This is a genomic window from Reichenbachiella sp. MALMAid0571 (assembly GCF_040151475.1).
Classification (GTDB): domain Bacteria; phylum Bacteroidota; class Bacteroidia; order Cytophagales; family Cyclobacteriaceae; genus CAXBNB01.
The window spans coordinates 1-57,671 of record NZ_JBDKWG010000107.1 but is presented as its reverse complement, the minus strand read 5'-3'; the positions used below and the strand labels follow the sequence as shown (position 1 = coordinate 57,671).

Here is a 57,671-nt window from a genome sequence, read left to right as displayed (position 1 = left end):
GAAAACGCTGAAGCGATTCTTGAAGAAGTGGCCAATATTAGTGACTCTATAAGCATAGAAGTACCACACCAAACAGAACGTTTATCAACTTCTGATTCTACCCGATTTTATTCTCCGCTCGTGTTGAACATAGCACGGGAAGAAAATATACCCAAAGCCGAACTTGAAATCATATCAGGAACCGGGAGTGAAGGGCGTGTAACCAAAAAGGATATACTTGCTTATGTCGCTTCACGAAAGTCTGCCAATTCAGATATTTCTACCCCTACAAATGGTGCTACCACACAGCCAGCTATTTTCTCAGGCGAAGATGAAATCATAGAAATGGACAGAATGCGTAAAGTGATTGCAGACCGAATGATGGAATCAAAGCGTATTGCTGCCCACGTAACTTCTTTTGTAGAGGCTGACATGTCGAAAGTGGTGGCATGGAGAAATAAAAACAAAAGGATTTTTCAGGAAAGAGAAGGACAACCTTTGACCTTCACTCCTATATTTATCGAAGCTGTAGTCAGAGCCATCAAGGATTATCCGATGATGAATATTTCTATCGACGGGTACAAAATCATCAAGAAAAAGGCCATCAATATTGGTATGGCAGTAGCTCTTCCATCGGGAAATCTTATTGTCCCTGTGATTCACAATGCAGACCAACTGAGTATTGGAGCCATTTCACTGAAAGTAAATGAACTGGCAAAAAGAGCCAGAAACAACCAACTAACACCTAAAGACTTAGAAGGTGGCACCTACACCATTTCCAATGTAGGCTCTTTTGGCAATGTAATGGGCACTCCTATCCTTGTGCAACCACAAGTAGGCATTCTTGCCTTGGGCACCATTCAAAAGAAGCCATCTGTCATCGAAACTCCACAGGGAGATTTTATAGGTGTAAGACACAAAATGTTTCTTTCTCACTCTTATGATCACAGAGTGGTGGACGGTGCACTGGGAGGTATGTTTGTCCGTAGAGTAGCCGATTATTTAGAAAAATTTGATGAGACAAGAGTTATCTAATCCTCTCTTAAAAATAAAAAAATACGACATTGCTATCTCAATTGCCCTGCAATAAGTGGCGCAAGCAGGTCGTAACCTTTTTCATTGGGGTGCAAACCATCTGTGAATAATGATTCATCGATTTTTCCATCATCTTTCAAAAGAGACTTCCCCGGATCAGTATAATCTACATTGTTCAAATCAGCTATTTGTTCTATCATCAGGTTTATTTTGACAACCCTGGCTTCTTGTCCTCTTCGGGGATATATCCCAATCATTCGAATATTAGCGTGAGGTTGGCGTGCCTTAATGGCATCCATGACCGATTCCAATCCGATGATTATTTCTTCATTGGAATTCATACCAAGGTTATTCGTCCCCAACATAACAAGAACCTGTTCCGCTTCAAAACCATCCAGTTCGTCATGATATATCCTCCAGAGCACGTTTTCTATCCGATCCCAGCCATATCCGAAATTCCCTACCTTAAGTGGAGCAAGGTGTTTTTTCCAGGATTTTTCACCTCTTGCTATCGGTGCTTTAGGCATACCAGCCCAATAGTGAGTAATCGAATTGCCAAAGAAACAAACTTTGGGAGGATTGGTTTTATTGAGTTGGAGAATGTCCTGATGCCTTGTTTCCCACTCGTATAGCCCCGGCTCTCTACGCTGTGTCACAGGAATGGTGGTGGACATTGTACCAATCGGCTCGTAAAGAATCTCCCGGATTTTTCGTTCGCAAGCCTGAGCATGTGACAGCATTCCCAAATCTGACGGGTGTGTGCCATCTACATAACTGTCAATTCCTAAATTCAATTCACTTTTCTGAAGAATAAACAACTCAGTGATTCCTTCAGCTTTCAGATCAGCATAAGATCGACGTAACACTTCATTCAATTTGGTGTAAACTGCATGGCGTTCGCCAATTAAACCTCCATCCGAATATCCACTGTGCTCTACCAATAGAATCGGAATATTTGGACGTTTTTCTTTTAAAGTCCGTACTGATTTTTTGATACGTTGCTCTACTTCTTCGATAGTTCTGTCTTTGGTAGGCGTCAGGTTTGGCAGACAATCAAGCACAAATATTTTTGCTTCAATTTCACTCAGAAGGTCAATTACTTCATCCTCCATCCTTCCATTGCCAGAGAAACCCAGATTGATCAATGGCCTGTCCATATTTCTCTGCAAAATAGAGGTCCAAGCCATGCCCGGTCGGGAAGCACAAGCTCCTTGTGCTATAGAGGTACCATACACTACTATAGGTTTCTCCTTTCTCAACGGAATCGGATCAAATGATGCCCCCTCGGGCACTCCTATTTCCAACCATGTTATTGAATTGTACAACGGTAAGTAGAGTTGGTATTCCCTTCCCTTGTCATGATATTTTTCTTTTCCATCTATTTGATTGAAATCGTATCTGGTGGTATCACCAAACGAACGGTTCCCTCTGAGCCAATACACTTCACCTTCACCATTTTTTGCATACAGGTCAACACCACTCACACCAGTTGCGGGCATGTGAGGCATATCCAAATTTCCACCCAAACCGTATCGTACTTTTATCTGACTCGCATCAGTGCTAAACCTGATGACCAATCCGGCAGAGTGCTTCGATAAGTTCCAAACTGCATCTCTTACAACTCCCCTGGCACGCTGCGGCAACCTGTCATAAAAAGATTCCACTTCACCAATCCATACCTGCCCCTCCACAGTAGGGAAATCGTTTTGGGCAGGATTCCACCATTTAATTTCTGTTTTTTCCTGAGCAAATGAAAAATATCCCAAACCATATAATAGTAGAACAAAAGCGTATTTTTTATAGGTCATAATTGAAAGGTATGATGTTCGAAAAATTGTATCCGATTGAAAAAGTTGAGAACCTGAATTCTAAAGTAATAATTAAAATGCAAACACCCCCAATTCTTTCATAATCAAACCCTCCCAAACAAGTTACATAAAAAAGAAAGGCATCCATATTGAATGCCTTTTCTGATCAAAAAAATGTCACGCTATCCCTTATCTGTTGATAAGAATAGTTGTTGTTGTGGAGCGATTTTCTGATTGTAATCTTAATAGATATATACCTGTTTGTAGTTTACTTACATCCACCTCCCTATTCACACCATTCAAAAGCTTGCTAACTACTGGCACACCTCTTAAATCAAACATTTCTATCTGGATATCCTTAGAAGTAAACCCTTCAATTTTCAGGTATTGGCTTGAAGGATTTGGATAAACATTGATTCCTACTAACCCATCTTCAAGACCCGCTGGAACAGCTACCTCAAAGGAAACTGATGCTGTCTCTGCATTATAATTTTCATTACCAACCTGTGATACCGTAATAACCACCGTACCTACCACTCCTGTCAAACTCACCAGATTGCCTGAAATGGTAGCTGGACCAGTTATATCATAAGTAAGTTCTAAATTGGAATCAACCATTGCTTCAACGCTAAATGGTATTTCTTCACTTAATTTATCCTCTATGGGTACAATAGTAATGGTTTGATTTGCTTTTTCTATGCTCAATTCTCCATTGACCAATGTCAATAAATAATTTGTTGCAACTCCACCAGACAATTCAATTGGATATACACCTGCATTACTACCAGCGGTCGCAGTAGTAGAAATAGAAGGTTCTTCCGACAAATGCGACTCATCCTCTTGATTTACAAATCCAGCATAAACAAAGGTGAAGCCAGGTATAGCATCTCCATAAGTTATGGTAAGATCTTTTGCAGTAACGGTAAGCGGTGCTTTTTCTACAATAAAACTTTCCTGTACCGTTGGTGCTGGCAAATAATCATCGTCTCCTTCTTGTGTCAGTTCTATTGTCACTTCTCCTGCCCCCGTTATAGACACCATGTTATTGGAAAAAACAGCAGGGCCACTTACGATCGAAATATCAACAGGCAACATAGAACTTGCAGTTGCTGCCAACCCAAAATCATCATCTCCGTAGGTCTTTCCTGTTGGTGCAGTAAAAGTTATGGTCTGAGATTTTTTATACTCCAATACAGTAACAATAGCATTGGCAGTACTACTGTTTCCACTACCATCTTCAACTGTTAATATGACTGTGTTTGCGCCCAGATTGCTTTCGTTAAAAGTGCTCGTGCTAATACTAAAAGAAAGAGGTTCTGAACAATTATCTGTAGAAAAATCATCAATATCATTAATAGTTAGTGTTGCTGAATTGTTAGCATCCAATCTTATGGAAATGTCTTTTACTCTAGTTTCAGGCACAATATTATCTTCTACGGTTACTATAGCAGAGGCTGTGCTACTATTTCCGAATCCGTCAACTACGGTAAGTATCACAGCATTTGCACCAATATCATTACAAGAAAAGCCATTAACATCCAAAGAAGAACTAACAATAGAGCAATTGTCTGATGAATTGTTATCAATGTCTTCCGGAGAAATGGTTACTTCTCCAGTAGCATCCAGTTGTACTATGATATCCTGAGCAATAGCAATTGGAGTAATGTTGTCTTCTACTGTTACCGTTGCAGTGGCAGTACTTGAATTTCCTGAAGCATCAGTTACGGTCAGTGTTACCGTATTTGCGCCCAAATCATTACAAGTAAATTCAGTAACATCCAATGCCGCCTGATCCACTCCGCAGTTGTCTGAGCTTCCATTGTCAATGTCTGATGCCTGGATAGAAGCCAATCCATTTACATCAAGAAATACGGTTATGTCCTGAGCCACAGCCATCGGAGCGATGGTCTCTGTTACGGTTACAGAAGAAGTGGCAGTGGATGTGTTACCAGAAGCATCTTCTACCGAAAGGGTAACCACATTTTCCCCAACGTCATTACAATCAAATGTATTTTTATCAATGCTCAATATCAAGTCGGAAGTGACAGTACTGTTGTCATTTGATCCATCGTTTATTTGCGCTGAGGTAATGGTTGCATTACCATTCGCATCTAATTGTATCGATAAGTCTTGAGCTATCGCTTCAGGAGCCAAATTGTCTGCTACAATTACTGTAGCATCTGCCGTTGACTCATTGCCACTCTCATCGGTCACAGTAAGCGTTACGGTATTTGCGCCAAGGTTCACATTAAAAAAAAATTCTTTATCTATGCTCAATTCAAGATCGGTATCTACAGTACAGTTATCTGACGAACCATCATTAACATCCTCAATAGTCAAAGTAGCTGTACCATATTCATCCAGATAGATGGTGACATCTTTAGCTACAGCAGTTGGTGCTACATCATCGCCTACATTCAGAGTTACTTCCTGAGTCATTTGGAAACCACAACCTGCTCCACAAAGCAACTCCGGACCTTCTGCCCAAACGGTTGTTTCTTCGAAATTCACCAATGTGCCATTTTTACCAGCTACTTGCTCGATCAGTTGTGTACCTTCTCCATCTTCAAAATTGTAGTAAGCGGTCAGTCCATTTTCTGTTCCTTTCAAGCATTTATTCATCCCCGCAGAAATTTCTGCATTCGTTTTGGCCACAGTCCAGATTCTGAATTCATCCATTTTTCCATCGAAGTATCTGGCAGGGCTAGCTTTTTGCGCACCTAAATTAACAGGCCTTGAGGTTCCGAGAATGCGAGAGACAGCCGGATTATTAACAGATGCCACTTCTACACCGTTCACTAATATCTTAGTCAATCCATTGTTAAATGTCACCGCAACGTGATTCCATTCGTTCAGTGTTAAGACTTGGTTAGCATACAATTGGATATCGGCAGCCTCACCATCTAGAGTAAATCTTACGTTTTTGCCATTGTCAGGAGAGCCAAAGGTGTCCAAAATGAAATCGCCCACATTTGATCCAACACTACCGCTAGCCATATTAGAAATCAATCTGCGCCATGAAGTGGCACTTGGAAAAATCCATGCTTCGATTGTGAAAATATTGGTGGTTCCAAAGGTATAAGTCGTATTGACATTATCATTGGTACCGTCGAAATCTAAACCTCCGGATACTCCGTTCACTGGAGGCACTTCCCCATAAACATTGAAAGTGGTGTTCTCAGTTATTGTTCCTGTATTGAAACCCAAGGCATCTCCAGTTCCATGAATCGGTCCGTCTATCACACTGTTGTCCGCACTATTTCTCAAGAAATAATTGATGCCACTGACAGAACTGCCTGTTGAAACTGTTGTACTTGCTTCTGTGCAAAATGAATCATCGGCTATGCTCACGGTTTCGTCATTGATATTGGAAGTCACAGTCACTATGGCTTCTGTAGTGGCTATGTTTCGGCTTGCATCTTTTACTGTCAATATCACCGTATTTGCTCCCAAGTCCTCACAGGTAAATGTGGCTTTGTCCAGACTAAAGATTAGTTCATTATCGGGTGTATCGTCATCTGTTGAGCCATTGTTTACTTGTGATGCCAATATGGTAATCTCTCCATTGCTTTCTAGCTGAGCGGTGATATTTTGCGCAGTTGCTGTAGGAGCCACATTGTTTCTCGGAGTAGACCCGCTCTCATACACTCCCATGTCAATCATGCCACCATGGATTCTTTTGTTGCCCGAAATATCTCCAAACAAATCATCTGGTAATTGATCATTGCTACCTGTATCAATCGCTGGGGAACCTGTAGTGAGCGTGAAATCCTGAGAAACGGCATCCGAAAACATCGGGTCTTGATTGATATTGTCCGAGACGGTAGCGAGTGTTGCTTTGGTCGATAAATCCGTTTGATTGGAAATGTTATAGGAAAATGTTAAGCTGGTTAGTTTAGTGGTAGGTCGGTTCATAAAACCAATGACTTGTTCATTTACCACCACTGGGGAGCTCAAGTTGTTGTAGAAAATATTGTTGTGAAAAGTCGCATTGGCTATCGATGTGCCATTGTCGTTCAGTCTTCTGATCACTATCGTCCCCTTGTCGTTGGATGCATTGGTGCCTAAGTCTTCATTTTCCGTAAAAGTGCTATTGATCACTGCAATATCTATGCGACCGGCATTGGCTGCAAAGTACAAGCTGCTTCCAGCAAAACCATCCCCAGCCGAGATATCTCCGGCGACATTGGCATGAAACAGGGAATTATATACTTTCGCATCCAAAGTGGCACCATTTTCCACAGAAGCAGCAAAACCACCACCATAACGGGCAAAATTGTTATTGACGATACAGTTTTCAACCCTCAAAGTATTGTCAGCACCTGCGGTAAAAGGCACATGAACATTGCCTTCTCTGTTGCATACATTTTTGTGGATAATGGTGTTTTTTACCGTAAGGTTTTTAACATCTGCTCTTTTGAATATGGCAGCTCCTCTGTTGTAGTCATTGTTGACGGTATTATTGGCTTGACCGCCTGTGATCATGACTCCATCAATCAAGATATTGTCACCCGCTACATAGACTATTCGATATGTGTTTTCGCTACGTAGTGTATTCGTATAAGAAATATCGTTATCATCATCTCCATTCAAATCACCAGATAATACAGTAGGATTTGCCCGCCAATCTCTTTCTGAGAGTTCCGTCTCAGTGCCTGAAAAACCGCCAAAAAGCTTCACACCTTTATTAAGAATAAAACTAGCTGTCCGATCCGAAGCGTCTGCTTTATAGACACCTTGCGCCACCCATATCGCATCGCCCGGAGCAGTGGCGTATTCTGTTGCTGCTTTCAAGCTTGTAAAAGCATCCGTCCAGGAAGAACCGTCGTTATTGCCCACGGCATCACTTTTTACATAGATTTTGGCAAGCGAAGTGCGTTGCTCATAGATCGTAGCGATCTCCGCCTCTTCTAGCTTCTTGGTGTACATCCGAATGTCATCTATTTGATCTTCATAGCTGAATTCTGCGCTTTGATCTTGAATATTACCTATAGACAAAGGAACGGTATCCACTGTGCGGCCTGTGCCCCCAGTTGTAGGAATCTCTACAGTGGCAAGCTGCTGCAATACATTGTCTACGAACAACCGATGACTGACATTGGGGAAGCTGCCATTAAGCGTAGAACGTGACCATGAGGACATGGTGAGTACGACATGGTGCCACTCACCATCGGCGATGGTGCCTCCCGCTGTATTGATGTTATTGGAGATAAAATGTATGTTTTGATTGTACACATAAAATTTCCCGAATGCTCTTAATTCACCGTTTTCTAAAATTACACGGTAGCCGATTGGGCCTTTTCCTCCGGGATTTCCGCCCCACTGATCCAATATGTATCTCGGATTGGCGTCATTGGTACTGGTCTTGATCCAGAAACTCACAGAAAAATTGGTTCGATTTTCACCGGCTTGTTCCTGTAGTATATCCCCATTGAGTGAAATGGCATTATCAGCAAAACCATCTCTGTCATTGACTCCAGTTAATGTACTTCCGGTATGTGCCAAGCTATTTACAACACTTCCGGTATTCTGGAGGGATGCTGAGGTAAAAAGATATTCCGAAAATGGAACTTGTGAATGAGCCGTTATTGATAACAACAATATTAGCACTAGGGTAAGATTCGTTTTCATATTCATTCTGGTTTATTAAAGAACTAAACCAAAACTAATATTGAACTGAACCTGCAAGAGGTGCTAACTTCTGAACTTCCGCTTTCAACTGCTAAAGTAATCAGGTATTAGATTCCCTGCATCAATTGCATAAACTCTTCTACTTTGTCTTTTGATAACGAAACCGACTTGTCATTGTCCATCATAATGTATCCTCCATCAGATTTCACATATTTCTTGATGTATTTCAGGTTGATAAGGAAAGAACGATGGGGCCGAAAAAACAGGTCTATGTTTTGGAGCATTTCCACAAAATACTTGAGAGGCTTGCTGATAAGCAATTTCTCATCTATCGTATGAATGTGAGTGTACATGCCTTCTGCTTCCATCAGAATGATGTCATCAAATGACACGAAACTAATGCCATCATTGACCGGAAGACCTATCTTTCTGAAAGTATTGGATTTGAAGGTTTGTTTGAGTTCTTCCAGTCTCTGGTTGATTTTTGATTTGCCTAAAAACTCAACAACCTTATCAACTGCCGCTTTCACTTTGCCTGCACTTACCGGCTTCAGAATGTAGTCCAATGCTGAAAGCTGAATGGCCTGAATGGCGTATTCATTGTAGGCTGTAGTAAAAACGATTTCAAAATTATAGTCTTCTTTATTAATGAACTCCAGTATCTCCAACCCCGAATGATTTGGCATTTCTATATCTAAAAAGACAATTTCAGGTTCTTCTTTTTTGATCAACTCAACACCATTCATTAAGTTTTCAGCTTCAAATACCTGAGTTATACGCTTACAGTTTTCTTCTACCAGTATGCGCAATAAATTCCGGGCTTTTAACTCATCGTCTATAATCAGTGCTTTCATTGTTTCTTAATCAATGGAATGGTTAATATCACTTTTGTACCGACTGCTTTTTTTTCATCATTCAACAGGTCAATAGTTTCTACGCCTATTTTATTGACGGTCATCTGATTGAACAATTCCAACCTGCTGGCAGTCGCTTCAGTAGCAAACGATTTGAATGCTTTATTCTTTTTACCCTCAATTACCTTTGCCTGGGTTCTGCCTATACCATCATCTTCAATAATACATTGTACAACATTCTCTTCGGGTAAGTAAAAAGACAGCCTGACAGACTTTGATTCTTTCTTGTGAAATAATCCATGTTTGATTGCATTTTCCACATACGGTTGTATGATCATGGTTGGGATATACTTGCTTTCACTATTTATTCCTTTTTCTATATCAAAAAAGTATTGCAGACCGTCACCAAATCTGAGTGCTTCCAATTCCAGATACTTTCGAAGTGTTTCTATTTCATCTGCCAGTGAAATATACCCCTGATTGCTAAAGTGCAGATAGCTCCTTATCAATTCGGCAAAAGTGGCTAAGTAATCGCTTGCCAAATCTTTTTTATTCAAAATGATAAATTCCTGAATAGAATTAAGGACATTAAAAATGAAATGTGGATTCATTTGGGCTTTTAATGCCTTGAGTTCACTATCACGGTATTGTTTTTCGAGTGCCAGTCGTTTTTGAGATTCTTTTAATTGCAGTGCCATCATTTCTGCTTTTTTTGCCTGTTTGATTCTCAACAGGTAAAAGCTTGCACTCACAATAATTAGTATTGTGATGATTACAGCAGCAATAAACAGAATGAGATTTTGCTTGCTCTCTGCTTCAGCCAGCTCAGCCCGGTTTTCAGCCAGTTCCTTTTCTGCAGCAATTTGCTCGGTCTCATATTTGGTCTTCATATCCGCTATGAGTTTGTCCGTTTTCTGATTATCAATAGAGTCATTCATTAAGTTATAAACCTCATTGGCTTCCTTCGCTTTATCCGGATCACCTACAATATTGTAAGCAATGAAAAGCCTTTGATTGATCTCTTTAACAAAATATAATTTCCCTATTTGCTTATAGATGTCAAGTGATTTGTTGTAGAGTGGTATAGATTCTTTATGCTTCCCTTCCATAGAACTGATAGTTGCTAACTCATAATAAACCAGTGCTACATTGCTCATTTGTTTCTGTTCAACATAATATGGCAATACCTTGTTGAGGTGAATTTTGGCCTTGTCAAACGCTTCCATACTTTTATAGTGTTGACCCAAAGTAAGCCCCAGCATCATTTGACCAGGCACAAAGTTTACATTCTTTGTAATTTCCAGAGCTATCTTATAATTTGATTCTGCCTTGCCATAAAGCTTCATTTCTTTGTAGGAATTGCCCAAATCGAAATAATACCTGGCTTTCACAGCACTTTCAGGATCATCTTCTACCAGTAATGCATTCTTTATATTTATTTCAAGAGCTTTATCTAAAAAACCCTTGTCTCTATACAACCTGGCTAGCAGACTATTGGAAAGCAATGTTTCACTTTTGTTATGTTCTTTTTCTAAAACCCTTAAAGACTCTATTGCCTGATCAATAGCCCTATCGTACAAGCCCTTTCTCAAATAATAGGCAGCCAAACTTCTTAGAGCAATACCCTGACGAACATACAACTCCTTTTCCTGTGCTATTTCCAACGCCTCATTGATATAAGGCAAGCCTTTTTCAAATTCTTTGAACTGGTAATAGTTGGCAGCCTCTATCAAAGCATCCACTCTAATACTGTCTTTCTGTGGCCGGATTTCCAATGCCTGAATCAGACTATCTTGCTTGTTCTCCTGCGCAGTAACGCAAAATGAAAACCACAGAAAAGGCATCAATAATATTTTTCTCATTTTTAGGAATGGAGTAAATCTTACAAATAGTAAATATGCTCTATTTGTTGCGAACATGTAGCCTGCATCAACTACAATTTCACAGCGTAATACTATCCAAACTATAGAAACATTAACGCTACATATTTCTGAAACTCTGGTCTGAACTTCTGAAACGAACAAATTCCTTTGGAATAATCAATTTCATTCTGGATAGAAAAACATCAGAGCACAATAGTCCGCCCTTCCTTTATGGATTGATCGGCTGCCAGCACAATTTGCAAACTACTCAAAGCATCCTGCATGTGATCCGTCAAATCCACATCCTGCTGTATGGATTTGAGAAAATACTGCTGTTCTCTTTTGCAAAGTTCGTTATGACCTGGTTCGTCTTGAAGATTGATAAATTGGTCAGGATAAACAAACTTGTTTTCTTTATCCAGGTCACTTTTATGCACTTTTAATTGCTGAGTCTGTGTATGCATGTCAATATTATCTGAAGCTACTCCTGTATGTTCGGCAACTATACTCACGCATCCTTTTGGGCCAACCACATCTTTGACAAAAAATGCCGTTTCGCTCATCATTGGCCCCCACCCTGCTTCATACCAACCAACGCTTCCGTCTGCAAATTTCACCTGCAACTGACCATAATTGTACATTTCCTTATCTATTTCTGAACTCAAGTTTACCCCAATAGCACTAACACTTACCGGAGTTGATTTTGTCATTTGGCACATAACGTCCACATAGTGCACACCACAGTCCACAATGGGTGACATGGATTGCATCAAACTCTTGTGCGTTTCCCACATTGCTCCCTTACTCTGCTGATTCAGGTTCATTCGCATCACCAGAGGCTTGCCCAAATCATGTGATAACTCCACAAACTTCACCCATGAAGGATGATGTCTCAATATATACCCTACCACAAGCTTTTTATTGGCTGACTTTGCTGCCTGCACAACATTAAAAGCACTCTCGTATGTCGGAGCTACAGGTTTTTCCAAGAAAACATGGCAACCTTTTTCAAATGCTTTCACTGCATATTCCTCATGCGTGTCAGGATAAGTAGAAATGCAAACAGCATTAGCATTCGAGTCTTGAAGTGCCTGATCGAAGGAATTATACAGCGGATATTTACCGCCTAATTTATCATTCAATGTCGCATTGCTATTTCCCCGGCTAACAATGCCGCAGATTTCAAAGTCGTCCAATTGATGATAGGCCAAGGCATGACTTGCCCCCATATTTCCACACCCAACAACTAATATTCTTATTTTACTCATCGTATTTTATGTATTGTACAAACTATTTTCTGATTGGAATAAAAAGCCAATCACTCTAAATTATTTGTTCTTTACGAGAAATAATAGACAATTCAGAAAGAAACCAGTAAGGTTTAAAAATTAATTGTCCAAAAGCTGAATAAAATCAGAAAGCCCATGCAAATGATCTACATGATCCGGTGCAGTGTTGCCAGCAAATGCTATGATGTGTAATCTTTCCTGATTGGTGTTGCCAACTTGCTGCATACCCAACGGACCTTCTTCCAATACTGAAGTTCTTTTTAATCCCAACTCATTGATCAGGTAGTCGGCACATTCGGTAGTGCTGGCATAAGTACCAGGAAATATGGATGAGTGCGTAAAAACAAACCTTTTGTTACCTGTAACAGCCTTTCTGGCAAATTGTAAAAAGGGCTGAAGCTTGTCTTCATTAAGTTTCCCTCCGTTGGAAAGTAGTTGTTTGTCAGGAATATAATCAGTGTGAAGCCCGTCAAGTAACAGCACTCCATCTATTTTTTCGAAAGACACTGGATTGCTCAACAAAGCACGAACGGCTCCATATCCGGCACTAAACGAAGTAATAAATCTTTTTTTTACTGAAAAACCATATTCTTTAAATAATACATGCTGAGCCTGGTTGAACATATCATCTACGACTTTTGGATCAAGAAGTGGTTTTTCGTATTTGGCCGAACCACTACCTAAATTAACAGTTGCTACCACATATTTCTTTTTCCCATCACAAGCGGCCCATTCAGTGACTTTCGAACTTCCATGAAAATGGAATACCAAAGCCACAGTGTCATTTTTAGTCAAGTGACCGGGAATATAAACTTCAATAGGCACTGAAAAAACATCCTCCAGTTTAAAACGAGTTCCTTCACATCCGAAACCATCAACTCTTTTATGAGCTCTGATATGTTCCTCCATCGGTGAAGGATTCTGACTCAGTTGTTTGTTCTTTTCCGAACATGCTACAAAACAAAAAATGAGTAACAACAATACGAGTTCTTTAGACATGTCTGATCTTTCTTAGAATTTATGATTTTAGTAAAGTTAGTTCAAGATTTCAAAGTACCGGAAATTGATACTTACAAAGAAAAAGTAATGGCGGTGATGCTGGGTTGAGTATTTGATTGAAAAAAATCACAAAACAAAAAGAGCCTCCTTTTCAGGAAGCTCTTGCTGTTCTACCATTTCGATTTAACCTTTCTTCCTCTTATTAATGGCCTCTAGGTATCTGTTCAGATGCATCTGATCATTTTCGTCGCTATCTCCATATTTTTTCCTCATTTCCACAAGCCTTTCATGCATACTTTCTCTTACCGCCTGATAGGCAGGATCATCATACACGTTTTTCATTTCAGACGGGTCCTTTTCCAGGTCATACATTTCCCACTCGTCTATGTCGTAATAAAAATGCATTAGTTTGTAGCGATCGGTTCTTACTCCATAGTGGCGCTTTACCATATGTACCGATGGATATTCGTAATAGGTGTAATAGATGGCATCTCTCCATTCTGAAGATTCTCCACTCACTATTTTCCTGAAAGATTCTCCCTGAATATCTTCCGGGATATTTGCTCCGGCATAATCTAAAAAAGTAGGTGCAAAATCTATATTCTGTATCAATTGATTGATTTGACCTCCGGGCTTAATCTCTTTAGGGTAACGCATTAATAATGGCGTACGAAGTGACTCTTCATACATAAAGCGTTTGTCAAACCATCCGTGCTCTCCAAGATAGAAGCCCTGATCAGATGTATAAACCACAATCGTGTTTTCGGTCAGTCCATTCTCATCCAAATAATCCAACACCTGCCCTACGCCATCATCCACGGACTGAATTGTTCTCAGATAATCTTTGATGTATCGATTGTATTTCCATTTTCCTAATTCTTTTCCTTCCAGTTTTGCTGCTTTCATAGCATCATTTTTAGGAGTATAGGCAGCCATCCATGCCGCAAGTTGTTTTTCATCAAACCTCTTAAGTTCTTTATCAAATCCGGTAGAATCCCCATTGGGATCGACAAGCATTTTAAAATCATGACCCCATTTGGCATGCCCATCCACTTGCATTTCCTGCTGGTGGGCTGCAGTACCTCTGCCTTCATAGTCATCAAAATAATTAGCCGGAGGATCAAAAGTTTTATCATCAAAAAGTGTCAGGTATTTCTCCTCTGGTTTCCAGTTACGGTGAGGAGCTTTTTGATGGTAGAGTAGAAGAAAGGGTTTCTCCTTGTCACGTTTTTTATCCAACCAATCCAAAGCCAGATCGGTCGTAATGGAGGTAACATATCCGGGAAATCTTTTTTTCACACCATTTTCAATAAAATCCGGGTTGTAATAATTTCCTTGACCAGGCAATACACTCGAATAATCAAAACCTAAGGGAAGTCCGTTCAAATGTATCTTTCCTATAAGAGCCGTTTGATATCCGGCTTGTTGCAACAGCTTCGCAAAATTGGGTTGCTCCCAATCAAATGGTTGCATGTTATCGACTTTCCCATTGACAAAGCTATGTTTACCCGTCAACATAGCCGCCCGGCTGGGGGCACAGATAGAGTTGGTCACAAATCCTTTATTGAAAATAGCTCCTTCTTTTGCAATCCTGTCAATATTGGGCGTATTGTTCAATCCATGTCCGTATGCACTCACTGCCTGAAAAGCATGATCATCGGACATGATGAATAGGATATTTGGAGGTTTTTCTTCGGTTGTGGTTTTAGTATTTGAATTACAGGAATACAAAATCAAAGCCAATGTTATAAAGCTGGTTAGTCTGAACGTATCGGAAAGTTGTTTCATTTTGCTAGTTTAATTTTTCTTTAAAAATAGCACTTAGTTTGCACAACTGCCAAATCCATTCAAATTGAAAGGAATAAGGATTGATTTCAATTACAATTGGCATAAAACACCCCTACTTTCCTGTTACAGAAAATAAGGGTGTCAGTAAATTGCAGTCAAAAAAGATTACTACAATCCCAATATTTTTTTATTCAACTCTTCGTCTGGTTTTCCACCAGCAAAATCATCAAATGCTTTTTCTGTTACATTAATGATGTGCTTCTTTATGAAAGGAGCCCCTTCTTCTGCTCCTTGCTGAGCACTTTTGATACAACACTCCCACTCCAGCACGGCCCAACCGTCGTATCCATATTGAGACAGTTTGGAGAAAATCCCTGCAAAATCCACTTGCCCATCTCCAAGTGATCTAAATCTTCCCGGTCGGTCCACCCAGTCAGAGAAGCTACCATACACTCCTGCTCTTCCTGTCGGATTAAATTCCGCATCCTTCACATGGAACATCTTGATAAACTCATGGTAAATGTCAATGTTCTGTAAGTAATCCAATTGTTGCAATACATAGTGACTTGGATCATATAGTATATTGGCTCTTTTGTGATTTCCGGTGGCTTCCAAAAAGCGCTCGAAAGTGATGCCGTCATGCAAGTCTTCACCGGGATGAAGTTCGTAACACACATCCACTCCATGTGTATCAAATTCATTCAATATTGGCAACCAACGTGCAGCCAGTTCTTTAAAGCCCATTTCTACCAGTCCGGCAGGACGCTGAGGCCATGGATAAACAGTATGCCACAGCAAAGCCCCGGAAAATGTAGCATGTACATCTATTCCAAAATTCCTACTAGCCTTAGCCGCCATTTTCAATTGATTCACCGCCCAGGCAGTTCTCGCTTTATCGTCACCTTTTACACTATCAGGAGCGAATCCATCGAACATCGCACTATAAGCAGGGTTAACAGCTACTAATTGCCCTTGTAAGTGTGTGGACAACTCCGTAATCTGCATTCCGGTATCTTCCACTATACCCTTAATCTCATCTACATAGGTTTGGCTTTCAGCAGCTTTTTGAAGATCAATTGCACGGGCATCCCATGTAGGGATTTGCACGCCTTTATATCCTAAATCTGCAGCCCATTTACAGATGCTTTTCAAATTGTTGAACGGTTCAGTGTCGTCCATGAATTGCGCCAAAAAAATGGCAGGTCCTTTTATAGTGTTCATACTGTTATTTAAATATTATACTTAAGATTCAATGTCATTAAAATCAGGAGATCATAAATTATTCCTTTCCTGAGTGGTCTAAACATCTCCAGAATTCGAATTTAAACGAATGAACAATTTAAAACAATTTTGACCTTTGCCAAAACCGGAAAAACAACAATTATAAAGTTGCCCAAAGAAGCTAGAAAGAAACAGGTATATGAATTTCAAACTTTACTGAAAGAATGTTGTCATTTCCCTTTTTACTTCCCCATGCTGAAATATTGTCCAGATAATCAGTCAGCGTATTTACAAAACCAGCCTGCATTCCCACAGAATATTGATTTGGTAAAGTATATAATACTCCGATTTGTGTTGGTAGCATCAAGGTGATGGTACCATAAGTTTCGCTGGATGACCGGGTAAACAATTGATCTACCAGACTGTTATTGAACTCATCCTGAGGGTTAAACCTTAACACTCCAATCCCTTGAGAAGCATATACTTTTATTTTTTCACAATTTATAAAATTGTAATGCAGCTCATAGTTTAACCCAACTACTTTTGTCGTGAAAAACCTATTAGGGCTAGGGGTAGGTAAACTACCGTCTCCATAACTATAATTAATGTTTTGTCCGGTAACAGAACCAATGGTTAGGACAAAATTTCCATTCATCTTTTTGAATCGATTAAATTTAATACCAACATGAAACACCATAGACCATTTCTCAAAACTGTCACTCAAATCTCCTTTATATGCAGATGGTTCTATCCCAAAAAACACCTCCTTTTTCTTACCCTGCTCATCCTGAGCCGATAGCCCATTTGGAAGCATTGAAGTAAAAAGAAAAATAAATACCAGAAAAAAAGATTGTTTCACCTTACAGCTATTATATAAAAATATCAGGAAAATTAATTGATTAATCCTATATAGCTGCCCAAGAAGCAGATAAATAATTGACTTTTAACTGAAACAACAAAATCAATAAAACATAAATTCCTCCTTAACAGGAAATAGCATACCTTATTTGTGTAAAATATTGTAATCCCTGGCATATATCATATAAGAAATAGTTCCAATAAGTTTATATATTACCAGTTCAACTAAAACTATACAACATGGATAAAGGCTCAACTATTTTCCTGGCCGTTTCACTTATAATCATCATGCTGGGAATGGGTTTATCATTGGTAGCAGATGATTTCAAAAGAATATTGATATACCCCAAAGCCGTACTTGTAGGCTTGACAAATCAAATCATCATTTTACCAATCATAGGGTTTGCTGTGGCTTCCATATTTCCACTCAAGCCTGAAATTGCTGTTGGCATAATGATACTGGCAGCCTGTCCCGGAGGCCCTACGTCTAATTTGATTACCCATTTAGCCAAAGGAGACATAGCATTGTCCGTCACGCTTACGGCCTTAAGTAGTCTTATCACGATCGTCACCATTCCGTTTATTGTCAATTTCGGTCTGACACATTTCCTTGAAAAAGGACAAGTTATTCAATTGGATGTTGTTCAAACGATTATCCAAATCATGGTGATAATACTGATTCCGGTATCAATAGGTATGATTATAAGGAGATACAAGGAAAGTTTTGCTTTAAGAATGGAAAAACCTGTGAGGATAGCATCCAGTATTGTAATTACACTGGTAATCATTGGGATACTTATCAAAGACAAAGACAATCTGGCTTTTTACTTCAGAGAAGCCGGAATAGCTACTTTTTTTCTCAATGTTGCTACCATGCTGGTCGGTTTCTATTCATCAAGATTGTTTCAAATTAAAAATGATAAAGCCATATCGATTTCCATAGAATCCGGCATTCAAAATGGAACTCTGGCGATTTCAATCGCTATAGTCTTGCTTGGAAATTCTGCTTTTGCAATAGCCCCTGCCATCTATAGTATCCTGATGTTTTTTACAGGAGGCGTAGCAATTTACTTTGGATCAAAAATAATAGATAAATCATGATTCCTGACGAATCAGAATGATACGCTTTCAATGTAAAACGAAAATGTAGTTTTAATAGGCCCTTACAGACACGCCTTTCATGTAATTGATAAATGCTTTGTTGACCACTCCATTCCCTCCGGGAGTAGGATAGTCACCTGTAAAGTACCAATCTCCCAGGTGATTAGGACAGGCTAAATGCAGGTTATTCACAGTCTGGAAAAGAACCTCCAGATCTGCCTTCATGTTTTTAGGTTTTACAATTTTTGTAATCATGGCAGAAACCTGATCGTAGGTGAACGGAGCATACAATTCCGTTACAAAATTCTCCTGATTGCGCTTGCCTTTATTGGCTACACATTTTTCCATCACCTCATCCAATAGATATTCCTGATCTGTTTCTTCCAGCAATTTCAATATCGCCCTAAAAGAAACAAAATCCTTCATCTTACTCATATCGATACCATAACAATCAGGGTATCTTATTTGAGGAGCAGATGAAACGATTACGATTTTCTTTGGCTCAAGCTTATCTAAAAGAGTCAAAATACTTTTCTCCAGCGTAGTACCCCGTACGATTGAGTCATCTATTATTACAAGATTATCTTTGCCTTTGTTGACCACTTCATAAGTAGTGTCATAGACGTTGGCTACCAGATCGTCTCTACCCGCATCCTGAGTAATAAACGTTCTCAACTTAGCATCCTTTATTACCAACTTTTCAATTCTTGGCCTGAAAGAAAGGATTTCCTCCAAATCATCCGGACTAGGCTTTTTGTCGATTACTATCTCTTTTCTTTTCTTTACCAGATAATCATCCATACCATCCATTAGCCCCAAAAAGGCAGTCTCTGCAGAGTTTGGAATATAAGAGAAAATGGTATTTCTCAAATCAAAATTAATGGCCTTCAGCACTTTCGGCACCAACAACCTTCCAAGTTTCTTTCTTTCCTTATAAATGTCCGGATCAGAACTTCTGGAAAAATATATACGCTCAAAACTGCACGACTTTTTAGGTAACGGCTTTAAAAATTTTTCAATTGTATAATCTCCTTTTTTATCAATGATCAACGCATGCCCGGGTTCAATCTCATTGATGTCGTTGTAATTGCAATTAAAAGCAGTCTTTATGGCTGGTTTTTCAGAAGCAACTACAATGATTTCTTCATCCGCATAATAGTAGGCAGGCCTGATACCAGCAGGATCTCTTGCTACAAACGAAGCACCAAATCCCAGCATTCCAGCCATAGTATAGCCGCCATCAAAATCTTTACAAGATCTGACTAGAATTTTTTTCAAAGAAATTTCATCTTCAATGATTTGAGTAATTTCCTTGTTTGTGTATTTGTCTTTATACTTTTGAAACAACGACTGATTTTCTTCATCGAGGAAATGGCCAATTTTTTCCATGACAGTTACCGTATCATTGATTTCTTTTGGATGCTGTCCTATATCTATCAAAAGATTGAATAGCTGATCCACATTAGTCATATTGAAGTTACCAGCCATTACCAGATTTCTACTCCGCCAATTGTTCTGGCGAAGGAAAGGATGGCAACTTTCGATACTGTTTACTCCATGTGTACCATAGCGCAAATGCCCCAACCAAACTTCTCCGGTAAATCCGTAATTCTTTTTAAGCCAGTCTTCATCATAGTACTTTTCCACTCCTTCTTTCTTGGCTTTGGCAAACTTTTTTCCCACTTTATCAAAAACCTTTTTGAGAGGATCAGGATCGATAGAACGATAGCGGCTGATGTAACGGTAACCAGGTTCCAAGCCCAGTTTTATATTTGCCACACCAACACCATCTTGCCCACGATTTTGCATCTTCTTCATCAAAAGAAGCAGCTTATTTGCCCCATACATGGGCGTGTCATACTTGTCAATATAATATTGGAGTGGTTTGCGAAGGCGGAGGTGGGCTATACCACACTCGTGTTTTATGGAGTCACTCATGGTAGAATCGAAAATACAAAGCTATACTTATTTGTCAAATCAAACAATAAGTCCGCTTTAAAGAATAGCACCAAAATCAAAAAAGAAATCAGAGCCAATACAATTTTATTCTTCAAAGTTATATTTGGAACACTTTGTTTAATTTGTGTTTTGAAAATACTCATATAAGGAATTTTCAAATAGTAAAACAATGCAATTACTGTATTGATCAGTCCAAATATGAACAACCATAACAAAAAACTTAGCTGACTAGTTTCATAAGTACTCCATAACGCAGAAAATAATAAGAACTTCGCTGAAAAACCTCCTGTAGGAGGAAGTCCCGTAAGTGAAATCATAAACACAACCATAGAAATGCCCACAACAGGAATAATTTTACCAACACCTCTATAATCGGTGATTTGATAAAGATCGTTTTTTTCCATACAGGCTATGAGGTAAAAAACACCCAGATTCATCAAGGAGTAAACCACCGAATAAAAAATCACACTTTGCAAACCAAATTCACTTTGCACAATTACGCCAATTACCAAAAATCCGGCATGTGCAATGGATGAATATGCCATCATACGCTTGGCATTATTTTGCCAGATGGCACCCAGATTACCGATAAACATAGAGATCACAGCCAACCAGCTTATAATCTGTACCACCATGATTTGAACAGAATCGTCGGAAATGAATGACACTGTCCTGAATAAAAACACCAATGCCGCCAGTTTTGGAATAACAGAAAACACAGCAACAACGGACACAGGTGCTGCTTCATACACATCTGGAGTCCAGATATGCATTGGTACAAGCGAAAGCTTAAATAACACCCCAACTACCAATAAAAATACAGCTATCAAATGAAGTTGACCGTCCATTTGCCCTGAAAGGATCACAAGCAAGTCCAACGAGCCAGATAATCCATAGAGCAATGACATACCATAAAGCATGACACCACTTGCCAGTGCTCCAAAGAGTAAATATTTTATTCCTGCTTCAAAACCTTTTTTATTAAACCCGATGCTTGTAAGAATGTATGATGATATCGAGATCAGCTCCAATGCCAGATAGAAAATCAAAAGGTTTTTTGACTTTACCATCAAAAAAGCTCCCAGCACCAAACAAAAAATCAGGAAATGATATTCTCCCATCTTTCGCAATTCCCATTTTTGAGAAGGAAAAATCATTGAAATGAGAAAGGTAAATAGAAATATTACCTGAAAAGTAAACGACAACTCATCAGCAATTAAAACACTTCCAAAAAGCAATCCAGAGCTTTCAACTATAAAAAGTGAACCAAAAGCAAGAGCAATAAAAACAACACTCAAACCGGTTTTCAGCTTCCAGGTATCCTTTTTTAAAACAAGTTCTAATATGAGAATGACCAGTGCTCCTGACACCAAACACAATTCAGGCAGTAGGTGAGCCACACCACCAAAGACTTCATTTAGTTTTTCTGTTAACACCTGATTAGTCACACCCATTTACTTCGTATTTTCTAAAATCAGTGTCATATTTTGTTTTCCTTGTTCTTGTACAAATTCCACAAAACTCATAATTGTCTCATTTGACAGATCGAGGATCAAGCCCGGAAAAATTCCAAAAGCAAATATCATTACCACAAGTGGCACAAACATGATGTACTCCCGGGTAGTAAGGTCGGGAAGTGTCCACTCTTCATTTTTGATCCAGTACTTTCCAAAAAACATTCTCTGAAGTGTCCAGAGAAAATAGGCTGCACCCAGAACCAATCCCAGCACTCCCACAATGGGCATAAAAATAGCGATTACTTCTGACGACATAGCACCATCAAATGCTCCTGCAAGCACCAAAAATTCAGCTATAAATCCACTGAATCCGGGTAATCCCAAAGACGCAAAAAATGTAATCAATACAATGACAGTAAAATATGGCATGGCTGCTGCCAGTCCACTGTAATTTGAAATTTCTCTATCTTTTGTTCTGTCATAGATCACCCCTGTGATCAAAAACAATGCTACTGAAATCAGACCATGACTAAACATTTGGAAAATAGAACCGGAAATACTTTGTGTTGTAATAGCTGCCAAACCCAGCATCACAAAGCCCATGTGTGAGACGGAAGAATAAGCAATCAACCGCTTCAAATCTGACTGTGCCATGGCAACCAATGCGCCGTAGATTATAGCAATAATTCCAAATAAACCAATCCACCAACCAAAGTAATACGCTCCTTCCGGAAAAATGCTGTAGGCAATTCTGTAAAAACCATATCCACCTATTTTCAATAATATACCTGCCAACACTACTGATATCGGCGTAGGAGCCTCCACATGAGCATCCGGCAACCAGGTGTGAATAGGAACTGCAGGCAGCTTGATCGCAAAGCCAATCAAAACGAATAGGAAAGCCCATAACCTGTAGGAAAGTCCTAAAAGAGTGTCAGAACTTGATATAGAGAGCACAGAATCAGGTATAAAATTGGCATTGTCCATCATCAGCATCAGGTCAAATGAATGGATGTCAATTTCGGGATCGGGGGTAATGACAGAAATACTCAGTGCTATCATTACGATCAATATAAATATCGACCCAACCAATGTATATAGGTAAAACTTGATCGAAGCATATTCTCTTCTTACACCTCCCCACAAGCCAATTAAGAAGTACATTGGTAACAACATGAATTCGAAAAACAAGAAGAATAAAAAGAAATCCAATGCCAGAAAACAACCAAATACACTGGCTGTTAAGATAAGGTACAAGGAAAAGTACCCTTTGAGATTTTCTTTAATATTCCAGGATGATATTACTCCGATGAGTAACACAATAGCGGAAAGCAATACCATAGATATACTCAGCCCATCCACGCCCAAATAGTATTGGATGGAAATGGCAGATGTGGAACCAATACTCAAATTGATCCAATCCATTTTCTCCACAAATTGAAGGCTTTCATTGCCAATTCCTGCTTGAGATGCGTCAAACCCTGAAAGTAAAATCAAAGTAAGGATCAATTCGACCACCAATGTCCCTAGGGTAATCCACTTGTATAATCCCGAACTGGTTTCAGGGATAAATAATAGTACAACCCCAGCTATAAGGGGTATGAAAATAAGCAACGACAATAAATGATTTTCTATCATTTTCTTAACTTATGATTTTAAAACAATACTATTAGTACCAGTACAATTCCAAGAACGGCCCACACAAAATACATCTGGATTCTTCCATTCTGAAAACTCCTGGCTACATTCCCTAAATTACCTGAAATGACCGTAATCAACTTGATCACACCATCCACCATATATTTATCAAACCAACCTAAAATTTGAGAAACTACTACATTCAACACTCCAATTCCATTGACCAGACCGTCCACATATTTTCTATCAAAATGACTCACATACATGCGTAACTTCATAACAGGTTGCACTATCAAAATACTATGCACGCCATCCAAATACCAGTTACTTGCAGAAAGCCCTCCAAGTAGCTCATGTATTTTATTTAGAAAATGCTGAGCCTTCTTTTTATAAAAAAGCAAATAAGATACAAACAGACCTAAAATCGCCAAACTGGAAGACACCATCCCAAGAATCACAGGGTTGATAAGATGCTCACTTCCAACACTGCCTTTGTACCTCAAAATTTCTAAAAGAAATGTATCAGCATGAAATGGGCTGAGGGAATACACAAACCAAAAAGAAAGAGAAGCAAGCAATAATATCGGAATAGCCACATACCAAGATTCCTTTTGCTTGCGAGCAGTCCATTTAGGCTTTCCAAAAAACACAAGAAAATATTGCCTCCCCATGTAAGCGGCTGTCATAAACACACTAATAAAAGCGAAAAGAGGGACAAGAACTTTCCAACCGATTCCACCCATTGAACTGTAAGTAATCCACTCCAACACACCACTTAATATGGCTTCTTTGGAAAAGTACCCTGAAAAGAAGGGCAGTCCACACAATGCCAACATAGAAATAGTGTAGGCAATGAATGTAAATGGAATATATTTTCTCAATCCTCCCATTTTATACATGTTCTGAGGATCATTTTCATGATGCAAGTAATGGATCACACTGCCCGCACAAAGGAATAAACTGGCCTTAAAAAATGCATGAGTGACCAGATGAAAAAATGCCGCATCAGGTGATCCCACTCCGATACTCATAACCATATAGCCCAACTGAGATACAGTGGAAAAAGCCAATACTTTTTTAATGTCATTTTGAGAAAAAGCTGCAAATGCTCCCATAAAAGCCGTAAGGGCACCTATTATGGCTATAACATCCAATACAGGTATGCTCAGTAGTGGGAAAACACGAACAAGCATAAATACGCCTGCTGCCACCATGGTAGCAGCATGGATAAGTGCTGAGACAGGCGTAGGCCCTGCCATAGCATCGGGCAGCCATGTCTGTAGTGGAAATTGCGCTGATTTACCCATTGCTCCCAAAAACAAACCCAATCCCATCACCATCAACCATCCTTTGGATATGCCTATAGAAGCATCCGGCTTTCCGAATTCGGAAAATTCATTCCACAAATAAGGCAGTTCGAATGAATGGAAAAATACAAAAACAACAAAAAGTCCTATGAGGAAACCTGCATCTCCCACCCTGTTGACAATAAATGCCTTGAATGAGGCCTTGGGTGGTTCTTCATTTTGAAACCAAAAACCAATCAAAAGATAGGAAGAGAAACCCACCAATTCCCAAAACACAAAAGTAAGGAACAGATTGGAGGATAAAACAATCCCATACATAGAGAATGCAAAAAGCCCTAAAAAGGAAAAATACCTGCCTTTAGCTTCATCATGTTTCATGTATTCCAACGAAAATACATTCACCAACAAAGCAATAAGTGACACCACTCCAATCATCACAAGCGATAGCTTATCGAGCAGGATACCTACATTGTAAGTGAATTTTCCAACCGTAAACCAAGGCATGGAATAATAAAGTGCACTTCCATAATGAGATATGATCACCTCCACTGCCACGAAGAATACAGCCGCTGAAACCACAGTAGAAAACAATGCAGCAAAGTCTTTATTTTTCAAAAAAACAGCTACCAAAAATGCCAATAGTGGAAGCATCGGTATCAGGAACACCAGCCACATCTGATCTATATGAACGGTTTCAATAACTATCATCCATTCAGTTGGTTTACTTCATCCAGATCAGAGGTACTGTAATGCTGGTACACTTTATAAATAATGGCAAGTGCTACTGCCGATTCTGCTACTGCCACTACTATGACAAACAGAGAAAACATTTGCCCAGACAGGTTTGGGTCATTTTGAGAAAATGCCACAAAGTTTATATTGGCAGCATTCAAAATCAGTTCTATCCCAACCAGCACCATCATGGCATTTTGCTTGACAATGGCAATCAACAATCCTAAAATGAAGAGTGCGGCACTAAAGAGCAGATAATGTTCGATTGGTATCATATCACTCTTCAGGTTTTAGTTTATTTCCAACAATAAAAGCTGCCCCTACCAAAGCAACCAACAACAACACTGCTGTCACTTCCAAAGCAAGTATCTGATTGGTCATAAGATTGATTCCAATAACCTGGGTATTGGAAAACCCGGAAGTTATATCTCCGGGAATTTCAGTCTTTGGGTTGAACTGATGAAAATTGGCATCTCCTGTAATAGAAGTGACCAGTATATAAAATAACAATCCCCCAACCAATACAGCAGGCAAAAATCTTTTATGATTAACACTCAATGCCTGCCCTTCTATCCTATTGGTAAGCATGATACCAAACATGAGCAGGATCAATATTCCTCCCACATAAACGAGTACCTGGGTTACCGCTACAAACTCTGCGTTGCTGATCATATAAATCCCTGCTACTCCTAAGAAAACCACAACAAGAAGAAATATCGATCTTACAATGTTTTTAGAAAACAAAATCATAAGTCCCGAGGAAATGGACATTCCGGCCAAAAAATAAAATGCAATTGCATTAAGGCTTATTTCGGTTATACTATCCACTCTTATTTTTTCGGTTTTATTTTCGGCCTGAAAACAGGTTTCTTCGTTTTTGGTATTTCTTCTTTCCTTTCACCTTCTGCTTCTGATTTCAGGTCATTGGGTTCCTCCAACGGTTTCTCTTTCACTTTTATCTTTGGCCTGAACACAGGTTTCTGCTTTATCGGCTCACTTTCTACCTTAGACTCCTGAGTTTCAGAATCCATACTTTTAGCTTTTATTTTAGGCCTGAATACAGGTTTTACTGGTTTCGTGCTTTCTTCTACTTTTATGCCTTTGTCTTCAGCAGTCTCCGTCTTAGCTTTTACTTTAGGCTTGAATACAGGCTTTTTCGCTACGTCATCACTTCCAACATTTTTTACTTTTGGTTTAAATACTGTTTTTTTCTTTTCTTCAGTTTCCAATTCCGAAGCAGTTGCCACTACTGGTTTAGCTTCTTTTTCCTTTTGCTTGGCTGCATTATGTTTTTCAAGCTCTTCTTTCTTTTCTGCAACCTCCTCTTCAGACATATTCCCAAAAACGAAATTGTGCTCAGTCAGATCAAATACACTAAAGTCATACTCTTTGGTCATAGTCAGGCATTCGGTAGGACATACAGTGGTGCAAAGCCCGCAAAAGCAGCATTTCGCCATGTCAATATCAAACTTCGCTGCATAAATCCTTTTTGGAGTGCCATCAGAGGTTTTTCCTATTTCTTCCAAGGCCTTTACAGGCTCTATGTCAATACAATTGACTGGACAAACTTTCGCACATTTGTCGCAAACTATGCAATCGTCAATTTCATTGTGCAACTGATAACGGCCATTATCTGGAACCGGCAATTCTTCAAATGGATATTGAAGCGTAACTATACCTTCCTTTTTCTCAAAATAGTTGTCATCTTTTATACCGATAGGATCTCTCATGGTTCTCGCCTGAAAGAAATGACGCATAGTCAGCTTAAACCCTTGAGAAAAGGTATAAATTGTGTCTTTTATATTTGATAAATATGTTCTCAAAATCTTTAATTCAAATCACCCACAATCTCCAAACTCCGGCTACAAAAACCATCAACAGGCCAATGGGAGTTAAATACTTCCAACTAATAGCCATCATCTGATCCACCCGAACCCTGGGCAATGTCCACCTCACCCACATTTGCACAAAAATCAGCACGAGTGATTTAGAGATCAACCAAAAGATGCCCCATGCCTGACCAGCCAATGTGCCCGGTTGCCCGGATGTCCATTCGGCTAAAGGTAATCCTGCTATATTAGGAAAAATGGTATTCCAACTACCAAAAAACAAGACTACTGCCAATATAGATACCAACAACATGATGCCATACTCTGACAACATAATTACCGCCCATCTAAAACCGGAATATTCTGTATGAAATCCTCCAATCAGTTCAGACTCAGCTTCTGGCAAGTCAAAAGGTGTACGATTAGACTCAGCTAAAGATGCTACAAAAAATATAACAAAAACAATAATCAAAAAAGGGTGTCTGAAAATATTCCAACTAAGCATTCCACCCATTGAAGTTATAGTTCCATTCTCCACCAAATCTCCACTATTGAATATTCCCTGCTGATAAGATATCTCTTGCAAATCCAGTGTTTGAGATACCATAATAACACAGAGAACGGCCAGTCCAAGAGGGATTTCATAAGACACGATTTGCGCTACTGATCGTAGTGATCCGAACAATGAATATTTATTATTTGACCCCCAGCCTGCCATCAATATACCTACTACATCCAACGACACCACCCCAAGCAGAAAATATATCCCTGTCTCAGCGGTTGATCCTCGCAAATCAGAAGTCAAAGGCAACACAGCAAACCCCGCAAATACTGAAGCAAAAATTATAAAAGGAGCTAAAAGGAAGAGCTTTTTATCGACTGCATAGGGTTTAATGTCTTCTTTTTGAAGCATCTTAAGCACATCAGCTACAGTTTGAAGAATACCATATTTCCCTACTACCATTGGCCCAAGTCTGTCCTGCATAAATGCGCTTATTTTTCGCTCAGCATACACGGCCAACACAACGAACAAGAATAAAAATGGCAAATAAAAAAGAAATGCAATCATTGGCTCTGTTTCCAGACGATAATTATAAAATCAAAGATAGAACGATAAACTATAAAATGTGGGAGCTATGATTAATTTGTACTTGAAAAAAAACAGAATATCCCAGTGGAATCAAATAAGGCAAAATAATGACCCAATCAATTTGTCAGTACCAAATCATTTTTCACACCGACATCCAATTTGGCGGGGGCATTGAGAATAAAAGTATTTCCTTTAATACCTACAGTAGTATCCAACTCCACTTCCCCTTTGATTAAATTGGCTCTGGAATGGATGTTCTTCCAGCCATTTCCTTTGCCAGACTCCAGAGCAGATTTGTCAAACCCTGTCCCATTGTCTTCTATTAATAAAGTAATTTCATCCTCATCCTTGGTAATTTGTAATTCAATTTTTGAGGCATTCGAATATTTGATAATGTTGTTGATCCATTCCTGAGAAATTCTGTAAATAGATATTTCCTGAATTTCAGTGAGCCTTTCTTCCATATCAAATAAAGAAACTTCCACTATGATCTCACCGCTCTCATTGATTCGATTGGCAAATTCTTTTAATGCTTCTCCTACACCAGCCGCAAGTAAAGTTTGAGGCATGAGGTTAAAACAAATATTTTTAAGCTCCACATACATGTCATTTAGAATAGAGGTGGATTGTCGGAAGATGCCTGATCTCTTTTCAATATTGGTGGACTGAGTAGTCTCCAACCCTTTAATATTCAACATAAGAGATGAAATCATTTGCCCAAATCCATCATGAAGATCTTTGGCAAAACGATTCCTTTCATCTTCCTGCCCTTTTACTATTGCTTCCATCATTATCTCCTGATTGCTCTGCACCTGCTTGTAGAGATTTTCACGCTCACGGTACACAGATAATGTGACCTGAGCCATCAATATCATAAAAGCAATGGTTTCAAATACCGACCCCATCAACACCAGATTAAATCCATCCAAACCTTTGTCTGCAACGCCAAATAATGGAAGTATGACATTGCTAAAAGCCAAAGTAAGGTAAATAAGGTAAACAACGAACAACGTTAAGGCACGATCCATCTTTTTAACAGATGCAATACAAAGTGTAATCAGCAAATACAGAAAAAGCAAAGCCGTAAGTGACACCATCGTATTGATAAACAAATTGGTGAAAAAGAAGCTAAACTTAAAATATGGCATACTATAAAGCACAGCAATACAAATAGCCAAATAGCCCATCGCTTTCATCCCATGCCATGCCCTTCTACTTATTTCAGAAATAGGCACAATACTGTTCAAAAATCTGGGCATAAAGTTGATCATAATCACTGCTCCTACCTGATAGTAGTTGGTGACTATTTGATAGGGGTCAGAATCAATAAACAAGAAAAGTATTCCAAGGTTGGCAGTACCAATCATCCCGGTAGAGATGCCAAACATGATATAGTACAAGAATATATCCTGTCTGATACTGACATACATGAACAATGCAAGCATAAGGGATAAAACCAATATCCCAATCCATAAAAAACTAAAAGACAGGTTTTTATCTTTGAGCCGGGTGGCTGTATCAAATCCCATTAGAAAAAGAGGTGCGTTCATCGAAGACAATGGGTCAAATATTCTAATCAATACCTTCACTACGCCTTTAGCAGGAAGATGCAACCTAACAGGGAAGCATGGATCGTTGTAAAGTTTTGATTTAGCAGACCTTGCCAGACCGGTAGCCACAAGCTCCTCCTGTAGTACTCCATTTTCAACAAAATAAAAATCAAGAATATGACTGATAGGATTGTTGAGATACAATACTTTGTCAAAAGCAATTTCAGATTCGTTCTCAAATTGAACCATTACCCATTCCGAATGCTCAGAATATCCGGTTAACGGTTTCTTCTTCCATAAGGCATCAGGCATTGCTGCAATCTGAACTACCGTCATTGTGTCTGTTTTATCAGAATATAGGTAGGTTTTGCCTTTTATATCCAGCAACTCCAGGTCTTCTCGAATCTTAATGTTATCAAGTGCCATACCCTGAATGGTAATGGCAAACATCATAAAGCAGAAAATAATCCTCATAGAACTTAATCCAGATAATACACTGTAAAGTAATAAAAGCTCCTAACAACCAAAAGTTTATGACTTTCAAACCTTCCTTTTTCTATATTGATTTTTCTACCCTAAAATTGTTTTCATTAAATCAAAAATCACTACGAGAACATACCATTCCATAAAAAATTCGTTTAACTTGAATTAAGCCTATTCCAAAAACCATTGCTGACTCATTATCAAATATTAGACATCTCTGAAGATGCAACTGCCAGCGAAATAAAAGCCGCCTACAAAAGGCAGGCTTTGAAATTTCATCCAGACAGAAATCAGGGTGATCCTGTGATGGAAGAATTATTCAAGGAATTGAATGCTGCGCATCAGGTACTCTCCAATCCCTATACCCGATACCGATATGATATGACACTTAAATATGGTTCTTTTGAGCTTCCCCCCAAGCCAACAAGTCCACCACCTCCGCATTACTATAGAAGACCAAGGGATCCGATTTTCAAGAGGCCTTCCTTAACTTCCAAAGAAAATTTAAAAGGTACTTTATACGCATTTTTGTTTGCGTTTGTAGTAGGTGTACTCATCAAAATCGGCATCTGGGCTACTGAATATTACAAGGCGGTTGAAAAAGAAAAAATGCTGACAGAGCGCAGATACACGTTTGCAAATGCTCAAAATGCATACAAAAACGGAGAGTTGAAGGAGAGCCTTTTGATGATCGATGGAATGGGAATGTTTTTTGAATCGGAAAGAGACATGAGTGAATACAAAGACATGCTCTTAAGCAATATTCTGATTCGTGCAAACAAGTGCATGGAAGAAAAAAGATATAGCCGAGCCATTGCGCTTTATAATATCCTCAACGACTTTCCTATAGGCAATACTTTGAATATCATGCTCAATAAAGCAGAAGCCAACAAACAATTGCAAAACTACCAACAAGCCATTCAGATTTATCAACAGCTCTATATGGCAGGATATAATACTACTTCATTTTACGTTGAAATGGGGGATCTATATGAAATGGGGTTTAAAGATTTTGAGTCAGCACTCAATTATTACCAGCAAGCAAGCAATATGGCAACAGCAGAATATGAAGCCAATTATGGTAAAGCTTACCCTATACTTATCAACGCTGAAATGATTCCTAAATATCATTTTGAGCTATTTATGAAACTTGCCAATGCGTATTACATGACTGGAAACTATGAAAAATCTCTCAAATCAACAGAATGGACAAAGGAAATATGGCCAGATAGCACCATGAATTACATCATCAGTGGCAAGTGTCACCTTGCTATGAACAAAGAAAATTTTGCCTGTGCAGATTTCAAAATTGCCAGAAAACTTGACCCGGTATTTGATAGTCCGTTAGTTTGCGCCAAATAAACCTCATTATCAGGAATACTTATGATTCATTTCCGCTTGCCAATTCATATTAAAATGGCAGCCCTTTCCATAAAAAAAATTAGCATACTGACTGTAGCTCTGTGTTTTTTCTTTTCTTTTCGATCTATTGCCCAACCAAGTTACGAGGTATTTATTGATCTCAATAAAGTAGTGGATGACAAGGTAAAAGTAACTATAGAAGTCCCTGAAATCTCAGAAGAACGAATAGAATACCATATTCCCAAGATTGTCCCCGGTACTTATTCGGTATATGATTTTGGAAGGTTTATCAGTAACTTTCTGGCCATTGATTCTAATGGAAATCAGCTCAAAACAGATAGCATCTCCCCCAACCGACGACTGATATACAATGCAAACAAATTGCATAAAATTTCATACTGGGTGGAAGATACCTACGACAGTAAAAAGAACAATTTTATATTTGAACCAGCCGGATCCAATATTGAAGAAGGAAAAAATTTCATCATCAACACCTATGCTTTTATAGGATATTTGGACAACTACAAAAACCTGCCTTACAACGTTCATATAAAACACCCCGGTGATCTCTTTGGGTCAACTGCACTTCCTAAAACCATCGCATCAGACTCGATAGACATATTCACCACTAACAATTACTTCGATCTGGCCGATGGCCCTATTATGTACTGCGTTCCGGATACCACAACTTTTGAAATGGGTGGAGCGAAAATCCTCGTTTCGGTTTATTCTCCAAACAAAATTGCCACTTCGGGAATTACCACCGGATATATAAAGGAAACTCTGGAAGCACAAAAAGACTACTTAGGTGGAAAGCTTCCTATAGATCGGTATGCTTTCCTGATATATCATTTCTCTGGTGTTTTTAGCGGATCACTTGCCCTTGGTGCTTTAGAGCACTCCTATTCCTCGCTCTACAGCCTTCCCGAATTGCATCCTATTTTGATTTCGCAAACGATCAAGGATTTTACAGCACATGAGTTTTTTCACATAGTCACACCCTTAAATATTCATTCTGAGGAAATTGGAAACTTCGATTTCATACAACCCAAAATGTCTAAGCATCTATGGCTTTACGAAGGAGTAACGGAATATGCAGCGGGTCTTGCACAAGTCAAATATGGAAAAATGGATGCCAGGCAATACCTGGAAGTATTATTGGAAAAAATAAAATCTGCTACCCGATATGATCAGGAATTGCCATTCACCGAACTGAGCAAAAAATGCCTGCATGAATATAAATTTCAATATGGAAATGTCTATCAAAAAGGTGCCCTTATCGGACTTTGTCTGGACATCAGACTGAGAGAATTGTCTAATGGAAAATACGGCATTCAAGACATGATGCAAGATCTGTCGAAAAAGTTCGGCAAGGAAAATTCTTTCAGGGATGATGAACTTTTTGACATTATTACAGAACTGACTTTTCCCGAAATCCGAGATTTTTTCACACAATATGTAGAAGGAAGTTCACCACTCCCATTGGAATCCATGCTAGAAAAAGTCGGGGTAATTTACACTTCTAGAGAGATTAAAAAAGAAGTGTCTTTGGGTGGAATTAACTTTTATTCAAATACTGACAATGGCTCTGTTATAATAACCGATACAAGTAATCTCAACAGGTTTGGTAAAGAACTGGGATATCAGTCAGGTGATATTATTCACAAATTTGACGGAGTGAAACTCAATTCAGGCAATTTCATCAACACATTTGACCACTTCAAACAAACACACAAAAACGGTGATAAAATAAAGGTAATAGTAATACGCCTAAACCAAAAAGGCAAGCTCAAAAAAGTAAGGCTTAAAGGGCACGTAATAGAAAAAGACACACATACCAAACTCGATATTAAACCAAACCCTGCTCCTACCAAAAAGCAAAAAACAATGAGAAAATCATGGATCAACAAGTGATCAAAAATAATTAAAATAAAGTTCGGTAAAGTGTTTGATAATAAATCTATTTAATAGAAATTATCCTCCAATTTAAAAGGTCGTAGTAAAAAGCCTTTACTCAAAAACTCACCCTTAAATTATAAACGGCATGGCGAAGAAAGGTAGTGAAAAAAAAATATTCGTACTGGATACATCTGTAATTTTATACTCTCACGATTCTATTATGCATTTTGCAGAACACGACGTGGGAATACCTATAACTGTACTGGAAGAGCTGGACAATTTCAAAAAAGGGAATGACACCATCAATTTTGAAGCTCGTGAGTTTGCCAGGTTAATAGACAAATTGTCTGAAGGCCACATGCTACAAGATTGGATACCTCTCAATGGAAAAACCAAAGGGAGGTTTAAAGTCTTAATGCATTCTAACCCTAAATTGGATGCCGAGAAAATCTTTGACGATAAAAAAAACGACCACAAAATATTAAATGCTGCGCTTAACCTTCACGAAGAGGAAAAAGATAAAAAAGTCATCTTAGTTTCTAAAGACATTAACCTGAGACTGAAAGCCAAGTCGTTGCATCTGAATGCTGAAGATTATGAAACCGGAAAAATAAAAGATGTCAGGTCTTTAGTATCAGGGAAACATGAGTTGAATAGGGTATCTGCTGCTGCCATCAATGACCTTTATAAGGACTTTTCTGTAGAGAAAAAAAGAATTCTGGGTGCCAGAAAACCCATCAACAACTGCTATTACATAGTAAAAAGCGATAAAAACTCTGCTCTGGCATATTACAACCCTCAAACGGATTTGATCGACCATGTGGAGAAAAAAACTGTGTATGGCATCAAACCCAGAAATGCAGAACAAGCATTTGCCATACATGGTATGATGAACCCTGAAGTCAAACTTTTAGCTATTACGGGAGTAGCCGGAACAGGCAAAACTTTATTGGCTTTGGCTTCTGCATTGGAACAAAGAAGAAATTTTAAACAGGTATATTTAGCCCGTCCGATTGTCCCCTTGAGCAACAAAGACATTGGATACCTGCCCGGAGATATCAAATCAAAACTCAATCCATACATGGAACCCCTTTGGGACAACCTCAAGTTTATCCAAAACCAATACAGAGAAACCGATAAGGAATACAGCAGAATTACAGAAATGCTCAACAAAGAAAAGCTAATGATTACTCCATTGGCTTATATCAGAGGACGAAGCTTATCCAATATTTACTTCATTGTGGATGAAGCTCAAAACCTTACGCCACATGAAGTAAAAACGATCATCACCAGAGCCGGAGAAAACACGAAAATCGTCTTTACCGGAGATGTCAATCAAATTGACACTCCTTACTTAGACTCACAAAGTAATGGGCTTTCTTATCTGGTTGACAGGATACAGGGGCAACCTTTGTTCACTCATATTAATTTAGAAAAAGGAGAGCGTTCTGAATTGGCAAATCTGGCCAATGAGTTGCTATAAGTAAAGATTTGAAAAGTCACTTTGTCGTTCATTGTACTCTTCAGAATATTTATTTAGGGGTTTACAACAATAGGTGTGTTGTTTACTCATATTCATATTCAACATTTTTTCATAGAATATAAATGAACGATTTTCAATTTAAACCATTGAAAAGGCAAAAGGTCTAATAGCATACAAAATCAATTTTCACCCAATACATGAAATTCAAATTTCTACTTGCCTTCACTTTTATTATTACTTTTATTCATCTGGAGGGCGATGCACAAAATCAATTTCAAAGAAACAATCTGGTTCCTGATAAAACAAAAATCAATACACTTAAGCAAAAGTTGGAATCCGATCAATCAGAAAGAAAAAAACTGGCAATCGAATTTGCAAAAAAAAATGGATTGGAATCGGGTAAAATATACCGAAATGACAGGGTAATTGAAATTCAAAAAATCACTTCTGAAAATACTCCTCTTTATTATACTACTTTCAATATCAATGCAGCCAAGACCACTGGTGCATCAAGTCTCTGGACAGGAGGTCTTTCAGGTTTAGATTTAAATGGAGAATCAATGACTCTGGGTTTGTGGGATGGAGATGCCGTCAGAACTACTCATCAGGAGTTTGGCGGGAGAGTGACACTGGTAGATGGAATTCGGTTTTCAAGTTCTAATAGTGGAACGGAACATGCCACTCACGTAGCAGGAACGCTGATCGCTGCAGGTGTGTCCGACTCAGCGAAAGGCATGGCATCAGCAGCCTTGCTCCGTGCAAGCGACTGGAATTCTGATGAATCCGAAATGACAGCTTTTGCCGCAGGAGGCTACCTGATATCCAGCCATTCGTATGGATACAGTACGGATTCCAGAGACGGCTGGCCAAATTGGAGGTTTGGCTACTATGATGATACTGCAGAAGCATGGGATGAAATATCCTTTGCCGCACCATACTATTTGATTGTGAAAGCGGCAGGAAACGATGGCAATGATGGTAAAAACACTTCACGAAATGGATATGATTTACTGGAAGGTGCGGGTACTGCAAAAAACGTACTTGTAGTTGGAGCAGTTGATGATGTACTGAACTACACTGGGAGCTCAAGTGTGGAGTTAGCCTATTTCAGTTCTACAGGCCCCACAGATGATGGCAGGATCAAGCCTGACATAGTAGGAAATGGTGTGGATGTGTGGTCTTCATTCAGTGGAGGAAATTCGGATTATGAATCGTTAAGTGGCACTTCCATGGCCACACCCAATGTAGCCGGTTCATTGATTTTATTGCAGCAGCATTACAACAACCTCAATAATGCTTTCATGCGATCTGCCACCCTTAGAGGCTTAGTTATACATTCAGCCAAAGAAGCCGGATCAAATCCCGGACCCGACTACAAATATGGCTGGGGTTTGCTAGACGTAAAAGCAGCCGCAGAAACCATTTCTGAAAATAAAGAATCCACCCTGATAGAGGAGCATACTTTAAATAACGGAGAGTCTTTTCAAAAAATAATAGTGGCAGACGGACTGTCTCCTCTCGTTTTGACAATCTGTTGGACTGATCCAAAAGGAACACCTCTGACAGAAAGCATTACTTCGCAAAACTCTACATCCAAACTGCTTGTCAACGACCTGGATTGCCGGCTTACCTCATCAACTTCCACCTATTCTCCCTGGACATTAAATCCAAATAACCTGAGTGCATCCGCATCCTCAGGAGACAATTCAATTGACAATGTAGAAAAAATTGAGATAAGCAATCCCGCATACGGGGAATACACCATTACAATAAACCACAAAGGTTCTTTGACTAACGGGGCTCAAAATTTCTCTCTTATTGTTTCAGGCATTGTACCATCTTCTTGCAATCCTGTAAAACCAGATAATTTCGCTGCAAATGACATAACCGACCAATCAGCTATTATTTCCTGGGATCCGTTGCTGGGAGTAAACAATTATCAGGGAAGGTACAGAGAAAAGGGTATGATTGACTGGAATAACTTTGAAGCAACAAGCAACAACGCAACATTAACCAACCTGTTGGCAGGTACAATCTATGAAGTAGAAATGCAATCACTATGCTCAACAGTAGATATTTCAGGATTCACTAATCCATTCACATTTCAGACGGAATGTCGTCCGGATGTTCCTGAAAACATTACATACAGCAACATTACTACTTCAAGTATTAAACTAAAATGGGATACGGTTAGAGCCATTCAGTCTTATGACGTCAGGTATAGGGTGATAGGATCAGCCACTTGGCAAACAGAAACTTCAAACATTTCTTCTGTTGCACTCTCAGGTTTAAGTTCCGGGGAAACTTATGAGTTTCAGGTTCAATCCCAATGTTCAGAAAATTCTAATTCAAGTTTTTCAGCATCCGTTGAATTTACTCCATATTGTATTGCGTCAGGAGGATCATCCGAAAATGAATGGATACAACTGGTACAATTTGGTTCTATCAATAATGAAAGTGGAAATAATGGTGGATATGCAGATTTCAGCTCGTGGGTCACTGACCTGCAAAGAGATTCAGAAGTAGAAATAGGCTTGCAAGCCGGACAACTGACTAATTTTCCGAAATACTGGAATGTGTGGATAGATTTCAATCACAACGGACTCTTTACAGACACAGGTGAAAAAGTATTGACCAGCCAGGCAGATGCAGACAACCTGACCTTACATCAATTTAATATACCAGCTAGTGCTCTGCTTGGAGAAACCTTACTCAGAGTTTCGATGAAATATAATCAAGAGTCCGGTTCTTGTGAATCTTATGCTTATGGGGAAACAGAAGACTATACCGTCAATATTCAGGAAGAAATTAGCAATAGTAATTTCACCCCTATCATTGGAAAAACTTCTACCGATATCACATACGACCAGAACCTTACTATTTATCCGAACCCATCTTCAGCAAACATTAGTCTGAACTTAACTTCCGAGCTATCAGGCACAAAGATTTCTATCGTTGATATCAGTGGTAATGTGTTGTTTACCTCGTCGTTCGAAAGTAGAATGATAGTTGACATAAGTGCCTTTAGCAGTGGTGTCTATATCGTTCAGGTAGAGACAACTACAGGCATAGAAGTAAGTCGGTTTATGAAAATATAAGACATCACCCAATACATGGATTGAAGTATCAATGTAGCAAAACTTTATTCTAAAAAATATATTTACCTTTAAAACCAAAAACTATCCGTGTCTTCCAAAACATTATGGCCCAACATTTTTTTTCTTCATACGGAATAAAACTGTGTATTGCATTTATTGCTCTTACAGCCTTATTTTCATGTGCGAAAAATGAAGTGGATGTTACTCCCAATATTGTTTTTATACTAACGGATGATCAGGGATGGGGAGATTTAAGTATCAATGGAAATTCGAATATAAATACTCCTAATATTGATGAATTAGCCCGGCAAGGTACCATTTTCGATAGATTCTATGTGAGCCCAGTATGTTCCCCTACCCGGGCAGAATTGCTGACCGGAAGGTATCATGTCAGAGGTGGGGTGTACAGCACCAGTGCAGGTGGAGAAAGATTGGATTTGGATGAAACTACCATAGCCCAAACCTTCAAACAAGCCGGATATCAAACAGCTGTCATTGGTAAGTGGCACAATGGAATGCAATACCCATACCACCCAAACGGACGTGGCTTTGACGAATTCTATGGCTTTTGCTCAGGTCATTGGGGCAACTATTTCGCTCCCCTTTTAGAACACAATGGACAATTGGTTCAGGGTGAAGGATTTATTATAGATGATTTCACAAACAAAGCCATAACCTTTATTGAAAATAACAAAAGCAATCCTTTCTTCCTATACCTTCCATACAACACGCCACACAGCCCCATGCAGATACCTGATGAATGGTGGCGAAAATATGAGAACAAAGAATTAAAAATGCTTCACCGGAATCCTGAAAAAGAGGATCTTCAGCACACCAGAGCTGCACTTGCTATGTGTGAAAACATAGACTGGAATGTAGGAAGGCTGATCAAAAAACTTGATGAACTAAAACTAACAGAAAACACCATCATCGCTTACCTATCTGACAATGGACCCAATGGATACCGATGGAACGGTAATATGAAAGGCAAAAAAGGATCTACCGATGAAGGCGGGGTAAGGTCTCCTCTCATAGTTCAGTGGAAAGGAAAAATAGATGCTGGAAAAAAAATCACTAAAATTTCCAGTATGTTGGATTTATACCCAACGCTAACCAAGTTGGCCGGAATTAGATTTTCTCCTAAAAAACCTTTGGATGGAAAAAGTCTAAAACCACTACTTATAGAAAATGATTCTGATTGGGAAGACAGATATATTATCAATAATTGGAGAAATAGTACAAGTGTAAGAAGTCAGCGATTCCGATTGGATGCGGAAGACAACCTGTACCACATGATCAAAGATCCGGGTCAAAGCACTGATGTATCTGATCAATATCCCGATATAAAAAAGGAGATGATGAATATCAAAGACCAATGGAAAACTGATGTATTATCCGAACTCCCAAAAAAGGATTTGAGAACCTTTCCTGTTGGCCATCCCGATTTTGAATATACTCAAATACCTGCGCAAGACGGCCAGGCTCATGGCAACATACAAAGGTCGAATCGGTGGCCAAACTGTTCCTATTTTACCAATTGGACGGATGAGAAAGATTATATCTCATGGGACATAGAAGTATTAGAGGAAGGAGATTACGATGCAACTATATACTACACTTGTTCGAAGGAAAATACAGGCTCAACCATTGAACTCATTTTTGATTCAGATACTCTGAAAACCAAAATCACCGAACCGCATGATCCACCATTGATTGGTATGCAATACGATAGACACAAACGAATTGAGTCTTATACGAAAGATTTTAAGCCTCTGAATATGGGTGCTATTCATCTGAATAAAAATACAGGTCAGTTGATATTGCAAGCACCTGATATTCCGGGTAAGGAAGCTTTAGATTTTAGATTACTACTGCTGAAAAAACAAAATTTCACTCCAAAAATTTGATGCAGGCAAGTCGAAACATCAAGGTAAAATACCGACAAACGGTTCTTCCTCATTGCTCTAAAAAGATTTTAATTGACTAAAGTCAATCGAATTCCAAGAATCTTCTAAATATTAACAATTTATTATTTACTTTGGAATCAAAGTATCACCAACCAACCAACTACGATGATAAAGTACAATCCCAAAACGTATGTCTCACACATATTTAGTGTTTACAGCCGTCATGTAATGCGAGCTCTTTTGCCAATGATGGTGTTGGTAGGAGCATTTACTGCGTCGGTAGAATACGTGATGAAGGAAATCATTAAATTAGAATACGAAGGTACTCTTGCTTTTCACTCCATACTAGGGATTATACTTGGCCTGTTTCTAGTTATCAGAACGAATACCGCCTATGATCGCTGGTGGGAAGGCCGTAAGCTTTGGGGTTCTCTGGTCAACAACTGCAGAACCTTGGCCATCAAAATAAGTTCATTCACAACCAACCCAGAGGATAAACATTTCTTTAGAACTCAAATTCCAAATCTGGTCTTTTCGATGAAAGAGCATCTTAGAGGTAGCATTAAGGTAGGAGAAATGGAATTTCCGGATCCAGAAATGAAAAGTGCTGTGATCAAAAGTAAACACCGTCCCAATATGATCAATAGAATAATGTACCAAAGAATTCAACTATTGAGAGACAGAGGTGATTTGAGTCAGGAACAGTTTTTCGTACTGGATAAGGAAATGAAAGCATTTACTGATATTATTGGTGCTTGCGAGCGTATTAAATCAACCCCCATACCTTATTCCTACAGTATGTTTATCAAAAAATTCGTTTTCTTTTACATCAATTCCTTACCCTTTGCACTGGTTTGGCAATTTGGATACTGGGCCGTGCCAATTGTAGTGTCAATTTTCTACTTCCTGTTTAGTATTGAATTAATAGCTGAAGAAATTGAAGACCCCTTTGGTACTGACATCAATGACTTGCCTCTTGATGAATTGGCTGTAAAAATCAAAAATGCGGTGAGAGAGATTATTGATACAGAGAATTATGAATACCCTGTAGTAGCAACAAAATAACCGTTAATACTTTACAACTAATTCAAAAAAACCGGAACACCTGATTTCTACATGCTCCACCTTTGTTGGTTCTGTGCAAAGAATTAACAGAATTCGACAATCCTTTTTAACTCACCTACCGGAAATTGCATTCGGATTTAGCTTGCAGCCTATTATTTTTCACTTATATTTGCCTTACTTATCAAGAAAGACCGAGGGATTGGGCCCTTAGACGTCTTGGCAACATATCCATAGCCGCAATACGGATGTTGTGCCAATTCCCACTCCGACCGTTTCCGGTTGGAAAAAGATAGGTAATCGTCAAGTGATTTCTTAGGTAAGCAAAATTGAGTTCCAAGCTAAACAATTAGATATGGACATTAGAGATATTCTCAAAGAAAGAATATTGATCTTGGATGGTGCAATGGGCACAATGATCCAGCGTCATCAATTAGAAGAAAAGGACTTCAGAAATGAAGAACTAAAAGACCATCCTGTTCCATTGAGAGGCAACAATGATTTGCTGTCTATCACCAGGCCGGATGTAATCAAAGGAATTCATGCAGCATATTTTGAAGCAGGAGCCGATATCGTAGAAACCAATACTTTTGGCAGTACCTGGATCGCTCAGGCAGACTACAAACTGGAAGACTGGGTTTATCGGATCAACTTTGAATCGGCAAAATTGGCAAAAGAAGTTGCTGTAGAATTTAGCACCAATGAACCTGACAAACCCCGGTTTGTAGCAGGATCAATGGGACCTACCAACCGACTGGCATCTATGTCGCCCGACGTAAACGATCCCGGATTCAGAGCGATCAACTTCGATCAACTGAAGCAGGCATTTTCAGATCAGGCAAAAGCCCTACTTGATGGAGGAGCTGACTTATTGCTGGTAGAAACCATCACGGATACTTTAAATGCCAAAGCAGCCTTAATGGCCATCGATGAAATAGCAGAAGAACGTGGAATCAAAATACCAATCATGGTATCAGGAACTATTACTGATGCCAGTGGCAGGATATTGTCCGGACAAAATACAGAAGCCTTTCTTATTTCAATTTCTCATTTGGATTTGCTAAGTGTTGGATTGAATTGTGCCTTGGGAGCCAAAGAATTGAAGCCTTATTTGCATGTGTTATCCAGTAAATCAGAATTCAACATCAGTGCTCACCCAAACGCAGGTTTACCCAACGAATTTGGTGCTTATGATGAAACTCCGGAAGACATGGTAAGTCAAATCAAAGAATTTCTAGATGAAGATTTGATCAACATCATTGGTGGATGCTGTGGCACCACTCCTGATCATATTAAAGCAATAGCAGAATTGGCAGATGGGTATAAGCCTAGAATTGTTCATAGTCAACGGACAACTGTTAACAGCTAACAGAAAGATTGGGTTATAATAAAATAGTATGAGTTTTAAATTTGAAAATTTAAGGGTTTGGAAAGATGCCATTCAGTTGGCAAATGAAATTCATATACTCACATTAGAATGGCCTAAGAGCGAACTCTACATTTTAACGTCTCAAATAAAAAGAGTAGCCGATTCTATTGCTCTTAACATTTCTGAAGGTAGCACAGGTCAATCTAATTCTGAATTTAAAAGGTTCCTTAGATACGCCAATAGATCCGGACTTGAAGTGATTACTTGTCTCTATCTAGCTAAGGGGAGAAATCTTATAAACGAAGAATATTTTCTAAAATACTATAATCAAACCGAAACACTCATTGTAAAAACCCAAGCTCTTATAAAATCGATTAACTAACGTAAATTCGGTTGACTGTCATCAGTTGACCGTTGACTCAAAATAAAATGAACATACACCCCGACTATCCAGGAAAATACAAATACAAATGGCACAATTATGCGCCAATGAAACTCAGCGGATTGGAGCCATTGATTGTCACTCCTGAACTAAATTTCATAAATGTAGGAGAAAGGACGAATGTTACTGGTTCGCGAAAATTTCTTCGGTTGATCAAAGAAGAAAAATTCGAAGATGCACTTGCCATAGCAAGAGATCAGGTAGAGGGAGGCGCACAAATCATCGACGTAAACATGGATGAAGGGATGTTGGACGGAGTTAAAGCCATGACTGATTTTCTGAATCTTATGGCATCTGAACCAGACATTGCAAAAATTCCCGTCATGATTGACAGTTCCAAATGGGAAATCATAGAAGCAGGATTGAAATGTGTGCAGGGAAAATCAGTAGTAAACTCTATTAGTTTAAAAGTAGGCGAAGAAGAATTTATCCGTCAGGCTAAACTCATCAAACAATATGGTGCCGCAACCATCGTCATGGCTTTTGACGAAGATGGACAAGCTGACAATTACCAAAGAAGAATTGAAATCGTTAAGAGAACGTATGATTTGATGGTTGGCCCTAAAATCAATTTCCCTCCACAGGATATTATTTTCGATCTTAATATTTTCCCGGTAGCTACTGGCATGGATGAACACAGGAAGAATGCACTGGATTTTTTCCAGGCTACCCGCTGGGTTAGAGAAAACCTGCCCGCAGCACATGTAAGTGGTGGTGTCAGTAATGTGTCTTTTTCTTTCAGGGGCAACAATCCTGTAAGAGAAGCCATGCACTCTGCTTTCCTGTACCATGCCATTGGTCAGGGAATGGACATGGGAATAGTAAACCCTGCAATGCTTGAGGTGTACGATGACATTCCAAAAGAATTATTGGAAAAAGTGGAAGACGTTTTATTGGACAGACGAGAAGATGCCACTGAAAGACTGCTTGATTTTGCTGAATCGTTTGTAGGAAGTGAAAGGGCCGAAAAGAAAAACGATGAATGGAGAGAGCTCCCGGTAGGAAAAAGGATCGAACATGCGTTGGTCAAAGGAATTGTTGAATTTATTGACGAAGATACTGAAGAAGCACGCCAGCTTTTAGACAAGCCTTTGCACGTCATAGAAGGCCCATTGATGGACGGGATGAATGTGGTTGGAGATCTTTTTGGTGAAGGAAAAATGTTTTTGCCACAGGTAGTGAAAAGTGCCCGTGTAATGAAAAAGGCGGTGGCTTACCTTACACCTTATCTGGAAGCTGAAAAGGCAGAAGGAGCAGCAAAAAATGCCGGAACAGTACTTTTAGCCACAGTGAAAGGTGATGTGCATGATATCGGAAAAAACATAGTTGGTGTGGTGATGGCATGCAACAACTATGAGATCATAGATATGGGTGTGATGGTACCAGGAGAAAAAATACTGGAAAAAGCCCGTGAGGTGAACGCCGATATTATTGGATTAAGTGGCTTGATTACCCCTTCGTTAGATGAAATGGTGGACTTTGCAAAATTACTTGAAAGAGAGAAAGCTCAGTTTCCATTACTGATTGGAGGTGCTACCACTTCCCGGATTCATACTGCAGTAAAAATTGATCCTTGCTATTCCGGACCTGTGGTTTATGTTTTGGATGCATCGAGAAGTGTTCCTGTTGCCGGAGATTTACTGAGTGAAAAGAAAGAGGCATACGTTTCAGGAGTAAAAAAAGAATATCAGGAAGCAAGAGAAAAGCATGCAGGAAGAACAAAAGATAAAAACTACATTCCCTTTGCAGAGGCTCAGGAAAATTGTTTCAAAATAGATTGGGAAACCACACCCATTACAAAACCAAATTTCATAGGAAATAAGACCTATAACAGCTATCCGTTGGAAGAAATCAGAGAATACATCGACTGGACTCCCTTTTTCCAGACATGGATGCTGAAAGGTAAATACCCGAAGATTTTTGATGACAAAATCATTGGAGATGAAGCAAAAAAACTGTTTAATGATGCCAACAAAATGTTGGATCAAATCATTGCCGAAAAAAGCTTAACTGCCAATGGAATTATTGGAATTTATCCTGCCAACAATACTAATGGTGATGACGTAAAAATCACAGATGAAAATGGCAAAGAATTAACCACTTTCCATTTTTTGCGACAGCAGGGTAAGAAAGGAAAAAATATCGCCAATTTATCCCTGGCGGATTTTATCGCTCCGGAATCAAGCAAAAGACAAGATTACATGGGCTTTTTTGCAGTTACTGCTGGTATAGGAATAGAAAAAATATTGGAGAAATACGAAAAAGAGCATGACGATTACCAATCCATCATGGTCAAAGCTATAGCCGATCGTTTAGCCGAGGCGTTTGCTGAACTGATGCATAAAAAGGTAAGAAAAGAAATTTGGGGATATACTCCTGAAGAAACAATGGATAATCAGGAATTGATCTCTGAAAAGTACAAGGGCATCCGTCCGGCACCAGGATACCCTGCCTGCCCGGATCATACGGAAAAGCCCTTATTGTTTGATTTGCTAAATGTAGAAAAGGAAACTGGCATAATATTAACAGAATCCAATGCCATGTACCCGGCTGCTGCAGTTAGTGGTTTCTATTTTGCCAATGAAAATTCCAAATACTTCGGACTTGGAAAAATAGAAAAAGATCAGGTAATAGATTATGCCAAACGAAAAAATATGACTTTAGAAGAGGCTGAAAGGTGGTTATCACCTAATTTGGCGTACAACTAAGAGTGTTTCAGTACTATGTTGTATAGTGTTATAGTTTAAATGTTGAATTGTAATGGCAAAAATTGAAAAATTTGAAGACCTAGATTGTTGGAAAGAATCCAGGATTTTAGTCAAAAACATATATTCCAATCTCAATCAAAACAATTTAATAGACTATGATACAAAGAGTCAATTGAGAAGAGCTTCATTGTCAATAATGAATAATATTGCAGAAGGATTTGGAAGATATAGTAACAAAGAATTTATAAGGTTTTTAGAATACTCAAGCAGTTCTGCCGCTGAAGTAAAAAGTATGATTTATGTTTTGGAGGACTTAAACTATTCTGATGCTAAATATTTGAAAGAAATTCACGATCAGATAGACAAGACCAGAAAACTAGTCCTTGGACTTATCCGCTACCTGAAAAACAGGAAATTAGATTAAAACCAAAACACTATAATACTGAAGAACTACAACACCAATTACGAATGAAAGTAACCGAACATATAAAAAACGCTAAGGGCAACACTCTTTTTTCACTGGAGATTATCCCTCCAAAAAAAGGAGAGCACATAGACGGTATTTATAACCACATCGACCCATTAATGGAATTTAAGCCTCCATTTATAGATGTAACCTATCACAGGGAAGAATATATTTTCAAAAAGCATCCAAACGGGCTTTTGGAAAAGAAAACAACCAGAAAACGTCCTGGAACTGTAGGTATATGTGCTGCCCTGATGAATCGCTACAAGATTGATACAGTACCACACATTATATGTGGTGGGTTCACCAAAGAAGAAACTGAAAATGCACTGATAGACCTAAACTTTCTGGGTATTGACAATGTATTGGTGCTACGTGGAGATGCAATCAAGTCCGACGGTAAATTTATTCCTACACCCGGAGGCAACCAATATGCCACCGAGCTTTTGGAACAGGTGAACAATATGAACCACGGCAGGTACCTGGACGAAAGCCTTGAAAATGCATTCCCAACAAATTTTTGCATCGGAGTAGCAGGCTACCCGGAAAAACATTTTGAAGCTCCCAATCTGAATACAGATTTGAAATACCTCAAAGACAAGGTAGATGGTGGTGCACAATATATTGTAACTCAAATGTTTTTTGACAATCAAAAATTCTTTGAGTTTGTGGAAAAATGTAAAGAAATGGGAATCAATGTACCAATCATTCCGGGATTGAAACCAATCACTACTAAAAGTCAGGCAACTGTGCTACCCAGTATTTTCCATATCGATTTACCAGACGACTTGGCCAATGCACTGCACAAATGCAAAGACAATACGGAAGCCAAACAAATCGGTATTGAATGGGGTATCCAACAATCTAAAGAACTGAAAGCTAGTGGGGTTCCAGTTTTACACTATTACTCTATGGGGAAATCAACCAGTGTTCAGAAAATCGCTGAAGGAGTGTTTTAGTATTACCTAATCAATACCTTCTGTTTGTATAAGTTAGATTCTGCTTCTAAGCTGGCTATGTATATTCCACTTGGGAGAGCATCAAACATTACCTTACTCACTCCTTGATCGAACTGTACGTTCTTATTGAGTATGGATTTACCATTGATATCAAATAATTGAAAACTGGCATCTTGGAGGGAGAACTTTCCAAAATAAATAGTACCAGAAGTTTGCGTAAAATATGTGGTGAATTCTAATATCTCTGTTTCTCTATTTACAGAAGTGACTATTTGAGGTGCTTCGATTATTTCATCACAACTCAACCCGAAAAAGAACGCTTTTGACCATAAATAATTCAAATACTTTGGCTGGTCTTGTTCAGCTTCAACTTTGAGCACTACCTTATAATATTGTTGAGATGCATTCTTTGAGTCATAAGTAAATTTCAGTTCATGCAAAGGTTTTAATATATCAAAATTATAATCATCTATAGGAACATCATTAATCATTACCCCCTCGGCATCTGTATATAAATCTACTTTCATATTCGTCTGCCCTTCCACGAGAAACGATTCTTCTATTATTTCCCCATCAGCATAACATTGGTTTTCCGGAATAACAATAGAAGGTTTTATTATATCACCGGGTTCTACAATCATTTGAAAATCAAAGTACATCCGACTCATCTTATACCTCTTTCCTTCCACCTTTCTCCATTCCTCAATGATTATGACGGTATTGTATTCACCAGCTAAACCAGGCGCATCCCATATCAAATCCCCTGTTATATGATCAATTTCAAAAATTGGTTTCCCATCTTGACTCTCATTCCCTTTTGAAAATGTATTAGGATAAAACGATGGATCAACAGGGTCTCTGTACTCGTCAACATACCTGTCTCTGGATTGTCTTGGCACTCCTAATTTGAAAGATATGCTATCTCCTTCAAGGTCAAAAGCGGCTATGTTAAAATGCCCACTCTGTCCTGATATCCACTGCGGTATTTCGACATTTTCAATATACGGTAGATTATTTGAGCCTAAAAATGGATCGATAACGACTGTAGATTCTATATAAAAAGGTGTATCTACAGAGTTGGACATGTTTAATATTCCAGCATTCCTATTGCGTTCATTAAATCTAACTATGTAAGAACCAGAAGAACTAAACGTATGAATAATTTCCAATATATTCAAGCTAACTCGACCTTCAGCATCAATAACTTCCGTCCTAATGAAAGGATCTACTCCGGCATCAAGATTAATTACTGTTCCATCTCCAAAATCAATATTTCCACCTCCAAATGGTACTGAAGAACCTGTATCACCCAGCAAGGTTACAATAAGTTTATAGCTTAGAGATGTATTATAAATCCTTTCTGCTGTTATATAGCCACACTTAATATGCGTAGCATTAAGTGTAAACACTTGCAAAAAACCGAAAACAAAACCCAGGTATAAAAACTTTTTCATATACAGTGCTTTTGATGCCATAATTACAATTCAAAAAATATAACACCTTAAAAACTACGTCTTTTATTATGCAATTCGGGATTAAAACCTAGATTTATCCTATGAAACTCATAGAATGTCCTCGGGATGCCATGCAAGGTCTGAAGGAATTTATTCCTACAAACCTCAAAATCGAATACATCAACAAACTATTGAAAGTAGGATTTGACACGATAGATTTTGGTAGTTTCGTCTCACCTAAGGCCATCCCACAGATGAGTGATACCATTGAAGTGCTAAATGGGCTGGAATTGTCTAGATCAGATACAAAGTTGCTAGCAATTGTAGCCAATGTAAGGGGTGCTAAGGAAGCTTCCATATTTGAAGAAATATCATACCTAGGCTTCCCTTTATCTCTATCCGAAACATTTCAGCAAAACAACACCAACAAATCAATTGCTGAAGCTTTTGATGGTATTAGTGACATTCAGGACATCTGCCAAAAGTCTGGCAAAACACTTGTCACTTACATCTCCATGGGATTTGGAAATCCTTATGGCGATCCGTATGAAACGGACTTTGCAGCACAGTTTGTGGCAAATTTGGAAGAAAAAGGTGTTTCAATAATTTCACTTGCCGATACAGTAGGCCTGTCCAATCCGGCAAACATTCAGTCGTTGTTCAAAACGATTGCTGCTCAGTTTCCAAAAATCGAATTTGGAGTTCACTTACATTCTGATTTGGATTCTTCTATTGAAAAAATTGATGCTGCCTACAAGTCAGGCTGTAGAAGGTTTGATGGAGCACTTAATGGATTTGGAGGTTGCCCGATGGCTAAGGATGAGCTTGTTGGTAATATTGCTACTGAAAAAATAATCCACTACCTGGCCAAGTTTGACAATCAACTTGGAATAGATTTCAAAGCATTAGATGATGCGCTCAACTTTGCGCCACAGGTGTTTTTGGGGAAATAAATTCCCAGACAGATGACATCAACTCAGTTTATACTTTTTGCCAGGTAAAGATCTTACCAGACCATCAAACTCCAAATTCAACAAAATACTTACAGCCTGATTGATTGGCACCTGGCTTTTCCAGCACAACTCATCCAATTGCAACCCATCCCTAAATTCAAGCAAAACTTCTATTACCTTTCTGGTGTCACCATCAAATTGATCTATATTCAATACCGGCTTAGAATCTACTCTCTCCTCTTTGTCCCAATTCAACAAATATTCTAAATCTGATATACCTGAATAGATATTGGCTTTTTGTTTAGAAATAAGTTTATTACAACCTTCAGAATACTTATGATCAATATCACCAGGCACTGCAAATACATCTCTGTTGTACGAATAAGCTATTTCTCCTGTAATCAGTGCACCTCCTTTTTCTGCAGCCTCTACCACAACTATAGCATCAGACATGCCAGCTATGATTCTGTTCCTTGCCGGAAAAAAATGAGCTTCCGGAGTAGTACCCAAAAATTTCTCAGACACAATGGCTCCATTTTCCATCAAATCGGCAACATATTTTTTATGTACTACAGGATATATTTTATCCAAACCACCAGCCAATACTGCTACTGTTGGCAAGTTGTTGTCCAATGCAGCCCGATGCGCCGTAATATCAATGCCATAAGCCAATCCACTTACAATAATAGCATCATGAGGAACCAGATCTTTAACTATTGATTCCGTCACGGACTTTCCATATTCTGTAGCTTTTCTTGTACCTACTATCCCTACAACTTTTTGTTTGTTAAAATCAATGTTACCCTTTGAAAACAAAATGATAGGTGAATCATTCACTAATTTCAATCTGGAAGGATAACCGGGATCGGTATAAAACAATAGGTGAACATTAGACGTCAGGCATTTCTCTATTTCCTTTTCCGCACTATGCAGCACTTTAGAAGACAAAATTGATTCAATTGTCTTTACTCCTATTCCCGGAATTTTCTGAAGTTTTGCTTTAGGATTGTTGAATATAGCTTTGGCAGAACCGCAATAGCTGATGAGTTGTTTGGCATTAACATCTCCAATGCCATGAATAAATTTTAGTGCTACCTGATAAAGCTTTTCATCATTCATCGACCAATGAAAATATGAGAAATATAAAAGTGAGGGCTAATTTTTCTGTAGCTCTTGTTTCATTTTTTGAAGAAATGCCCTGATGTTTTTCAAAGAGTCCAACATGTCAATTTTCCCTACTGCCGCATTTACATCACTCTTGATAAATTCTCTTGCGCCATTAAGGGTGTAGCCTTTTTCTTTTACCAAGTGATAAATAAGCTTCACATTTTTTACATCCTCCTTAGTGAATTGCCTGTTCCCTTTTCTGTTCTTTTTTGGCTTGATGATGTCGAACTCACTCTCCCAAAACCTAATCAGGGAGGTGGCTACACCAAGGTCATCGGCTACTTCGCCAATGGTGTAATATCTCTTCTCTATTTCTTTTTCTTTGTACGGCACAATTCTAGTTGTCAATATAATTAATAAAACCGGAATCATCAATCATTAAATTAATTTCCGGGAAATCTTTTTTCGTTAGCTCCTGAATTTTCTTAATTACAGATTTATTTGGGTCAACTTTTGGTCCTCCGGCACCCAGCTGTCTTATAGGTATTACCTCTCCTTTAAGGAATTTTCCCTCATGGTTGGTATATACTTTCACTATTGGAGCTATCCCGTTTACCCCCTTTAAGTTAAACCGCCCGTAAGTACAGAAATTACCAAGACTATATATAATAAACCTGTCTTTATACAAATCCATTGCTCTGGTTACATGCGGTCCATGGCCAAAAACTACATCAGCACCAGCATCAATCATTGTATGAGCAAACTCATAGACATTTCCCCTGTTTTCACCATAAAAGGTTTCTGTCTGACGGAGCACATGTTCGTACTTGCTCCCTTCAGCTCCTCCGTGAAAAGATACAATTACAATGTCCACAATGGAGTCTAGGTGAGTAACTATCTCTTTAGCTCTTTCTACATTATGAATGCTGACCGTTCCTCTATTGGGAGAAAAGGCCACCATACCATACCTCATCCCATTTCGCTTGAAAGTCACGAAAGGTGCAGTAAGCTGACCAGCGTGACTTATATTCAGTGAATCCAAAGAAGCCATAGTATTTTTTCTACCCAATTCCCCAAAATCACCTGCATGGTTGTTAGCCAGACTCATTACATCAAATCCCGACTCTGTCAAATTAGACAAATAAGACTCTGGAGTTCTAAACAAATAGCAAACTTTAGGATTTTTGCATTCCTTTTGCTCACCTCCTTCATCAAGGATCACACCTTCCAAATTACCAAAAGTAACATCAGCATTCTTCAACGTATCCCTCACCTCTGCCCACAAATCCCTTCCGTTGTTTCCCGGCAGGTAATGCTCTTCCGGAAAATTTGTCCCCATCATTATATCCCCAACACCAATGATAGAAACCGTATCTTTATATACCCGGCTTATTTCTATTTCCACCTCTTCATCCAGAGAATATAATGTATCATTCTCCTGAGTAATATAGAATACTGGTGTCGTTGATGTAGTATCTATCGGTTCCTTTTTCACTTCTACAGGAACACTTGTCACGGAGGTTATTTTTTGTTGCTGCTTACAGCCAACAACAAATACCCCGGTAGCTACTGCCACAAAACATAGAACTTTAGATTTCACATTCAAAATTATGGCCTATCTGAAAATTGCATGACTAAAAATGCTATTAGTTATCCACATAAGGTCAACAATAACATTTTGGACAAAAAAAAACCATGACAAGTCATGGCTTTCATTACCTTTTTTCTGTTATTGCTAATAAGAACCTAATGCCTGATTCTCAATAGAAGCCAATCTTAGAATTTCTTCATATTCATCGGGAGACAATTCCTGACCAAAATAATGAACAGGGTTTAACTTATCACCATCTTTTATCACTTCGTAATGCAAATGAGGGGCTGTAGAACGACCTGAATCACCAACATCACCTATACGCTCACCTCTTTTTACAACTTGACCTTTTTTCACATTGAACGCACTTAGGTGGGCATATTTAGTTACAAAATCAAATCCATGATCTATTTCGATCTCCCATCCATACCCTCCAAATTTTTTCTGAACTTTAATTACTTTTCCATCTCCGGTAGCATATACAGGTGTTCCTTTGGGAGCAGAAAAATCCAAACCATAATGCATTTTAGGAAGCCCGCTAAATGGATCAGGCCTTCTTCCATAGCCGGAAGCCACCTTCTTTAAGTCTTTATTTGCCACCGGCTGAATCGCCGGAATAGACGCTAAAAACAGTTCTTTATTTTTTGCCAGGTCTATCAACTCATCATAAGACTTGGTCTGGATATACATTTTCTTTTTCAGCTTATCTATTTTCTGATAAGTATCCAAAATCAATTCTTCTCGCTCCACACCACTATCCATTAACTCCTTGTACCTGTTGGTTCCTCCAACCCCTGCATTTCTAATAGAAGAGGAAATAGGCTCAGCCTCAAATATTACCCTATATACATTGTCATCTCTTTCTTGCAAAGACGCCAGCATTTCATTGGCATGATCCATTTCTTTGGTCAAAAGATCATAGTAAAAATTCAATTCTTCATTCTCTTTCTCCAATTGTGCCACTATTGGCGACTTGAAATATTTATTGGAAACAAAGAAAATTCCTACCGCCAGTATCAGCGCAATGCAGAAAAAACCAAGAAGGTTTAGGATGATATCACCAGTGGATACCTTGACACGCTCATACTTACAAGATTCTGTGTCGTAATAGTACTTTATTCTAGCCATATTAATTTAGAAAATCCTAACTTTGCGTTTTCTTTTTTGCAATAAAAAATATACGTTGATTTGTTACAGCTGATTAAAATTAAAGCTGCAAAATAAAACATTTTTCTATTAATTAAAAGAATAAAAATACAACTAACTGAATTACAATAAGTTACATGACTTCTAAGGAGATAAGAGAAAAGTTTCTTGATTTTTTTAAAAACAAAGGACACGAGATCGTAGCATCCGCCCCTCTGGTGGTAAATAATGACCCTACATTGATGTTTACCAATGCCGGAATGAATCAGTTTAAAGACTATTTCCTAGGCAATGGAGAACCTTCATCGAATAGAATAGCAGATACTCAAAAATGCCTCAGGGTGTCAGGTAAACACAATGATCTGGAAGAAGTAGGTCACGATACTTACCACCATACTATGTTCGAAATGCTGGGTAACTGGTCATTTGGTGACCCTGTCCGTCCGGCAGGCGGGTATTTCAAAAAAGAAGCCATAGAGTGGGCATGGGAACTTTTAACTGAAGTGTACAAACTTCCGGCAGATCGGATGTATGTATCGGTTTTTGAAGGAGACGCAAAAGATGGGCTGGAACTGGATCAGGAAGCATACGACTACTGGAAGAAAATAATCCCCGAAGACAGAATCATTAACGGATCGAAGAAAGATAATTTCTGGGAAATGGGAGAAACAGGCCCTTGTGGACCTTGTTCAGAAATTCATATCGATCTAAGGTCGGTAGAGGATGTAGCCAAAACACCCGGCAAAAATCTGGTAAATCAGGATCACCCTCTGGTGGTAGAGATTTGGAATCTGGTATTCATGCAATTCAACAGATTGGCTGATGGGTCTTTAGAAAGCCTCCCTGCAAAACATGTAGATACAGGCATGGGTTTTGAACGTCTGGCAATGGCAGTTCAGCAAAAACAATCGAACTACGATACCGATGTGTTTACACCATTAATTGATTTCATTGCGAAAGAATCAAATAAACCTTACGGGCAAAACGAAAAAACAGATATTGCAATCCGTGTGATTTCAGACCATATCAGGGCTATATCTTTTGCTATTGCCGATGGCCAGCTACCATCCAACAACAAAGCCGGCTATGTGATCAGAAGAATCCTGAGAAGAGCTGTAAGATACGGCTATACATTCCTTGGAATAACAGAACCATTTCTTTACAAATTGCTACCAACACTGAGTAGGCAATTTGAGGACGTATTTCCGGAGTTGAAATCTCAGGAAGATTTTATTGCCAAGGTAATCCGGGAAGAGGAAGTTTCCTTTTTAAGAACGTTGGAAAAAGGATTGGTGAAACTTGATGCCATCAAAAAAGAACTTAATGGGAAATCTGACACTATAGACGGTAAAATAGCTTTTGAATTGTACGACACTTACGGATTTCCTTATGACCTCACTGCGCTAATCGCCTCTGAAAACAACCTCAAAGTAGATGAATCTGCTTTCAAAGCCGAAATGAAAGTCCAAAAAACGAGATCCAAAAAAGCAGCAGAGGTATCTACAGGCGATTGGATAACATTAAAAGAAGTGGACAAAGTGAAATTTTTGGGCTATGATGAATTAGAAGCAAACGCAGAAATTGTTAAATACCGTCAGATAGAAGAAAAAGGCAAAAAGCTGTACCAAATCGTATTGGATCAAACTCCTTTTTATGCAGAGAGTGGTGGACAGGTTGGGGATATTGGCTATCTGGAAGCAGACGGTCAAAAAGTAAGCGTGCTAGACACCAAAAAAGAAAATGATCTGATCATTCATATCACCGCTGATTTACCTGCAAATCTTAACACCAATTTCAAATGTGTGATAAACACCAAAAAAAGAGCACTAACTGAAAACAACCATAGTGCTACTCACCTGCTGCATGCCGCTTTGCGCCAAGTACTTGGAACACACGTACAGCAAAAAGGCTCATTGGTAAATGAAAAAGTACTCCGGTTCGACTTTTCTCATTTTTCAAAAATGACCAATGAAGAAATAAGAGAAGTTGAGCAGATTGTAAACAGGAAAATAAGAGAAAACATTTCATTAGATGAAAAAAGAAATGTGCCAATAGAAGAGGCCAAAAGTTTGGGTGCAATGGCTCTTTTTGGTGAAAAATATGGTGATTTCGTGAGGGTAATTACTTTCGACAGAAACTACTCTGTAGAACTGTGCGGCGGAACTCACGTACCAGCCACCGGAAATATTGGGTATTTCAAAATAACTTCTGAAGGATCTGTAGCTGCCGGAGTAAGGAGGATAGAAGCGGTGACTTCTGAAAAAGCGGAGCAATTGATAGAAAGCAACCTTTCATTAATAAGCGAGGTAAATACGATACTAAACAATCCAAAGGATACAGTAAAAGCATTGGAAACACTGATTTCTGAAAAAAATCAACTTCAAAAGGAAATAGAAACGATCAACTTGGAAAAAGCCGGAAAGGAAAAAGACAACTTACTCCGAGCCGTTAATTCCGTAAATGGTTACAACTTGTTGGTTGCTGAAACTACCTTGCCTGATGCAGAAGCTTTAAAGAAAATTTCATTCGAACTGAAAAATGAAATTGATAACCTGATTATGGTCTTAGCAGCGAATATAGCTGGCAAACCCCAGATAGCTGTTATGATTTCTGAAGAAATAGTGAAATCTTTGAACATTCATGCTGGCAACATTGTTAAAGAATTGGCAAAAGAGATCAAAGGTGGTGGTGGCGGACAGCCGTTCTTTGCTACTGCTGGTGGCCAGGATATCACAGGGTTATCAAAAGTAGTAGAAAAGGCGAATGAATTAACGTTACAATTTGTCAAGTCATAACATTATTAAAGGAACAAACTAAATCAATATAAAGTGAAGAAGTTATCTCATCTATTAGTATCCGTTGTTGTTTTGTTTTCATGCGAAAGCAAAAAAGTGGAAAACGGCATAGTTCTGTCCGGTGAAATTGCCAACCCAGTTGAGGGAGGGCTTATAAAACTGGAACTGGTAAAGAATGACGAGCTCACTGTTACCGATTCTTTCAAATTGGATGACACCAACAAATTCATGAGAACTGTCGCAATTGATGAACCTGCATTCTACAGGCTCAATCTATATGGTAGGAAATATGTAAACCTTATCCTAAACGATACAGATGTAAAAGTAAAGGCGGATGTCAATGACAGGAATGCCCCTCCGGTAATTGAGGGATCACCCGATACCGATTACATCATGTCATTGGTGAAAATACAAGAGAACTTTCAGAGGTCAGTTAATAAATTGAACTCCACTTTCATGCAGGCAAGAAACAATGCAGATGAAGCCAGTATCAAAAAAATACAGGATGCCTACATGGAGCAAAAAAAAGAAAGTGACAAATTGATAAAAGAGAAAATATGGAATATGGGCAGTTCCATCTCAGGTATTCTTGCTTTACAATTTCTCCCTATCGAAGAGCACTTTACTTTTTACGACAGTGTTGCTACTAAATACAAAGAGATCCTTCCTAATTCCTCATACACAAAAAACCTGGTGGTTCAGGTTGACAACCTGAGAAAACTGGCAATAGGTTCTCCTGCTCCGGAGATAAGCCTACCAAATCCTGACGGAGAAATCGTATCGCTGAGTTCTTTCAAAGGAAAATACGTAATGATCGACTTTTGGGCAGCCTGGTGCAGGCCCTGCCGCATGGAAAACCCCAATGTAGTTCGCCTCTATGAGCAATACAACAAAGATGGCTTTGAAGTATTTAGCGTATCACTGGACAGAACCAAAGATGCGTGGGTAAAGGCCATAGAAGATGATGGGCTGAAATGGACTCATGTGTCTGACCTAAAGTATTTCCAATCTGAAGCAGCAGCTACTTACAGCATTCAGGCTATTCCGGCTACTTATTTGATCGATCCAGATGGCAATATTTTAGCAAAAAATTTGAGAGGTGAAGAATTGGCAGCTAAACTGAAGGAGATTTTTGGGTAACTTAAAAATTCATCCCAACCAAAAAGGGTTGCCTCAAATGAAGCAACCCTTTTTGGTTTGTCATCCTCTTAAAACTTCTTACGTTCCTCCCAATCTTTCATTGCCCTCTGATAGCTTTTTTCACTAGGAGTCTGTCGGACTTAATAAACCACCCAATTATTTATATCTTGGGGCATGATATCATTTATTGGAGCGGATAGAGAACAAGTTTCTTTTATGCCACATGACCTTAACGATTGGCTACCTGAAGATCACTTGGC

39 protein-coding genes and 1 riboswitch (1 of these 40 running past the window's edge) are annotated in these 57,671 nt (G+C 38.8%); of the genes, 16 read left to right on the top strand and 23 right to left on the bottom strand.

What is annotated here, in order from left to right:
• Positions 1-1,014 carry the 3' portion of a dihydrolipoamide acetyltransferase family protein gene (locus AAOP42_RS05695; protein ID WP_349527502.1) on the top strand. It extends 285 nt beyond the left edge of the window, so 1,014 of the gene's 1,299 nt are visible here — the last part of the coding sequence; the start codon falls outside the window, past its left edge; the stop codon is at positions 1,012-1,014.
• Positions 1,015-1,046: 32 nt separating this feature from the next.
• Here AAOP42_RS05695 and AAOP42_RS05690 read toward each other — a convergent pair whose 3' ends face one another.
• The 9 genes from AAOP42_RS05690 to AAOP42_RS05650 all read right to left on the bottom strand — a co-directional run bounded on the left by AAOP42_RS05690 (position 1,047) and on the right by AAOP42_RS05650 (position 17,325).
• Positions 1,047-2,822 (bottom strand): SGNH/GDSL hydrolase family protein, encoded by a 1,776-nt coding sequence (locus tag AAOP42_RS05690; protein ID WP_349527501.1) that lies wholly within the window; start codon positions 2,820-2,822, stop codon positions 1,047-1,049.
• Positions 2,823-3,011: 189 nt separating this feature from the next.
• Positions 3,012-8,453, bottom strand: a complete 5,442-nt coding sequence (locus tag AAOP42_RS05685) for a LamG-like jellyroll fold domain-containing protein (RefSeq protein WP_349527500.1) — start codon at positions 8,451-8,453, stop codon at positions 3,012-3,014.
• A gap of 107 nt (positions 8,454-8,560) precedes the next feature.
• Positions 8,561-9,307 (bottom strand): LytR/AlgR family response regulator transcription factor, encoded by a 747-nt coding sequence (locus AAOP42_RS05680; RefSeq protein ID WP_349527499.1) that lies wholly within the window; start codon positions 9,305-9,307, stop codon positions 8,561-8,563.
• Entirely contained in the window at positions 9,304-11,169 is a 1,866-nt protein-coding gene (locus tag AAOP42_RS05675) for a tetratricopeptide repeat-containing sensor histidine kinase (protein WP_349527498.1), read from the bottom strand. Before AAOP42_RS05675 ends, AAOP42_RS05680 begins: the two co-directional genes overlap by 4 nt.
• A 203-nt stretch (positions 11,170-11,372) precedes the next feature.
• Positions 11,373-12,437, bottom strand: coding sequence for a Gfo/Idh/MocA family protein (locus AAOP42_RS05670; RefSeq protein WP_349527497.1), 1,065 nt, complete (start codon positions 12,435-12,437; stop codon positions 11,373-11,375).
• 120 nt (positions 12,438-12,557) lie between these two features.
• Positions 12,558-13,457: a hypothetical protein gene (locus tag AAOP42_RS05665; RefSeq protein ID WP_349527496.1), complete on the bottom strand. Its 900-nt coding sequence runs from the start codon at positions 13,455-13,457 to the stop codon at positions 12,558-12,560.
• Positions 13,458-13,640: 183 nt separating this feature from the next.
• The gene (locus AAOP42_RS05660; RefSeq protein ID WP_349527495.1) at positions 13,641-15,245 is read right to left on the bottom strand and encodes a sulfatase family protein; all 1,605 of its coding nucleotides are present in this window, start codon (positions 15,243-15,245) and stop codon (positions 13,641-13,643) included.
• A gap of 168 nt (positions 15,246-15,413) precedes the next feature.
• On the bottom strand, positions 15,414-16,466 hold the full coding sequence (locus AAOP42_RS05655; protein WP_349527494.1) for a sugar phosphate isomerase/epimerase family protein: 1,053 nt from the start codon (positions 16,464-16,466) through the stop codon (positions 15,414-15,416).
• Positions 16,467-16,647: 181 nt separating this feature from the next.
• Positions 16,648-17,325: a hypothetical protein gene (locus AAOP42_RS05650; protein ID WP_349527493.1), complete on the bottom strand. Its 678-nt coding sequence runs from the start codon at positions 17,323-17,325 to the stop codon at positions 16,648-16,650.
• Positions 17,326-17,564: 239 nt separating this feature from the next.
• Here AAOP42_RS05650 and AAOP42_RS05645 point away from each other — a divergent pair, with 239 nt between their 5' ends.
• Positions 17,565-18,425, top strand: a complete 861-nt coding sequence (locus tag AAOP42_RS05645) for a bile acid:sodium symporter family protein (protein WP_349527492.1) — start codon at positions 17,565-17,567, stop codon at positions 18,423-18,425.
• 51 nt (positions 18,426-18,476) lie between these two features.
• Here the strand turns inward: AAOP42_RS05645 and AAOP42_RS05640 are convergent, their stop codons facing one another.
• From AAOP42_RS05640 to AAOP42_RS05600, 9 genes are all read right to left on the bottom strand, one after another.
• Entirely contained in the window at positions 18,477-20,363 is a 1,887-nt protein-coding gene (locus tag AAOP42_RS05640) for an amidophosphoribosyltransferase (protein WP_349527491.1), read from the bottom strand.
• Entirely contained in the window at positions 20,360-21,838 is a 1,479-nt protein-coding gene (locus AAOP42_RS05635; protein WP_349527490.1) for an NADH-quinone oxidoreductase subunit N, read from the bottom strand. The genes AAOP42_RS05640 and AAOP42_RS05635 overlap by 4 nt, the downstream gene beginning before the upstream one ends.
• On the bottom strand, positions 21,839-23,479 hold the full coding sequence (locus AAOP42_RS05630; RefSeq protein WP_349527489.1) for a complex I subunit 4 family protein: 1,641 nt from the start codon (positions 23,477-23,479) through the stop codon (positions 21,839-21,841).
• 17 nt (positions 23,480-23,496) lie between these two features.
• On the bottom strand, positions 23,497-25,494 hold the full coding sequence (gene nuoL / locus AAOP42_RS05625) for an NADH-quinone oxidoreductase subunit L (protein WP_349527488.1): 1,998 nt from the start codon (positions 25,492-25,494) through the stop codon (positions 23,497-23,499).
• Entirely contained in the window at positions 25,491-25,793 is a 303-nt protein-coding gene (gene nuoK, locus AAOP42_RS05620) for an NADH-quinone oxidoreductase subunit NuoK (protein ID WP_349527487.1), read from the bottom strand. Before nuoK ends, nuoL begins: the two co-directional genes overlap by 4 nt.
• Position 25,794: 1 nt before the next feature.
• Complete coding sequence (locus AAOP42_RS05615) at positions 25,795-26,346, bottom strand: NADH-quinone oxidoreductase subunit J family protein (protein ID WP_349527486.1); 552 nt, start codon at positions 26,344-26,346, stop codon at positions 25,795-25,797.
• A gap of 2 nt (positions 26,347-26,348) precedes the next feature.
• The gene (locus tag AAOP42_RS05610) at positions 26,349-27,341 is read right to left on the bottom strand and encodes a 4Fe-4S dicluster domain-containing protein (RefSeq protein WP_349527485.1); all 993 of its coding nucleotides are present in this window, start codon (positions 27,339-27,341) and stop codon (positions 26,349-26,351) included.
• Positions 27,342-27,351: 10 nt separating this feature from the next.
• Complete coding sequence (locus AAOP42_RS05605; RefSeq protein WP_349527484.1) at positions 27,352-28,416, bottom strand: complex I subunit 1/NuoH family protein; 1,065 nt, start codon at positions 28,414-28,416, stop codon at positions 27,352-27,354.
• 137 nt (positions 28,417-28,553) lie between these two features.
• A complete protein-coding gene (locus AAOP42_RS05600; RefSeq protein WP_349527483.1) occupies positions 28,554-30,461 on the bottom strand; it encodes a sensor histidine kinase in 1,908 nt (635 codons plus the stop codon).
• Positions 30,462-30,656: 195 nt separating this feature from the next.
• Here AAOP42_RS05600 and AAOP42_RS05595 point away from each other — a divergent pair, with 195 nt between their 5' ends.
• The 11 genes from AAOP42_RS05595 (at position 30,657) to metF (ending at position 47,225) form a co-directional block, all read left to right on the top strand.
• Entirely contained in the window at positions 30,657-31,832 is a 1,176-nt protein-coding gene (locus AAOP42_RS05595; RefSeq protein WP_349527482.1) for a J domain-containing protein, read from the top strand.
• A 54-nt stretch (positions 31,833-31,886) separates the two neighbouring features.
• A complete protein-coding gene (locus tag AAOP42_RS05590) occupies positions 31,887-33,746 on the top strand; it encodes a M61 family metallopeptidase (protein ID WP_349527481.1) in 1,860 nt (619 codons plus the stop codon).
• Positions 33,747-33,876: 130 nt separating this feature from the next.
• Positions 33,877-35,214, top strand: a complete 1,338-nt coding sequence (locus AAOP42_RS05585; RefSeq protein ID WP_349527480.1) for a PhoH family protein — start codon at positions 33,877-33,879, stop codon at positions 35,212-35,214.
• Positions 35,215-35,411: 197 nt separating this feature from the next.
• Positions 35,412-38,312 (top strand): S8 family serine peptidase, encoded by a 2,901-nt coding sequence (locus tag AAOP42_RS05580; protein WP_349527479.1) that lies wholly within the window; start codon positions 35,412-35,414, stop codon positions 38,310-38,312.
• A 104-nt stretch (positions 38,313-38,416) separates the two neighbouring features.
• Positions 38,417-40,219 carry an arylsulfatase gene (locus AAOP42_RS05575; protein WP_349527478.1) on the top strand — a complete coding sequence of 601 codons (1,803 nt, stop codon included), beginning with the start codon at positions 38,417-38,419 and terminating at the stop codon, positions 40,217-40,219.
• A gap of 165 nt (positions 40,220-40,384) precedes the next feature.
• On the top strand, positions 40,385-41,284 hold the full coding sequence (locus tag AAOP42_RS05570) for a bestrophin family protein (RefSeq protein ID WP_349527477.1): 900 nt from the start codon (positions 40,385-40,387) through the stop codon (positions 41,282-41,284).
• A 175-nt stretch (positions 41,285-41,459) separates the two neighbouring features.
• Positions 41,460-41,580: riboswitch (SAM riboswitch) on the top strand.
• Positions 41,581-41,636: 56 nt separating this feature from the next.
• Positions 41,637-42,650: a homocysteine S-methyltransferase family protein gene (locus AAOP42_RS05565; RefSeq protein ID WP_349527476.1), complete on the top strand. Its 1,014-nt coding sequence runs from the start codon at positions 41,637-41,639 to the stop codon at positions 42,648-42,650.
• A gap of 28 nt (positions 42,651-42,678) precedes the next feature.
• On the top strand, positions 42,679-43,032 hold the full coding sequence (locus AAOP42_RS05560; protein ID WP_349527475.1) for a four helix bundle protein: 354 nt from the start codon (positions 42,679-42,681) through the stop codon (positions 43,030-43,032).
• Positions 43,033-43,079: 47 nt separating this feature from the next.
• Positions 43,080-45,800, top strand: coding sequence for a methionine synthase (metH, locus tag AAOP42_RS05555; protein ID WP_349527474.1), 2,721 nt, complete (start codon positions 43,080-43,082; stop codon positions 45,798-45,800).
• A gap of 52 nt (positions 45,801-45,852) precedes the next feature.
• A complete protein-coding gene (locus AAOP42_RS05550) occupies positions 45,853-46,224 on the top strand; it encodes a four helix bundle protein (RefSeq protein WP_349527473.1) in 372 nt (123 codons plus the stop codon).
• Positions 46,225-46,268: 44 nt separating this feature from the next.
• A complete protein-coding gene (metF, locus tag AAOP42_RS05545) occupies positions 46,269-47,225 on the top strand; it encodes a methylenetetrahydrofolate reductase [NAD(P)H] (protein WP_349527472.1) in 957 nt (318 codons plus the stop codon).
• Positions 47,226-47,227: 2 nt separating this feature from the next.
• On the opposite strand, the gene AAOP42_RS05540 is transcribed toward metF, so the two are convergent.
• Positions 47,228-48,679 carry a T9SS type A sorting domain-containing protein gene (locus tag AAOP42_RS05540; protein ID WP_349527471.1) on the bottom strand — a complete coding sequence of 484 codons (1,452 nt, stop codon included), beginning with the start codon at positions 48,677-48,679 and terminating at the stop codon, positions 47,228-47,230.
• 101 nt (positions 48,680-48,780) lie between these two features.
• Between AAOP42_RS05540 and AAOP42_RS05535 the strand changes: the two genes are divergently transcribed.
• The gene (locus AAOP42_RS05535; RefSeq protein ID WP_349527470.1) at positions 48,781-49,632 is read left to right on the top strand and encodes a hydroxymethylglutaryl-CoA lyase; all 852 of its coding nucleotides are present in this window, start codon (positions 48,781-48,783) and stop codon (positions 49,630-49,632) included.
• Positions 49,633-49,650: 18 nt separating this feature from the next.
• Here AAOP42_RS05535 and dprA read toward each other — a convergent pair whose 3' ends face one another.
• The 4 genes from dprA to AAOP42_RS05515 all read right to left on the bottom strand — a co-directional run bounded on the left by dprA (position 49,651) and on the right by AAOP42_RS05515 (position 53,458).
• The gene (dprA, locus tag AAOP42_RS05530) at positions 49,651-50,751 is read right to left on the bottom strand and encodes a DNA-processing protein DprA (RefSeq protein ID WP_349527469.1); all 1,101 of its coding nucleotides are present in this window, start codon (positions 50,749-50,751) and stop codon (positions 49,651-49,653) included.
• Positions 50,752-50,787: 36 nt separating this feature from the next.
• Complete coding sequence (locus tag AAOP42_RS05525) at positions 50,788-51,132, bottom strand: MerR family transcriptional regulator (protein WP_349527468.1); 345 nt, start codon at positions 51,130-51,132, stop codon at positions 50,788-50,790.
• A 4-nt stretch (positions 51,133-51,136) separates the two neighbouring features.
• Positions 51,137-52,339 (bottom strand): CapA family protein, encoded by a 1,203-nt coding sequence (locus AAOP42_RS05520; protein ID WP_349527467.1) that lies wholly within the window; start codon positions 52,337-52,339, stop codon positions 51,137-51,139.
• 135 nt (positions 52,340-52,474) lie between these two features.
• On the bottom strand, positions 52,475-53,458 hold the full coding sequence (locus AAOP42_RS05515) for a M23 family metallopeptidase (RefSeq protein WP_349527466.1): 984 nt from the start codon (positions 53,456-53,458) through the stop codon (positions 52,475-52,477).
• 155 nt (positions 53,459-53,613) lie between these two features.
• Here AAOP42_RS05515 and alaS point away from each other — a divergent pair, with 155 nt between their 5' ends.
• Both alaS and AAOP42_RS05505 read left to right on the top strand, forming a co-directional pair.
• The gene (alaS, locus tag AAOP42_RS05510; RefSeq protein ID WP_349527465.1) at positions 53,614-56,271 is read left to right on the top strand and encodes an alanine--tRNA ligase; all 2,658 of its coding nucleotides are present in this window, start codon (positions 53,614-53,616) and stop codon (positions 56,269-56,271) included.
• A 33-nt stretch (positions 56,272-56,304) separates the two neighbouring features.
• Complete coding sequence (locus AAOP42_RS05505) at positions 56,305-57,411, top strand: peroxiredoxin family protein (RefSeq protein ID WP_349527464.1); 1,107 nt, start codon at positions 56,305-56,307, stop codon at positions 57,409-57,411.
• The last annotated feature ends 260 nt before the right edge of the window (positions 57,412-57,671 follow it).

Coding starts and splice junctions, on each gene's coding strand:
- AAOP42_RS05605 (WP_349527484.1), bottom strand. CDS start 28,416: ATGATTGCATTTCTTTTTTATTTGCCATTTTTATTCTTGTTCGTTGTG.
- AAOP42_RS05675 (WP_349527498.1), bottom strand. CDS start 11,169: ATGAGAAAAATATTATTGATGCCTTTTCTGTGGTTTTCATTTTGCGTT.
- AAOP42_RS05655 (WP_349527494.1), bottom strand. CDS start 16,466: ATGAACACTATAAAAGGACCTGCCATTTTTTTGGCGCAATTCATGGAC.
- AAOP42_RS05590 (WP_349527481.1), top strand. CDS start 31,887: ATGGCAGCCCTTTCCATAAAAAAAATTAGCATACTGACTGTAGCTCTG.
- AAOP42_RS05635 (WP_349527490.1), bottom strand. CDS start 21,838: ATGGGTGTGACTAATCAGGTGTTAACAGAAAAACTAAATGAAGTCTTT.
- AAOP42_RS05645 (WP_349527492.1), top strand. CDS start 17,565: ATGGATAAAGGCTCAACTATTTTCCTGGCCGTTTCACTTATAATCATC.
- AAOP42_RS05660 (WP_349527495.1), bottom strand. CDS start 15,245: ATGAAACAACTTTCCGATACGTTCAGACTAACCAGCTTTATAACATTG.
- dprA (WP_349527469.1), bottom strand. CDS start 50,751: ATGAATGATGAAAAGCTTTATCAGGTAGCACTAAAATTTATTCATGGC.
- AAOP42_RS05575 (WP_349527478.1), top strand. CDS start 38,417: ATGGCCCAACATTTTTTTTCTTCATACGGAATAAAACTGTGTATTGCA.
- metH (WP_349527474.1), top strand. CDS start 43,080: ATGAACATACACCCCGACTATCCAGGAAAATACAAATACAAATGGCAC.
- AAOP42_RS05540 (WP_349527471.1), bottom strand. CDS start 48,679: ATGAAAAAGTTTTTATACCTGGGTTTTGTTTTCGGTTTTTTGCAAGTG.
- AAOP42_RS05580 (WP_349527479.1), top strand. CDS start 35,412: ATGAAATTCAAATTTCTACTTGCCTTCACTTTTATTATTACTTTTATT.
- alaS (WP_349527465.1), top strand. CDS start 53,614: ATGACTTCTAAGGAGATAAGAGAAAAGTTTCTTGATTTTTTTAAAAAC.
- nuoK (WP_349527487.1), bottom strand. CDS start 25,793: ATGATACCAATCGAACATTATCTGCTCTTTAGTGCCGCACTCTTCATT.
- AAOP42_RS05565 (WP_349527476.1), top strand. CDS start 41,637: ATGGACATTAGAGATATTCTCAAAGAAAGAATATTGATCTTGGATGGT.
- AAOP42_RS05665 (WP_349527496.1), bottom strand. CDS start 13,457: ATGTCTAAAGAACTCGTATTGTTGTTACTCATTTTTTGTTTTGTAGCA.
- AAOP42_RS05535 (WP_349527470.1), top strand. CDS start 48,781: ATGAAACTCATAGAATGTCCTCGGGATGCCATGCAAGGTCTGAAGGAA.
- AAOP42_RS05685 (WP_349527500.1), bottom strand. CDS start 8,453: ATGAAAACGAATCTTACCCTAGTGCTAATATTGTTGTTATCAATAACG.
- AAOP42_RS05550 (WP_349527473.1), top strand. CDS start 45,853: ATGGCAAAAATTGAAAAATTTGAAGACCTAGATTGTTGGAAAGAATCC.
- AAOP42_RS05680 (WP_349527499.1), bottom strand. CDS start 9,307: ATGAAAGCACTGATTATAGACGATGAGTTAAAAGCCCGGAATTTATTG.
- AAOP42_RS05690 (WP_349527501.1), bottom strand. CDS start 2,822: ATGACCTATAAAAAATACGCTTTTGTTCTACTATTATATGGTTTGGGA.
- AAOP42_RS05515 (WP_349527466.1), bottom strand. CDS start 53,458: ATGGCTAGAATAAAGTACTATTACGACACAGAATCTTGTAAGTATGAG.
- metF (WP_349527472.1), top strand. CDS start 46,269: ATGAAAGTAACCGAACATATAAAAAACGCTAAGGGCAACACTCTTTTT.
- AAOP42_RS05570 (WP_349527477.1), top strand. CDS start 40,385: ATGATAAAGTACAATCCCAAAACGTATGTCTCACACATATTTAGTGTT.
- AAOP42_RS05560 (WP_349527475.1), top strand. CDS start 42,679: ATGAGTTTTAAATTTGAAAATTTAAGGGTTTGGAAAGATGCCATTCAG.
- AAOP42_RS05630 (WP_349527489.1), bottom strand. CDS start 23,479: ATGATAGAAAATCATTTATTGTCGTTGCTTATTTTCATACCCCTTATA.
- AAOP42_RS05600 (WP_349527483.1), bottom strand. CDS start 30,461: ATGAGGATTATTTTCTGCTTTATGATGTTTGCCATTACCATTCAGGGT.
- nuoL (WP_349527488.1), bottom strand. CDS start 25,494: ATGATAGTTATTGAAACCGTTCATATAGATCAGATGTGGCTGGTGTTC.
- AAOP42_RS05670 (WP_349527497.1), bottom strand. CDS start 12,437: ATGAGTAAAATAAGAATATTAGTTGTTGGGTGTGGAAATATGGGGGCA.
- AAOP42_RS05585 (WP_349527480.1), top strand. CDS start 33,877: ATGGCGAAGAAAGGTAGTGAAAAAAAAATATTCGTACTGGATACATCT.
- AAOP42_RS05640 (WP_349527491.1), bottom strand. CDS start 20,363: ATGAGTGACTCCATAAAACACGAGTGTGGTATAGCCCACCTCCGCCTT.